This is a genomic window from Oleiphilus sp. HI0125 (assembly GCF_001635355.1).
Window position 1 is genome coordinate 1 of record NZ_LWGF01000757.1, and the last position, 52,504, is coordinate 52,504.

Below are 52,504 nucleotides of genomic sequence, written 5' to 3' on the forward strand. Positions count from 1 at the left end.
CTATGCCTTTGGCATCCAATCCGCATTGTGCGAGTAAGTCTTCCGGCTTACCATGATCTACAAACTCGTCAGGCAAGCCCAAGTGTAATGTTTGGGTGTTGATTCCGTTTCTCGATAGAAACTCTGAGACGCCAGCGCCGGCACCACCTGCGATCACATTTTCTTCCAACGTCACAAGTAATTCATGATCCTTGCATAGGGATAAAATCATATCTTCATCTAATGGTTTCACAAAACGCATATCGATGACGCTGGCATTCAGCTTATCGCCTACTTCTCTAGCTCGTTCAAGCAAGGCGCCAAAAGATAAAATAGCGACTCGATGGCCAGTCTTAACTTGGCGAGCTTTACCAATTTCGAGTGATTCCAGCGCTTTAATTATTTCGATGCCCGGCCCTGTGCCGCGTGGGTAGCGAATCGCTGCCGGGCCTTCAAATTCGAGTCCGGTTTGTAGCATGAGTCGACACTCTTGCTCATTTGATGGCGCCATAATGAGCATGTTTGGTATACAGCGCATGAAAGACAGATCAAACGCGCCTGCATGAGTTGCGCCATCAGCACCAACTAATCCTGCACGATCAACTGCAAAGGTAACGTCTAGGTTCTGTACAGCAACATCATGGACAAGTTGGTCATAAGCACGTTGTAAGAATGTAGAGTAAATCGCAACAACGGGCTTCAGCCCTTCACATGCCATGCCAGCAGCTAGTGTAACCGCATGCTGTTCAGCAATAGCGACATCGTAATAGCGTTCGGGAAATTGTTCGGCAAAAGATACAAGGTCTGATCCCTCTTTCATTGCTGGTGTGATCCCAATGATGCGTTGATCAGCTTTTGCTGCATCACAAATCCATTGACCAAAGATATTTGAGTAGCTAGGCTTTTTCTTGGCAGTTGCGATGTTTTGGTTGGCTTGCTTGGCTTCGATTTTGTTGATTGCATGGTAGCCAATAGGATCGGATTCGGCAGGAGCGAATCCACGACCTTTTTTCGTGACAACATGCAGGAACTGAGGGCCGCTCATGTGGTTCATGTTATCAAGTGTTTGAATTAGTAGTGGCAGGTCATGGCCATCAATTGGGCCAATATAGTTGAAGCCTAGTTCTTCAAACAAGGTGCTTGGGGCCATTAGACCTTTGACATGCTCCTCGGTTTTACGAGCAAATTCACGAAGGCTCGGTGTGCCGCTCAATACACGCTTACTACCGTCACGTACTTGATTGTATGCCTTGCTTGAAAGGATTTGTGCTAAGTGATTTTTTAAGCCGCCAACATTGTTGGAGATCGACATGTCATTGTCGTTAAGAATGACGAGCAGGTTAGGATAAATGTCGCCTGCGTGGGCAAGTGCTTCAAACGCCATGCCAGCGGTTAATGCGCCGTCTCCGATGACTGCAATTGCTCTACGATTCTTACCTTTGTGTTTTGCTGCTAAAGCCATGCCAAGTGCGGCACTGATGGAAGTGCTCGAGTGGCCAACTCCAAATGTGTCGTACTCACTTTCCGATCGCGTTGGAAAAGCAGCTGGACCATCCTGCTGACGAATGCGAGGCATAGCGTCTCGGCGGCCTGTCAGAATTTTGTGAGGATAAGCTTGGTGACCCACGTCCCATACTATGCGATCTTCCGGCGTGTTGAACACATAGTGCAAGGCAGCTGTCAGTTCAACGACTCCTAATCCTGCCCCAAAATGCCCGCCTGATTGTCCTACGCTATAAAGTAAGAAGTGCCGCAATTCGTAGCATAACTTTTCCATCTGCTCTGCAGATAGCAGTCGCAACTGGTGCGGAGATTCGATCTTATCGAGCAAGGGTGTAGACGGTCGCTCTGTTGGGATGTCGTTAAAAGTATGAAGATCGTACATCTGGTTCGCTGTTATGGTTTCGCTTGGGGGTCGAGTATATCAGAAAGTCTATTTTTCAAGGCTTTTTCTTCTTCGCTTAATGAATGCGTCTAATGACGTAATCTGCAATTTCTCTCAGTTCGTCAATATCACGGTCGTTTAAGCGATTGAGGCTAGATAGGCAATCTTTGTGCAGACCTTCTAGCTTCTCTCTAGCGCCTTCAAGACCTAGCAGGGAAACGTAAGTAGGTTTGTTTAGTGCCTCGTCTGCACCAGACGTTTTACCAATTGTTTCGGTATTGCCCGTCACATCCAAGATGTCATCTTGAACTTGAAATGCCAGTCCTAGCGCTCGAGAGAAATCTGCCAAGGCGGCCAATTCTTTTTCAGATGCCTCAGCACACAGTGCGCCCAGTTCCACTGCAGCGCTAATCAGCTTGCCAGTTTTGTGATGATGCATGACTTCAAGCTGTTTTAATGACAGTGCTTTGCCTACCGAGTCTAGGTCAATTGCTTGACCAAGTACCATTCCTTCAGCCCCGCTTGCTTTTGCGAGTGTTTGAATCAGCTTAAGTTTTGTTGCGTTATCTTGAGGGCTGGCGTTTGATGAAACTAATTCAAACGCCAGCGCCTGGAGAGCATCGCCGGCAAGAATGGCTGTAGCCTCGTTAAATGCGATATGGCAAGTCGGCTGTCCCCTACGTAATGCATCATCGTCCATGGCAGGTAGGTCGTCGTGAATTAATGAGTACGCATGGATCAATTCAATCGCACATGCGGCATGCAATGCACTTTCTTCAGAGCAATTGAGGGCCTTTGCAGTAGTGATCGTCAGTAGTGGGCGAACGCGCTTACCGCCTAGTACAACGCTATAATGCATGGCTTTATGCAATTCAGTGTCTTTGCCACTTAGGTCTTCAATGAATTGCGAGAGCGCACGGTCAATCAGATCACGATAGTGACTAAAAAAGATAGGCTGTTCCATAGAGAAGCTTATTAGGCAGAGTCGCCGTCATGATCAGAGGTAAATGGTTTAGTGCTTAATTCGCCATTATCGTCAAGTAGCTCATGTACTCGTTGTTCTGCTTTTCGCAAAGTTTGTTGGCAGTTTCGCGTTAATTTAACGCCTTCTTCAAACGCTTCTAACGATTGCTCGAGAGATAGTTCGCCCTTCTCCATTTTATCGACAATAGCTTCTAGCTGTGCAAGAGATTGTTCGAAATCATTGAGTGCGTTGTCCTCGTTTATCGACATGCTGGCGTATATCTCCGTCCGATCCAAGTTTGTGGAAAATCACATATTCCAACGTGAAAAAAAAGTTTAGTGACTACACTTTTTAAGTGCTCAAATTCATAAACAACAAGTATGCAAGCTGGCGTGTATTCACAACTTTAAAGCTGGGTTTAAGTATAACGATTCATTGTTCCTCGTTGAACCTAATTTCGCCCTGCAATAACTGAAATATCAACCATATATGAGAGAAGAGGGTTCCTCATTTGGATCTCGCAACCCTAATAGGATTAATCGGAGGATTCGCCATTATTGCTTTTGCAATGGTGTTGGGTGGCTCTGTAGGGATGTTTTTCGATATTCCTTCTGTACTAATTGTGTTAGTTGGCTCACTACTCGTGTGCTTAATGAAATTTTCTCTTGCACAATTTTTAGGTGCAGTGAAAACCGTGGCAAAGGCCTTTATGTTTAAGCTTGATTCACCGGAAGAGTTAATCGGTGTGATCAAAGAGTTGGCTGAAGAAGCCCGTAAAGGTGGTTTGCTCGCTTTGGAAGGCAAAGAGATGGGCAACAACTTCTTGAAAAGAGGGGTTGGCTTATTGATAGACGGGCATGATGCAGATGTTGTGCGTTCGTTATTGAGTAAAGATAAAGCGCAGACCTTAGAGCGCCACAAAACCGGCGCCCGAGTTTGGGAAGCTTTAGGAGATGTAGCGCCGGCGATGGGCATGATCGGTACTTTAATAGGTCTTGTCGCAATGCTATCGAACATGGATGACCCTAAATCTATCGGTCCAGCAATGGCTGTTGCCTTGTTAACCACACTTTACGGCGCAATGCTTGCTAACATGGTAGCCATACCTTTCGCTGACAAGCTAAAACTTAGGATGACAGAAGAGAATCTTATCAAGAGCATGTCAATTGATGCGGTGATGGCGATTCAGGCTGGCCAAAATCCTCGAGTAATAGAAATGATGTTGCGTAATTACCTTCCCGAAGGTGCGCGTGAAACTGAAGCAGAAACAGGTTAACGCGCTACATGTCTGATCAAGAACATGAGTGCGAAGAATGCACACCGGGGCTTCCTGCTTGGATGGGAACCTTTGCAGACTTAATGTCTCTGCTCATGTGTTTCTTTGTATTGCTTCTATCGTTTGCTGAAATGGATGTGTTGAAGTTTAAGCGTCTTGCTGGCTCCATGCGTGAAGCATTTGGTGTTCAGAAACAAGTCGAAGTGAATCAAGTCCCTACTGGCACCAGTGTGGTAGCACTAGAGTTCGCGCCGGGAAAACCAGAGCCAACGCCCATTCGGACAGTCATGCAACAAACGACTAATCCCAACGAGCAAAGTTTAGAGTTGATGTGCGATCAATCAACACCGCGTGAGGCTGCACATGAATGTATCGATGCATTGGGTGAAAATGATAGGGAAATGCTAGAGCTGCAACAATTGTTGGTTTCTACTGTCACTAAGGCTGCTGAGGAAGCAGAAGATCAGGCTCTCGAAATTGCGTCTTTTCTAGAGAAAGAAATTTCAGAAGAATTAATCGAATTAGAAACTCAAGGGCGCAAAATTATTATACGAGTTGAAGAGAAAGGGTCGTTTTCTTCAGGTTCAGCGCATCTGGAAGATGATTTTTTACCTATTTTGGATAAGCTCGTTGACGTACTAGGCTCTGTTCAGGGTAGAATTTCAATAGAAGGGCACACGGATGATGTGCCGATAAAAACAAAAGAATTTCCATCAAACTGGGATTTGTCAGCAAAACGCGCTTTAGTGGTTGCCCACGGACTCATGGAATCGGGTGATTTAGACCCAAGACGTGTTTCGGTCTCGGGCTTTGCAGATAGCCGTCCTTTAGTCGCAAACGACTCTACTGAACATCGAGCTAAAAATCGACGCGCAGAGATCGTGCTTGAAGAGAAAAGCGCAGACTCAATGCGCAAAGATATTCAAGCCAGTGAACAAGCGGTTGATGCTGCGAATACTAGTTTGCTGCGAGACATGTTAGATTTGTCGCCGGAGGAAATTTTCTAGCTTAAGTTGCGGAGTAGCTATGTCTCAAAAAACATCAGAGCGTCGTCGATATTTTCGGGTTGATGACCATATCGGTTTACGCTTGATGCTTGTCACCGACACTGACGTTGAGCATTTAGACTCAGGGTCGGTTCAGACGCCCGAACAAAGGCTGATCAAGGTCAATAGTGCCATTAACCGTCATCTTGCTAGACTTAAGCGCAAAGATGAATCGCTCGCTACTTTGCTTGGCTTGTTAAATCATAAGATAGATTTGATTGCGGCCGACGTTGATACAGGCAAACCTAAGGTTGATGATAAGCATGCACACACTTATATGATGTGTGAGGCGAATGTCAGTGCTTGTGGTTTGGCATTTCCATATCATACTGATTTCAGCAAAGCGCAAATGTTGAGTTTGCATATCAAACTCTTTCCTTCTGAAGAAGTTGTAGAAGCCTTGGCGATGGTGGTTGGTTGTGAACGTCGCGATGCGTTTTCCGCGGAATTGTCGGACTATGAAAAGCAGCAACTCAAGGATCGACCATATTGGGTGCGTGTAAATTTTGAAGAGATTTCGGAGGTTGAGCAAGAGCTGCTTGCGCAACATGTAATTCAAAAGCAGGCCAGCAAGTTGTCGACCCGTGTGAAGTTAAAAGAAGAATAGTTTGTTAAATTGTGGCTTTGAGTTAGCCAAATTAAAGGCTTATCATCCTTGCTTTTGCAATACTGAGAGAATTCCCTTCATGGTCCTGTTTTGGCCTATTCAACAACAGCTTGATTGCATTAGTTCAAGCGGACGTATCCTCGGAAAAATCGGATTCGACATTCAAAAAGATGATTATATTTTTGTACCAGAGGATGTGTCACTTTCCTTAACTGGCGAAGAGCAAGCTAAGATCGATGAACGTTTAGCGGGTCTTAGATCAGGTTTATACCTCATTCCCATGCAAGATGACGATTAACTTGGTTTCTCATAATCGCTTTTAGTTTGAATTCTCCTATGTCACTAGATTTGTTGTGCCGTTATCACAACGATGCGGTCTATGCTTGCTCTCTCCCATCCTTTGATCAATCGATACCAACATTCGACATTGGTTCGCAACATTTCATATGCTTTATTGGTGGCGATTTTCGTCCAATTTCGGATGGAAAATTGGCGCGTTTAGCGTCAGATCTCTTAGCGCAAGGTGCATGTTATTTTGTGTGTTGGGGGAGTGATAGTGAACGCTTCCATGATTTGATCGAAGATATGCTACTTGGCGATGTTGCAAGATCGGCCGAAGAGGCCATTGTTATGAACTCTTGGCATGTATATTCTGATTTAAGTGAGGCCTTGTTGTTCTTTTTATGCCATGCAAGTCCATCTTCAAGTTATACGGAGCAGTCGATTTCCCGCGTAGCGATTACACTCGCTCAAGAAGATAATTCTAAAATCATACAGGCTTTTCTCTCTCAGCCAGAACTATATGTGGATTGATTCGTGGTCGTTAACTTATGCTCTGCTGCACTCGCCACTAAAAAACTGATGTGGTTCAGGAGGCATACTTGGGTCCATGGTTGAATGCGCAAGTAAATTTAAGTTGGAAAGTCGATTGAATTTCATCGTGTCTTTATTAACGACCAACACAGTGAGACCGTCTATAAGTTGGTAATGCTCAAACTGCTCGCTTTCATAGATACGTTGGTTTGTATAAATTTTAAAGGCGTCATCACTTCCATCTACTTTACAGATTAGGGCGCTTTGTTCTTCTGCAGAAGAATGGTTTATCCATAGAACGGAAGAAATAAAGAGAAAGCCTAGTAAGTATTTTTGCTTGAGTTCGATGAGCATATGCATAGTGATCTCTCTTGGTCTAATCCGGGTTCGTGTTCTTTACTACGCCTTAAAGATTTATTTCCACTTCGGTATAGGGCAAGTCTTGGCTGTTCTCTGAGTTGAAAGTCGTGTCATAACTGCGTTCGATTAACGAAATCTTGTTTTGATGAATGCGCACAAGTGAGCTTGTGCGCGTGCCATACTCTTTACTCCGAATGAAAATACTCGAAAGCAATTTCTCACTTTGAACCCCCACTCCAGTATTAGGAAGTTCATTTTCAGGCGCTGGAGTTTGATCCTGCATTAACGCAAATAAGGCATTTTTTTGATCTGTGTTTGGCTCTGGTGAATCGTCGATGCACTTTTTAAATTCGCCTTTGGCTTTGATTACTTTTGGCCAAGGTGTGTCGAGTAGGTGATTACTCAGACCATAGATACCAGCATCAAGTATGCGAAAGTTTTGCGTGTCTCGATTACTCGTATATACAAGTTCAGTACCATCGAAGATCAGGGCATTGAATCCGGTGTAATCTTCAGAGCTTTGTGCAAGGTGCGTAGCGTATTCTTGAGCGCTGACTTCGCTTAACAAAAACTCGTTTGGGATTAAGCCCCTTGATTTTTCGCCGCTCGAACTCGGAACTTCTCGAAAGTTAGTAACCGTGCATAATCGTTGATTTGCTGTGATACCCAGCCAAGTTCCTCCTGCGAGTTTATCTTTGCCAGCGCAAATGTCGTTATCCCATTTAAATGCTTGGTCTGTCGGTCGCTGATAAAACTCATCACGATTACCGAGCAATATGAGTGGCGTTTCACTCTTTGGTTGCCATTTAAAAATAATCAAACACATTACGTATCACTTGCCTGAATCTTGTTATGATATGGTGCTTACTTACCCACGTTTCGTCTATTTAAACAGATATGGTTATCCTAACGTATTTACTCGCTGGCGCCTTGGCTGGATTTATAGCCGGATTATTCGGTGTGGGTGGCGGTATTATAATGGTACCCGTATTTGTGTTTTGTTTTGAAGCGCAAGGGTTTGATGCTTCCGTATTAACGCATATGGCGATCGCTTCCTCACTAGCGTGTATTGTTTTTACCTCTATCAGTTCAACGCGTAAACATCATTTACTTGGCGGTGTTGATTGGCATGTATTGTCGAAAGTCGCCCCGAGTATCGTTTTGGGTGCCATTTTAGGCGTACTGTTAGCACTGCAAATCAATGGCCAAGATCTTCGTATTTTACTCGGTATATTTGTCATGCTAGTCGCGGTTCGAATGCTTCGCAGGCAGCAGCCCGAGAATGCTTCAGATGGGGTGTCGACGCGAACAATGTTTCCGATAGGCTTAAGTATCGGTGGTATTTCAGCTTTGTTCGGTATTGGCGGCGGTACTTTAAGTGTTCCGTATTTTCATCGTTTAGGTTTGCCAATGAAGAGGGTGGTCGGCACGGCTGCTGCTTGTGGATTGCCAATTGCTCTCACGGGGGCTATCGCTAACATCACGTTTACTCTAGACTCCACGCTCACACCAAAATATAGCTGGGGATATATTTATCTTCCTGCTGTAGTGATGACCTCTTTAGTCTCAGTGGCGTTTGCGAGAAAAGGGGCGCAATTCGCTCAGATAATGAATGCAGAACGATTAAAACAATTATTTTCTATTTGCCTTTTTGCGATTGGCATTAAGTTTGTCTTTTTTTAAGTGAGGAGTAGTCGGTGGCTATAGCCTATCCACAAATTGATCCTGTTGCGGTCAGCCTTGGACCTTTAGAAGTGCATTGGTATGGCTTGATGTACTTGTTTGGCTTTTTGGCGGCTTACTTGTTAGGTAAAAAACGCGCGCAAAGAGCTGATGCTCCGCTTCAACCGCAAGATGTTGGGGATATGATTTACTATGCTGCGCTAGGTGTTATTGTTGGTGGTCGCCTAGGGTATGTGTTCTTTTATAATTTTCCGAAATTTCTCGATGACCCAATTTGGTTGTTTAGAGTTTGGGAAGGTGGAATGTCTTTCCACGGGGGATTGATAGGGGTTATCACAGCTCTATATTTATTCTCGCGAAAAGTCGGTTGCAAGCCATGGCAGCTAGTAGATTTTGTCGCGCCATTAGTTCCCATTGGCTTAGGCTTAGGGCGTATTGGTAATTTTATTGGTGCCGAGCTATACGGCCGTGCGTCGGACGTTTCATGGGCGATGGTGTTTCCTACTGATCCAACCCAATTGGCACGTCATCCTTCGCAGCTGTACCAGAGTTTCCTTGAAGGCTTAGTTCTGTTTTTAATTCTTTGGTGGTATTCATCGAAGCCGCGACCAATGTATGCGGTTTCGGGCATGTTCTTAGTTTTCTATGGGTTATTTAGATTTATTATTGAGTTTGTGCGCGAACCAGACGCGCATATTGGTTTTATTGCCTGGGGTTGGCTCACAATGGGTCAGCTATTGTCGCTACCAATGATTGCATTGGGGATTGGCATGGTTGTTTACGCAAACAAGCGTGGTATGGCGAAGGAGGCATAGAGGGTTAGTTATGCAAGCATATTTAGATTTAATGCAAGATGTTGTTGATAACGGTGTTGATCGCGGAGATAGAACGGGTGTTGGAACTCGCTCCGTGTTTGGTCGCCAAATGCGATTCGACTTGAGTGAAGGCTTTCCGTTGGTCACGACAAAAAAAGTGCACCTCAAGAGTATTATTTATGAGTTATTGTGGTTTCTGAAAGGAAGTACGGATAACAATTGGCTGAAAGAACGTGGTGTTTCGATTTGGGATGAATGGGCAACGCAAGACGGTGATCTCGGTCCTATTTATGGCAAGCAATGGCGAAGTTGGGCTGGTCAAAGCGGTGAAGTTGTTGATCAGGTTGCAGAGCTTATTCAACAAATCAAAACTAAGCCTAACTCGCGACGTTTGATTATCTCTGCCTGGAACCCAACTGAGTTACCGGACGAGACTATTAGTCCGCAGGAAAACGTAGAGCAGGGTCGTATGGCGTTGGCGCCTTGTCATTGTTTATTCCAGTTTTATGTTCAAAACGGGAAGTTGTCTTGTCAGTTGTACCAACGCAGTGCTGACCTATTTTTGGGTGTGCCATTTAACATTGCCAGCTACGCGATATTGACTCACATGATTGCGCAGCAATGTGACTTGGAGGTTGGTGACTTTGTTCATACATTTGGCGACTGCCATTTGTATAGTAATCATTTGACGGACGAGATTGTGTTCGAACAACTCAAGCGCGAGCCTCGCGCCCTGCCAACATTGAAGATTAAGCGAAAGCCCGCTTCGATATTTGACTACGAGTATGAGGACTTCGAAATCGAAGGTTACGATCCTCATGGTTTGATTCGCGCACCGATCGCAATTTGATCTAGGCGGAAGATAGAGTAATGACTATGAAAAAATCGCTGATTGTTGCGTTGTCTCAGAATCATGTGATCGGTAGAAATAATAAGCTGCCTTGGTATTTGCCGAATGATCTAAAGTACTTCAAAGAAGTGACGATGGGTAAGCCTATCGTCATGGGACGCAAGACTTTCGAGTCTATTGGAAAGCCGCTTCCCGGAAGAGTCAACATCGTGGTGACACGCAATACAGATTGGTCTGCTGAGGGTGTGAAGGTCGTGCATTCCTTAGAGGAAGCCTTTCAATTGGCTGAATCGATTGCAGAGATTGATGGTCAGAATGAGCTTATGATTATTGGCGGTGACCAAATTTATAAAGCGTCTTTAGATTTGGTTGATAGGATGTATTTGACTGAAGTACATCGGCATGTGGAAGGGGATGCCTATTTTCCTGAATTTGATCGCTCACAATGGTCGGAGTTAGGTCGGGAAGATTATAAAGCAGAAGAGCCTAATCCTTATGACTACAGTTTTGTTGTGTATGATCGTAAGCCAGCTTAAGCCTTAATATTTGCTTCAATAAAAAGCCCGAGCATCTCTCAGATACTCGGGCTTTTTGCTCTTTGTTATGCTGTTAGTCGAGCATATCTAAGTTACGTACACCGCCTTTGTCCGCACTAGTGGCTAGTAAAGCATATGCTTTAAGTGCTGGTGTCACTTTACGTGGACGATCTTCTAATGGCTTCCACGCATCTTTTCCTTTTGCGTCCATTGCATCGCGGCGAGCTTGTAACTCAGCATCGCTAAGTTTCACGTTGATGCTACGTTCAGGAATGTTGATTTCAATGATGTCGCCCTCTTTAATCAGGCCTATAGCACCACCTGCTGCAGCTTCTGGTGAGCAGTGACCGATAGATAGGCCAGAGGTGCCGCCTGAGAATCGACCGTCGGTTAATAGCGCACATGCTTTACCAAGGCCTTTCGATTTAAGGTAACTTGTTGGGTAAAGCATTTCTTGCATCCCTGGGCCGCCTTTCGGACCTTCGTAGCGAATAACGACAACGTCGCCTTCACTTACTTCATCGTTCAAAATACCTTTTACTGCTGAGTCTTGGCTTTCGAAGATCTTTGCTTTACCCGTGAATACGTGGATTGACTCATCAACGCCTGCCGTCTTCACAACACACCCATCAAGAGCGATATTGCCATAAAGAATAGCGAGGCCGCCCTCTAGCGAGAACGCGTTTTCGATAGAACGAATACAACCATCTTTACGGTCACCATCTAGGCTTGGCCATCTTGTCGCTTGGCTAAACGCGGTCTGTGTTGGAATGCCCGCTGGACCTGCTTTAAAGAACTCTGCCAATTCAGGTGAGTTGTTTTGCATGATGTCCCACTCGGCTAGCGCTTCTTTCATTGTTGCTGAGTGAACGGTTGGCGTATCTGTATGCAGAATGCCAGCACGATCGAGTTCGCCCAAGATAGCCATGATGCCGCCTGCGCGGTGAACATCTTCAATATGATACTTTGGAGAGTTTGGTGCGACTTTACATAGCTGAGGAATCTTGCGACTTAGTTCGTCGATGTTCTTCATTGAGAAATCCAACTCTGCTTCTTGTGCCGCAGCGAGGAGGTGAAGAATAGTGTTTGTTGATCCGCCCATGGCAACATCAAGTGCTACAGCGTTTTCAAACGCTTTAGTGTTGGCAATTGATCGAGGCAAGACAGATTCGTCGTCTTGTTCGTAGTAACGGCGCGTAATATCAACGATCAAATCTGCTGCTTTTAAGAACAATTTCTCACGGTCGGCATGCGTCGCGAGTGTCGTGCCGTTACCAGGAAGCGAAAGACCAATCGCTTCAGTTAAACAGTTCATTGAATTTGCGGTAAACATTCCAGAGCATGAACCACATGTTGGGCATGCGCTGCGCTCATATTCGGCAACTGTTTCATCATCGGCTGTATCATCCGCTGCGATAACCATCGCGTCGACAAGATCGAGTTTATGTTCACTCAATTTTGTCTTACCCGCTTCCATTGGGCCACCTGAAACAAATACAACAGGAATGTTTAAGCGCAAGGCTGCCATGAGCATTCCGGGTGTGATTTTGTCGCAGTTTGAAATACACACTAATGCGTCTGCGCAGTGCGCGTTTGCCATGTATTCGACAGAGTCGGCGATTATCTCACGTGAGGGTAAGCTGTAAAGCATGCCATCATGCCCCATAGCAATACCATCATCGACCGCGATGGTATTGAATTCTTTTGCAACGCCACCCGCTTTTTCAATTTGGCGTGCGACGAGTTGCCCCATGTCTTTCAAATGAACATGTCCTGGGACAAATTGTGTAAATGAGTTTGCTATCGCGATAATTGGCTTTTCAAAGTCTTCTGTTGTCATACCAGTTGCGCGCCATAAAGCACGTGCACCTGCCATGTTACGACCATGAGTTGAAGTCTTGGAACGATAAGTTGGCATGTTTAATTTCTCGTCTTTAAGTAATGTATCTACACAAAAAAATTTCGAGCAAGCTTACCAGAAAACCTGCAGTGTCCACAGTAGATAGACACTTAGAAAGGCATAAAAGTGACTAAGATCTTATTCGCTTGCAGATCTGTGCGGAGATCACCTATTCTGCTCAGAAATATTCGATGAATTTAGGAGTAAAAAGTGAAGGTTGTTGTGTTTCCGCTAGAAGCAATGCTTTGTCCGAGAGGACGTGTGTCAGTGCGCGTGTTTGAAGCCCAATACCTTGATGCCATAAAAGATTGTATGAAAAACGATTTGCCTCTGGTTTCAGTGGCAATTAATCCTCAAGCAAAAGGAGGAGTCGATCTACCATTTTATCGTCAAGGCTGTTTGGCGAAAGTTGTTGATTTTGACTTGGATGATGATGGTGTTTTAGCGGTTGTTTTAGAAGGTGTGGAAAGTGTTTTGTTCACGCAAACTTATCGCACTGATAAGAAACTCTGGTATGCCGATTGTGAGCCTGTATCTGCATCGACCCATAGCGATGAGCGTTCTCAGCATTTGCCTCAAAACTATGATGACCTGATCGAGATTTTAAAGGCTTTGGTCAAACATCCGAGTATTGAAGAGCTAAATTTAACGATCGATTATGAAGATGCAGAGCAGGTAAGTTTACGATTGATTGAATTGTTGCCATTGCCTCTAGAAGAGAAACAACGTCTTTATGAGCAGCCTGAATTAGTGAGTCGCCTAGAATCTATCTCTCAAACTGTATTAGAGATGATTTAACGCGGAGAATAAAAAACGAGTGCGTTACTCATCGACAGAACGACGTAGGTGACAGGAATAATGAGCAACGTTACGTAATACTGCTTGTTGATTTTCGGGTCGAGGTGTTTGTCTTCACGTGGCAGTACCAAGTGACTTAAGCATAAGATGATGCCAGCTAGCAGCAACCCTGCGATCACGTCACTCGCCCAGTGAACTCCAAGAATGATGCGTGAACAGGCAATGAGACTGATGATGATTAGTCCGCAGACCTTCCATACGTTAGATTTCTGACTAGGTATTGCCGTTAATACTAAGCATCCGATGAAGACAGCTGCTCCACTGGTATGCCCACTCGGAAATGCACCACTTGAAAGTGCACCGAGCAAATGGTCTGGGCGGATTGTGTTAAATAAGTATTTAAACCCATGGGTGAATCCGGCGACAGTGATACCCGTCAGAGCGAAGTAGATAGCATGCTTGTATTGTTTATGGGTCGCGAGAGATGCAACGCATATCAGGAATAACAAGATAAGCAGAGCTTGATCGCCGAGCAGCGTGATGAAAACAAAGAAGCTGTAAAACAAGGTATCCCTGACAGTTAATGCCTTGGCGAGAACCCATACATCAAAGCCATCTAGCATGCCGCTAATGTTTAAGTAAGCAATGCTTGAAAATGCTATGGCACTTAAAGTGAATATTGAGCCAAAGTATACGAACGGTTTTGCTCGCTGTTTGCTCAGTGATAACCATAATAGGCTGATCGCAATTATTAGGCATAAAACAAGCACAAGGGCATAGGTAATATCACGATTTTGAGTAGCGAGTTGCGTTATTTCTGCTCCCAAATAACCGGGTAATATATAGGCTGGAGCCCATGCGATAGCTGAAAGCAGATTGATAAGAATAAATTTGGTGGGTGACATTTGGAGTACACCCGCAGTGAGTGGGAGTACTGGACGCAGAGGTCCGACAAACCGACCAATGACTACGCTGTAGGTGCCATATTTCTCAAAAAATCTTTCACCCTCTTGTAAGGCGTTTGGATACTTTGAAAAAGGCCATGTGAGGGGTAATCGGTCGTGGAAGGCACGGCCAATATAAAAGCTAATAACGTCACCAAGCACAGCGCCGATAAATGCGGCAGCTAATACCTCTATGAGCGGGATGCCTGCGAGTCCTGCAACGGCAGCAGCTGAAAATAGCAATGCAACGCCTGGGACAACAATGCCTGCGATGGCAAATGATTCGACAAACGCGATGATTGCAATTGCAGGTAATATTAAGCTCGCGTTTGCGGTGAGCCAGTGACTTAACTCTATTAAACTTGGCATCTTAGGTGGTTAGTCGTTCAATATAACGCGATTATTACCTTTGCTGTGTGCTTCAGCCAGCGCTGCATGCGCGCCTTGAAGCAACTCTTGAGCGCTTTTTGAGTTTTTAACAGGTGTGAATGTATTGGCGCCGATGCTGACTGTAATGCTGTCCACTTCGGGCCACGTGCTTTCTTCAAGCGTTCTTCTGATTCGTTCTGCAATGACAAGTACGCCCTCTTCTGGTGTGCAGGGTAGTAGCAAGTAAAAACGCTGCTGGGCATCGAAGTATTGGCTGTCTCCTGCTCGAATCATTCCATTCAGCGTTTCAGATAATTGTTTCAATAAATCTTGCTGAATGCCAATACCATGCATTTCTTCTATTTGTTCAAAGTAATCGACTTCAAGAGACAATATGGAAACAGGGCGCTCTGTTTCTTTAGATCGTGAGACTTCTTTATTCAGTGTGTCTTCTAAGTGTCTGATGTTGTAAGCACTAGTCACCGGCTCATGAATGGCTAACTCAACGAGAGTACGACTGCGACTCTGGTGCAGCATTGCAAATGTTCCTGCAAATGCAATCATCAGTACATAGCTCGTGGCGAACAAAGAAACAGTGAGTAGATCTGCATGGTGGAATAACACTGCAGTGAAGCATAATCCTGCAACGATACTAAGGATTTTGGCTTGTTTCAGTGGTAAGGCGATGTAGGCAAACAAGCCCAGAGGGATGAGCCAGTACATCAATTGTTGTGCATGCGTTTGCGCGTCCCAGAGAAGGACCAGAAAAACAAAACATAGTGCTGCAAGATTGGCGCGCTGAAGATTGCTAAGTTGATAGGTAAAGCGTGCGTAGGTCGCTAAGCCAAAAAATGTCAGACTCAGTAAACTTGCGGTGTAGACTAAAGGGTACATGCCGTATCGAAAGTTTTGCACGCCGAGCACGACCATAATGATTCCTGCAAGTAGATAGAGGCTGCCTATCACTTGGCCTTGCAGTTGTACTTCAGTTCTCATTGTTTTGCTCGCTATTGTTTAGATCTTTGTCGCTAAAAAGATAAGACTGATCACCACCGCGCTGAAGAGCTTTATCTTGTGCAATGTGTGCGTGCTGAACCATCGAGTGGCAATCGTCACCGACATTGAGATGGCTCACACCCATGCTGCTTGTCATATTTACTTTGTTTAATTGGATTTGTTGTTTGATTTTCAAGCGCAGAGAATCTGCGATCTTGATGGCTGGCTTTGAGCTAGTGTGCGGTAAAACAATCAAGAAACTGTGTTGTTCCAGACGATAGTAACTGTCAAAAATACGCAGGTTGTTATGCAGCAATTTTCCTATTTCTACTTGCACAAAATCATGTTCTTTGTCGTTGAGCTTTTCGGTAGCTGTGGGGTCGAGTTTTAGTGATACAACAATAAGGTCGCTTCCTTCACGCTCACTTCGTTGAATCTCTTTTTGCAGATCTTCATTGAGGTGTTGGAGAGATGCTGCATGGCTTAAATTGTCGGTTCTTCGTAAGGGTAAAAGTTGGCGACGACGCAGTTCACGTAGATAAACCAGTGCACACGATGCACCTAAAAACAGAATGAAATTTGGTACGGCTTGCAAGGATACAAATGGTGAATCGTGCCATGCGATCAAGCCTATGGATAACAAACTTGTGACCGCTAAGATCGGTAAGGCAATTTTAAACTCAAAGAAAAACATAAGCATGAGAGGCAGGGAATAGACCCATATACCGCTTTGGTCAGGAGCGACCCAAAGAATAGCGAGTGTTAAGACGGCGATAATAATCGAGAGACGACGAGGCGTGCCTGATTCAAAGCTTTCTTCTGTCGGAGAAGTTGTGCCAAATTGATTAAGCTTTTGTGTGAATCTAGGGGAGAGCACTTTTCCTAATCGAGACAAAAATAATAGCGCAGTAAATGAGCCTAAAAATATGGCAAGCGAGAATTGCTTATCTAGTACCGCGATAACAGTGCTCAGGCCGCTTAATACAGTTGCTACAGCGTATGCTGGAGAATGTGTGAGAATGGAGTTGTCAGGTTGTTGCATTGTCTACTTTTGAATTCGCTGTGCGAGCTTATGATTATTACTTAATCATAAACCTTAAATAGGCTGTTTGCATGGTAACTTGCGGACTATTAAGAAAAATCCTTGGGCGCTTTGCCTTGTAGGTAAAATGCAAATGCAATGATTTCTGCGATCAATCTGTACAACACATCCGGAATTTCTTCTCCCAACTCAAGTTGTGCCAACATTCTTACTAGTTCGGCATTCTCGTACAAAGGAATGCCATGTGCATTTGCGATATCAACGATTTCTTGCGCGATGTCTCCGGTGCCGCTTGCTACAACTTTAGGGGCGCTCTCTTGGTCATAATGCAGTGCGACTGCTTCAGGTAGTTTGCTCATGCTCGAGTATCCACAAAGCCTTGCTTTACTTCGGTGTGTGTGTCGCTTGGAGGCGCCCCTAGATAATAACTTGCGCTATCAATATTTAGATCAGCCTTTTTTAGTTGCGCTTTAAAAAGGTTTTCTTCGGACTTGATCAGTTGCAAAGATTTTTGATTCTTTGCCCAAAACTCTGTTTTTACATGAGGTGGGTTTAGGGTTGCTCGAACGTGAAGTGGGCCTATGCCTTCCAGATTGAATTGCAGTTTTATGATCCACGCTTTCTCTTTGTTTTTATGCGGATGTTGGTGCTGCTCTTGTTTTTGTTCGTGCTGCTCGATACGCAATTGAAGCGTTTCGATGTTGCTTTGGTGCGTGTAAGGCAGCTCTATGTTCCATGCTTGAATAAAGCCGGGTTCGTTAGATGTTTGGGCTTGGTAGAGACTGTTTACTTGATTGAACTGGATCCGATTAATCATACCCGCAAGGAGTCTCAATAGTTGTCCTGTGGAGAGCTCTTGGTCGGCTAATATCGCTTGTGCTTTCAATGTTGAATTATCCAGTTTCGGAAAATCAAAAGCTTTGGTAAATAGTTGATTCTCAGATAGTCCATACAAACGAGGCTCAGATGATAGGTTCTCAGTTTGTGATGTGCTTGGCTTAGGTGTGTTTGAGGATTGGCTAATACCGAACGCTAGGCTTTGAAGGGATGCTTTGATATCTGATTGAGTTTTGCTGATATTGGGCAGTAAGTTAAGGGTGTTTTGAATTTGTTGAGTAAATAGCTCGTTTTGTTTACTTAAGAGTTTGAATGCTGGTGAATGTTGATGGTTTGCGAGGTTCAAAATAATTGAAGGTGCTTTTTTATCGATGGATTCTAAGTTTGTAAGTACTAACTTTATATTATTTTTGTTTGCATTGAGGGTGTTTGCTGTATTGCTAGATAGTAAGTCAAATAGTTGTTTCGTTTGATTGAAAAGTGAGTTGGATAGCTGGTCGAAGTCTGTGATTTTTTGTGCTGTTGCGCTCATGCTTGTATGAGATTTAAGCTGTGTTGGTAGTTGCTGAATAAATTCTGAAACACGCGTTTGAAGTGGTTCCGGCGGCGTGAGCATTGGACCATTTAGGTTAATAATGTTGATGGCTCGCTGAGATGCTCGTTGCCATAGATCTTGTTCTGACTTGCTACGCCCTTCGAGTAGTGTAAGTGTTTTCCATATACCTTGGATATCAAGAGTTTTGACTTGATCGGGTGTGTTCTGACTGGCTACTGACTGCTTGCTATCTCGATTTAGGAGCTTTGCTTCAAGCTCTATTCCGCTAAGTTTTAGCCATGACTTGATGGTCTCAATTGGCGTGAATGAGACTTGCTCAGTGCTGGTTGATGCGATCGTTACTGATTTTGCAGTGAGATCGGCGGACTTAGGTAATTGCTCTTTGAGTGTGTTTAGAATCAAAGACGATGCTTGTTGAGCTCCTTCTAATCTATCTGACATTGCCGGTGAAATTTGTGTTTGTTGAAGGATTTTAAAACCGCTATTAAGACTGACTTGCTGTGGAAGTAAGCGAGCTAAGGAAGATCTTAACTGAGAGAGTTGTGCCTCAGGGGATGAATTTTTCGTCTGTAACGGCAGGGTAGCTATCTGCTCTGCGGGTAGGTTTTTGATGACCGGAGTGCCCGCCTCCGTTAGTGTGAGATTTAGTACCATGCCTGTCTTAAGCGCTAACTTTGAACTTGCGAGAATAAATTGATTTTTAATCTGTATTAGCCAAGTTGAAAGCTCTTTTTCTGAAATGGGTTGAGCCGGACTGGTTATGAGATGCGGTACTCTTAGTTCACTTGCTTGTGTTGGAAGAGGTGTCGGACGATTGCCTTTGCTGCCGATCGTGATTGCTTGATCAGTGCTTAGTATTTCACCCTTAACTTTTCCTATTATTTGGATGAGGGCTGTCTGGTTTTTTTTTACATCAACGCTCTGAATTTCAACAATATTGTCTCTAATCACAGGGAGGGACTGAAGAGGTGTGTCTCCCGTTATTTGAATGATCTGCGATGTAGAAGAAATAGGCGCTCGCTGTTCGGTTGAAGCTGCCTTATTTTGTTCAGGGCTTGAGCCGAAAGGTATCTCCAATTTTGTGCCTCATTTCAGGGTGTGTGCGCTAAGGTACCACTAAATACATAAGTTTGTGTGAATGCGCTCGCAATAGCTTGTGCTGACGCTTATCTAAGCAGTTAATATCGATATAATAGCTGAGTTAGAAAATAAGACGAAAGGAACCTTCGTGTCGCGAGTTAGAAACTTAAGTGAAGTATTGCAGTACATTTGTGTCGTGGCCTTCGTGTTTGTTTTGTCCGCATGTTCTGAGGGGATCGATGAGATTCTTGATACTGACATCCTTCCTGAGGAAGAGCTTCCTGATCCTCCCGTAACGCCGACTCCACCTGCACAGCCCGATGCTGAACTCGAAGAAATTAAAAATTTGTTTGTGGGTGCATATGGTTGTCAGGATAACACCGCGCTTTCTCTCGTGAATTATGATAGTGACGCGTCTCTTTCCTCATCTTCTTGCGACGGAAATGTGGTTGTTGAAGGTACTAACCCAAGCCAACTTTATGCAATGAGTCAGGGGGTGCATGCTTACCTTGACTTGGTTGCCGATCCTTTAAAACAAAATGAAGCGGTGGTGTTTGCCAATGCTGGTGCAGTGCTTTATATCGATTTAGACGCTAATTCTGCTGAGCGACTGACAAGTTTTTCAGGAACGGTATGCCGTGTGATCCCTAGTATCCGTTATGAGGCAGAGGTCGATTCGGTTACTGGTGATGAAACATGGAATGAGCTGCATGATTCTTTTGTTTACGTTGAGGTCGTTGATTCAGCTGATAGCGCTAGGGCATGTCAAAATAACCAAGATTTTCGTCGTTATTTTAAGGTAGCGCTTAATTATGATGTGAACGCGATCGATGAAGAGACATGTATTGGTGAACTTGACGGTAAGAGTTCCGCAGCTAACTGTAAAACACGCCTATTACCTAATGTTAGCCAAGCAAGAGCCTTGAGTTACCCGATTCGTGCATACGTAGATGATGCGACTAATCCAGGTAGTAAAGTGCAAGTATATGGATATATCGGTGCTGGCTTGGGGAGCGGGGCTCGTGAGCTGGTATTGTGGAATAGCGCTGGAGACCAAGTTTGGACGGCTCCACAAGATCGAAATCTAGAGAGTTTTTCCAATGTTCTGGGAGTGGAAGGCGCTTATAGTCAGTTGTTTGCTGTCGAAGAGTTGGAGGATAACTTTTATGTGGCGCAACTTGGCCGTGATATTTTTGTATTTGAGGGTTCAGAGTTATTTGAGCTAAGTGATTCCAACGATGTATTTAAAGATCGGTCATATCAATTGGAAGAAGACTCGGGAAATGTCACTAAGATGCAAATCGCTTTCGATAATGATGATTTCCTTGTATTTGATCAGGGTAAGTTCTTCTACAGTGACTATAAAGCTAGTTACAGTGCGCCAGTTTTATCTAAGAACTACAGTTATGACTTTTTATTAGCGCGATCGCTGAGAAACATTGAAGATCCTTACATGTTCTCACAGTTTGATTTGAATGACTGTAGTTACAATGCTGACCCAGTAGCTTGTGCCGATGCTAATGACGTTGGAGGCTTCGCATGGCAAGTAACGAATGACTGTACACTTGCTTTGAACTGCTCTTTTCCAAATGATCTCAATGATTATTGTGTGACAGACGCAGAGCGCACGCCAACAACACCCCAATCTGAGTTGTGCACGCCCAGTAACTATGAAGACTTAAATGAGCTTGATGAAGTCGCGAATGATCTTAGTTTTGCTGCATTTTTGCCCTACTACAAAGACTATATGCGCAGCTTCGAATTTAAGATGTACGACGATTCTTTGTTGTTAAATTTACGTCTGACAGAGCGTGATGCTCTAGTGGTGTATTACTACAAACAGCCTCTTACCGCACCGGCCACTGTGCGAGAGCGTCTATTGTTAGGTCGTCGATTGGTGCAATCTATTTCTCGGCCAGTGGTTCAAGATTCCGGGATATATTTTTCAACGAACGTCCAAGGCGCAACTGTTTCTAATGTCTGCTACAAGGGTCTCATGGAAGTGATGTGTAACGTTCAGGAGCCGTTAGAGGGAGCGGCTGATGAGTGTACTCGCTTTGATCTAGATGCCGGCACATGTCGAGAGGGACGTTTCTTGTTTGAGAGTCGTGCTCTATTTTGTTCCGATACAGAAATCCTGTCTGGCGACTGCAAAGACTCCAATCAAATTAATCAAACGACTTTACAAATTGAGTCCGCTTCTCAAGATGCAAAATGGGTTCCGAGCTTGAGCATTGATGCAACAAATGGCGTCCAATCAACGATGCATGTGTTAATTAGTGATGATCAGCCACGTTCAACCGCTCGTCCTAATGATAGTTACTCAAAAGACGAAGGCATCTTAGGTAACCCTCAGCTTTACTCAGTAGCTTCGCAACGAACCTTATCAAGCGCTCAAGGACAGTTGTTGTCTTCAGTTGAATCTGTTGCTGCTAGACTTGTGTTACGTGAAAACGAAGGTGCTTATGCTGTTAATGCAGAGGAGTTTGTTAGCTCAACTCGACAGCGCCAGCAAGATGAGATTTATGTTAATCAAGCTAATGACCAAAACCAGAAGGTCATTGGTCGTACCATTGCGCACTGAAATTTAAATTTGATGTTCTAAAATTCGATAGCCCGTTTGCTATCAGTAGCAAGATGTAAATGACAGCGTGAAATATGGGCGATAGCTAAGGCTTTGGAGACTAACAGCGCGCTAGTACTAAAATCTGGATAAACGGCTGCCAAGACCGCTCTGTGAGAACCGCTACAAATTGACTAATATTGGGCACAAGCTTAGTGAAACACTTATTAGTTGGGGAGTTTAAGAAGCGTATAGCGGCTTCAGCGAGCGCCCATCACGCATCCGAACCCTGCCATCAAATTACGCACACTCACTAATAATTATGCGCATTGATTATTTATGTTAATTCGTTTTTGCGGACGTTTTGCGCAACATGTTAATGAGTCTAAGGGTTTGTAAATCCTCGGGTATCAGGTCTACTAGTTGCTCGGCATACGTCAGGGCTTTTTGGGTTTGGCCGAGCTCTAACAGTAAAGGCAGCACCGCATAGGTCATTCGAGGATTCTTCGGTGCGAGCTTGTGTGCAGTCTCATAGTTTTTCAAGGCTTCCTCTGCTTGTCCTTGATCTTGAAGTAAGGCACCGAATGTAAAAAAGTAATGAGGGTTATTCGGCGACAACTCCGTTGCCTTTTGCAGGTGCGCTAAAGCCAACTTTTTGTTGCGTTGACGAATACGAGTCAGGCCTAACGCGAAATAAACCTCAGCTGAGTCTGGATTAATGGTCAATGCTTGGTTTAGAACATTTATACTCTGCGCAGTATTGTTTAATGATTCCGTTAACCTCGCTAAAGCAAGGTAGGCGGGTATATATATTGGTTCAATATTTATCGCGGCATTATAATGTTTGGCGGCATTTTCAAAATTGTTGAGATCGCGCTCTAAGTTACCGAGATTAGTGTGCGCAAAACCTCTATCCGCTTGGTAATTTTGCATACTGCGATACTCTTCTAATCCGTTTTTGATTAACTTTTTCGCTTGTACGGGGATCGATGACATTTGACTGGCGGCGGCAAGTGCGCGAGATCCTCGGGCACGAATGTTTGATTGAGCATCGTTAATAAGTGGTTTGAGTAATTGCCATTTTTCGGCATTGGAGTAGGGCGCCGCTGCGTCGATCGCCGCAAGTCTGAATTGTGGTTCTGACCTTTTCACGGCTATTTCGATTGCTTGCATCGAATCAGGATGCGGATAGTTAGCTAAACGACTAAGCGCTGACGCGCGTATGATGGTCGCTTGAGTATCATCTGTAAAAACAGTTAACAGCTTTTGACGTCCGCTCGGTATTATATTATCTGCCTCGTTGAAAGCGTAAGCGAAATGCTTAGCATAGGAATCGTCAATTTTTGGGTACCATGTCTCGATCGTCGTGCTTGCCCAATTTGCATCTTGATTGGTATGGCAGTTATTGCATGCGTTTGGTGCTCCGGTATCGCGTGTTAGATGTGGGCGTGGGATCGAAAATTGATGATCTCGCCGCGAATCAACGCCCATGTAAACAGTCGCTGGCATGTGACAGCTAACACATTCTGCCGCGTCTGTGCCTACTTTATGCATATGGTGTGTTGGTTTGTCATAGGTTTTTGAATCATGGCATTGTGTGCAGACTTGGTTTCCTGTCACGTGGAGTTGCCCGCCGTGCGGGTCATGGCAATTTGTGCAAGTTACACCCGCGTCGTACATTTTGCTCTGAACAAAAGAACCCCAAACAAAATTCTCGTCTGATACCTGCCCATCCACATGGTAGAACTCCGGTGTCAGTAAAACCGTCTCAAGCGCGCGATTGAGAAAATCAGGCTCCGCTCGGTCACTAATCGCATTACGTCGCGCGTGACAGCCGGCGCAGACTATGACTTGGTCTGATGAACGACGTTTTGAAATTGGGTTTAACTTACCTTGACTGTCGGTTTTATACAGCGGCGTTTCTACACCAATGTATGGGCTATCAGTTAAAACGGGATAATTAACTGGATCTCTGCTGTGCTTGTTCAAATTACCATGGCAAGAGGAACAAGAGACATTGATACTCGAAAACTCTGACGAGTAGGTTCGGGTATTCAAATCAAAATTTTTTCTGAAGTCGCTTGAGTGGCAATCCGCACACATTTGGTTCCAGTTTTGACCCATTTGAGACCAATGGAAGCTATCATGCGGTTCTTGATCCGGATGTACAACATACCATCGTTGCCCCCCCATACTCCTGGGCCGGCTGTCCCACGCGAAAGGAAAAAATTGCAGCTTTCCTTTGCCCGCATCGAACATGTACTGTTGTAAAGGATCGAACCCAAATGTGTAGAGGACTTGATACCTTTTCATAACCCCAGATAGGTTTGGCATCTCGATATAATATTTTTCCGCTTCGAGGGTAAACTTTACCACTTTACCTTCGTATGAAAGCCGTGCATCGGCAAAGTTACCAAGAATATTTTTCGAATTGGCTTCACCCATCGCTTTGGCGTGATGCGATGAGCGCCAAGCATTAACCTCTTTCTTATGGCATGCAACGCAGGTTTGACTCTCCGAGATGGGTAGCGTTGGGTCTTTCGCAAACGCTGAGGTGCTCATCAAGCACAAAAATAGCCCAATGAAGACGGCTCCACTCCAGTGATGCGTCGTTCGATTTGGATACAATTTCATTATCTATGCATAGATTATTTGGTTTTGGACTCTCTATTAACAGTCTAACTTGGGTGTAGAGGCGAATAAACGGGTTTCTGTACTTGTTATTTGTTTGTTGAAAAGGTTTCACGAAAGTAACAATTAAAATGTCGCTAACCCCACATTTACATCTTAATACGAAGTATTCTTACTTTAGTGGGGATAAATCTATACCCATTTAGTTTTTTCGCCTAGACTCTTTTGCGGAGACTCGCAATCTATAAGTCAAAAGAATAAACATAATAGAGTTACAGCGCAGATTTCATTAGTTCAAATTAAGCAAGAAGAAAGTAAAGATAAAAGGTATTGAACTCATCATTTCAGGAGGCAATTATGACGTTCAAAAATCTCGGTTTTCTTTTTTTATCAGGCATTATATTTTCTCAGTTAACGGCATGCCAAGATACTGCAAATAGTGAACAAGCTTCGGCTGCAGAGTCTGTCGAATCTGAGAGCGTAGAAAAGAGCATGCAGTCTAGTGCCGGAGACGAAGCTGCAGTTAAGACAAGTGCAGCGGTACCTCTTCAGCAAAGTGAAGATTCAACGCCGGTTCAACAGGCAGAAACATCATCGGGTAAGCCCAATATTCTCGTGATTTGGGGCGACGATATTGGATGGTCAAATGTAAGCGCATATAACCATTCGGTTATGGGCTATGGAACGCCAAATATTGACCGAATTGCGAATGAGGGGGTGATGTTCAGCGATCACTATGCCCAGCCTTCCTGTACAGCAGGGCGTGCGGCATTCATAACTGGGCAGTATCCGATTCGATCTGGAATGACGACGGTCGGCCAACCAGGTGACGCGCTTGGTTTACAAAAAGAGTCACCGTCTCTTGCTGAAGTGTTAAAAGAAGAAGGATATCGCACCGGACATTTTGGCAAAAATCACCTTGGTGATAGAAACGAACACCTGCCAACTATGCACGGGTTCGAAGAATTCTACGGAAACCTCTACCATCTCAATACCCAAGAAGAGGCTGAACAGAGAGATTATCAAAATTTTGGTAAAGCCTTTGCGGGTAGCCTGGAAGAGTACGAGAAAAAGTTTGGGACGCGCGGAGTGGTGCATGCGCTTGCGACCGACACCTATGATGCAACGGAAGACCCTCGCTTCGGTGTGGTTGGAAAACAGACTATCGAAGATACCGGACCATTGACTCGTGAGCGAATGAAAAACTTTGATGCAGGTGAAGTGATTCCGCGCACGTTTGAATTTATAAAAAATGCGAAGGAAGCGGAGGAGCCATTTTTCGTTTGGATGAATACCAGCCGAATGCATCTATACACGCGTATCGATACTGAATGGTTGAATAAAGTTGAGAAGTATACTTCGGAAGCCGATTACCACGGCGCTGGAATGATGCAGCATGACCATGATATTGGTCTTGTGCTCGATTGGCTGGACGAGCAAGGTCTCGCAGAGAATACCATCGTTGTTTACTCTACAGACAATGGCCCTGAGCATAGCTCATGGCCTCATGGCGCCACCACACCCTTTAGAGGTGAAAAGATGACGACATACGAGGGTGGCGTGCGTGTGCCAACAATGGTTCGCTGGCCGAATAAAATCAAAGCCGGTACCAAGCTAAATGGTATTCAAGCGCATCAAGATTTATTTACCACTCTAGCTGCGGCCGGGGGTGTGCCTGACGTCAAAGAGAAAATGATCGAGCAGAAAAAACAGTATATTGATGGTGTGAACAACCTTGATTACTGGATGGGGCTATCCGATCATTCTGAACGAAATCACTTGTTCCATTATTACGAAAGTAAACTAACTGCAGTGAGAATGGGACCGTGGAAATTTCATTTCTCAACGAAAGAGGATTACTACTCTAACGTGATTCCGCGAACCGTGCCGTTGGTATTTAATGTTCGTATGGATCCTTATGAGTCTTATGATAATTCGGATTCTTATGGGCACTTGCTGCAGAAAGTATCTTGGCTGATTCAACCGATGGGTCAATTAATGGCGGAGCATCTGCAAACGCTCGCCGAGTACCCACCTGTGCAGGGCGGTAAAACGTTTGATATGTCGAATGTGGTGGCAGAGTTTATAGATAAAGCGCAGCAATAAAGTTCGCATGAACCGAAAAGCGCCGATTGTTTTGAAACAATCGGCGCTTTTTTTGGTTATCAAAACAGCGATATATTAGGGCTAAAGTGGATAAGTCGGACTTTTTATGACTGCGTAGAAGGAAATAAATTTACACCCAGACGATTTTATCTTTTCGCTTGGTCCAGTCCTCGTAGCTTGCTTTAAATGTGTCCTCTACGACATGGCGTTTTATTTTTAACGTGGGGGTAAAGTAGCCAGAGTCTTCAGCCCATGGCTCGCGAAATACAACAAAGTGTGAGAGCTTGGTATAGGCTTCCAACTTTGCATTCGTTGTGTCTAAGGTTTTCTGTAAACTTGCGGTTATTTCCTCATTGCTCATCTCTGCCGTATTCTCTGATAAACAGACTATGGCATAAGGATGAACCATGTTAAGGCGAGTAAGCACTACTCGTTCTATTAGAATGTTGGCTTAAAACTTACTGACCAATTAGCATACATACGGTTTAACTTTCCTCTCGCCGTTTCAAAAGCGTCTTTGAGTCTACAATTAATAGTAGATGTCCCTCATCATTTAAAAAGATACAGTCCACATTTTATCGCTAGTCTAGACTGTTAGACAGTTTAGAGAAAAAGGACCTCAGTTATGTATTGGTATCTTAAAGTTCTCGGCAATTACACAAACTTTGAAGGCAGAGCGCGACGTAAGGAATATTGGTTCTTTGTATTAATTAATATGATCTTTACGGCGGTTTGTTCTTTGCTTGATCAATCGATTGGAACTTTTAACTACGAAACAAATACTGGCACGATCAGTTCGATCTATGGCTTGTTAGTCTTAATTCCAAGTGTGGCTGTTGCTGTGAGGCGTTTACACGATACCAATCGAAGAGGCTGGTGGCTTTTACTGATCTTCGTTCCGATCGCAGGATGGATTATTCTTTTCGTGTTTTTGGTTTTGAAAGGAGAAGAGGAGATGAATCGTTTCGGATTATCTCCTCTAAATAGCGCTACTGATTAGTCGCCATTGGGACGATACTGCGAGGTTGAGAGACTCTCGCTGTCCCTGGGAATGCTCCCCAGCTTACTAGTGCTAATTTCTTACCTTGCTCAATCGGCAGCGACTCATGCGAGAAAACGTGATTAGAAGGGAAAATAACAAGGTCGCCGCGTTTTGGCTGATATGTGTAGTTCAAACCCTTGAAGTATAAGCCCCCACCAACATAATCATCGTTAAGATAGATCAGCATACTGAAGTCCCGATCAATAAACCTATAGAATTGTTTCGCCTGTTGGCAGAATTGGTCAGAGTCTGCGTGTATTCCGTATTTTCCGCCAGGACCGTAACGAAGCAATTGCGCTTCCTCAAACCATTGCGCATTAAGGCCGCCTGATATTTCCACAAGGTACTCGCTGCAGGCACGCTTAAACCAATCATTGGCAAGCGCGCGCTTTTTGCCTAAGTCGACATTTTGAGTGACACGACTCTCGTGACGTTTGTAGACACGTTTGTTAGAGGTTGATTTGGCTGTGTCTACAACAGTGAGCCATTCTCTTTTTTGTTTCTCAGCAAATCGAATGAAACTATTGCACTCAGATGCGCTCAAAAAGTTATGGACTACTTTAATACTTTTTGGTGTTTGTTTTTCTTCAATTGAACTACCACAGCATTCACCAAATGCTTTTTGCGAACGGCAGTAGCAAGGCTTGGTGGTGTCGAAGTGGAATGTCGGCACATAATGTTTTTGTTGCATGATAAACCCCTAGTCAAAACTACAGCGAAATTCGCTTTTTCTTATGGATATTGCTTATCTAACTCAGGAGTGCATTTTATTGACTAAGAAAAGTTTAAAAACCTGTTGTGGATGGAATGTATGTTCCACTCAGGGAACAGTTTGCAAGGGATTTTTGCTTTGTTCCATAAATGGGTTTAATTGTTGCTATTTTGCGCATAGAGTACGCATTTGGGTGTCGGAATGGATTGCACCAAAATTGAGATTTTTAGAGGCAAGAGAATAATATGTCTGGATCTAAGAACATAAAAGAAGCTGAAGTTATTAAGGCAGGTTGCGGTATTCGTTATGACCCTGAGCAATTAGGGACCGATACCGAATTCGATTTTAGTGCTGCACGAGATCTGCTAAAACCTGAAGAATTGAATGACGGAAAAACGGCTAGCGAGTCTAACAAGAAAAACGTAAGAGAGAGCCCCAATAGCAAATGCTAAGACTAGAAAAATGAACAACTATTCATAACTCTATGTGAGCGTACTTCAGTCTTTGCTCTAGACTTAGAAGATAGTAGTTTTCGACGATTAGGAGTAGCTGTGGCTGATGTTAATCAGTTGGTAGAGCGGGCGAAAGCAAATGAATTAATCGCCCAGAATTTGTTTGAGATTGAAGTAGAAATCATGAATATCGCAAGATGTACTGATTTCTTTGATCAGTTGCTATTGATGGTGCATGAAAAGTTCGCAGTAGAGCATGTTTGGGTGACGATTGTTGATGTTCCTGCAAATGAGCATTTCATCCATGCCCTGGAGGACTTAGAAAGCCAAGATCATCAAGAGCACTATCAAAAAGTGACGATGCTTGATTTCTTGCAAGCAACCACGAGTACAAAACAGCCGATTTTGAAAAACCAGCAACTCCAAAAGTGGCGAGGTTTAATCCCCAAAGCTTTGCGCGATCAGATTGCTTCACTTGCAATGTTGCCGATTGTCGTAGAGAAAAAAGTAGTCGGTGCATTGATGTTAGGCTCTCCAAATGAAGCTCGTTACTCCCCTGATAAAGACCATTTTTTCTTAAGACAGCTTGCCGTAAAGGTGTCGCTTTCACTTATTGGTGTATGGGCGCGCGAGCGAGTTGGATTTTTAGCGACAAGAGACCCCTTGACGCATTTGCGTAATCGCAGAGAAATGGAGGAGGCGTTAAGCCAAGAGCTAAGTCGTCATCAGCGACAAGGTGCTGACTTAGCTTTGATGTTCATAGATTGTGATGACTTTAAGCAGGTTAATGATGTTTATGGTCACGAGGTAGGAGACCTTTATTTAAAGCACGTTGCCAATTTGTTGTTGGAAACCACGAGAAAGAGTGACTTGGTGTTTCGATTTGCAGGTGATGAATTTGTGATAATTCTACCTTATCAAGCCCAAGAAGGAGCTGATATTATTGCTTCGAGAATTCGGGAGCAGGTGATCGAGACGCCAATGCCTTATGAGAATGGCAGCATTCAAGCTAAGCTGAGTTATGGCGTTGTTTCAACAGAAATCTTGGCTAAGTATGATGGTCGTTCATTGCTTAAGGCGGCAGATGAAGAGCTATATAAAATGAAGGCTTTAAAGCCTAAGTCTCGTTGATTATCTGTTCAAATTCCTGAATTCTTGAGGACTTACTTTTGTCCATGTCTTAAAACTTCTATAGAAACTCCTTTCGTCTTTGTACCCTAAATTGTAGGCGATATCGATCACTGATAGATCGGTATCAAGCAAGAAGTGTGTCGCTCTTTCTTCTCGGGCTTTTCTTAAAATCTCTCTGTAACTTGTACCTTCAGCATCAAGTTGGCGCTGTAAATGTCGCGTTGATGTATTGAACTCTTGGCATATTAGCTCTTTGCTCGCGATTCCTAACTGTAGGTGCGCTTTAACGGAGCGAAGTATTTGGTCTTTTAAGGTTTCTCCATCAAATTTAAGTTGCGATAAGCTCGTTCGTACTTTTCCTTCTAAGCTGCTTTTAGGGGAGTGCTGTGTTGATACGAGTGGGATTCTCAGCAGTTCATTTGATAGTTCGATTCGATTACTTGTTTGATCAAAAAATACCGGTGCAGAAAATACCTGTTCATAGGTTTGTTGTATGGAATGCGCAGGTTTAGGTCTTGTCAGATATACACCACTTGCCGAAGCTTTGCTGTTTGTTAGCCATCGTGCAAAAAGTGTCCAACTTGCAAGTACGTTGTCGATCATGTGCGGCACAATTAACGAGGTTGTGTAATTGCAGTGCCACACTAACGCGAGATGACTTTCTGTTCGTTGTATCTCTGTCGTCCCCATATCTCCGACAAGTCTCTCAAATAAAGGGATTCGAGAGATGGCTTGTCCTAGAGTTTCACTTTGCTCAATCAGTGCGCCAAGCAAATTATACGAATGGCTTTGTACATACAGTGCGCTGCTTAAGCCCATAATCGGGTCGTTAGAGAGATGCAGAAGGCTAGTTAAAAACTGTTGGAACTGCTGTCCAGATATTCTTCCTTCTTCAGATTGTTCGACGTTGTTCGTGAGCTTTAGATCAGCCAAAAGATCGACGGTATCAATGCGTTTGGCATCTGCGTAGCGAAGGTACTGCTTAAGTGCCGCAATAGATGCAAACCCTAAGTGTTTCATAATAAAAATAGATTGTCCGAAAATGTCAGTGATATTCTACGTTAAGTTTTTATGATGCATCCATAGTAATTCATTGTTTGGAACAAATCGGTAGGTGAAAAAATGCGACGTTGGAATGGTTGGGGTGATGAAGCAAACAAAATGGATTTACCAGAATCTGGGGATGCATTTTTGCTAGAGCATGTTGGTCAAGCTACCCCTCTTGCTGATGCAAGTCTCGATTCAGTATTGGCACAAGTGCCGTCATCTCGATTGCCTGACCATCGATTGATTAATACAGATCCGGATGTTCGTGTGCGTCACGCTCGTGGTCAAAGTCTTCCTGATTGGTTGGCGATGCGCAGTGGTCAGTTTGAATTCTTCCCGGATGGTGTGGCTTTCCCTGAGACAAAAGATGAGATAGCAGAACTTCTTAGTTTTGCCTACGACAACGATATTGTTGTGATTCCTTATGGAGGCGGCACAAGTGTTGCAGGCCATATCAACCCTTTCCAAAGCGATAAGCCGATCTTAACCTTAGCGCTAACGCGAATGAATCGCCTAACCGATATCGATGATTCAAGTTTGATCGCGACATTTGGAGCAGGAACGCCGGGGCCTCTAGTTGAATCGCAGCTTCGTGCAAAGGGTTACACTCTGGGGCATTACCCACAGAGCTTTGAACTATCAACAGTTGGCGGTTGGGTGGCGAGTCGCTCTAGTGGACAACAATCATTGCGCTACGGGCGTATTGAACAAATGTTTGCAGGTGGTTCGATTGAAACACCGAGAGGACGTCTAGAGATTCCAACAATTCCTGCATCATCAGCAGGGCCAGATGTAAGAGAAATGATCCTTGGTTCGGAAGGTCGTATGGGTGTTATTAGTGACGTGAAAGTGCGTGTCACTCCATCGCCAATTCAAGAAGACTTCTATGTTATCTTCTTCCCAACTTGGAATCAGGCTAAAGCCGCGGCACGTCATCTAGTGCAAGCGAAAATTCAACTCTCTATGCTTCGCCTTAGCAATGCGATCGAAACCAAAACGCAGCTCGCATTGGCAGGGCATCCTGGTCAAATTGCCTTGCTTGAGAAGTTCTTGTCTTGGCGAGGTGCCGGTGAGGGCAAGTGCATGATGACATTAGGTGTAACAGGTATGCCTGATCAATGTCGTTCTGCGCACAGACTAATGAAGCGTTTAACTCGTCCATTAGGCGGCGTTTACACCGGCTCATATCTAGGTAAGAAATGGGCTGCGAAACGTTTCACCATGCCGTATCTGCGAGAAGCGTTATGGGAAAAAGGATATGTGGTCGATACGCTTGAAACGTCTACAGACTGGAGCAATGTCGATAACTTACTTGATAAGATCGAAGCGAATTTACGGAAATCTCTGCAAGACAAAGGTGAGAAAGTGCATGTGTTCACGCACTTGTCACACTTTTATTCTCAAGGTTCCAGTATCTACACGACTTATGTATTCCGTGCAGCAGATACTTACGAAGAAACTCTTGCTCGCTGGAAAACTCTGAAAACAAGCACTTCTGAACTTATTGTGAACAATGGCGGAACGATCAGTCATCAACATGGAGTTGGCAAGGATCATGCCCCCTATTTGCCAACGGAGAAGGGTGAGTTAGCCATGGGTATGATTCAATCTCTTTGTGATCATATGGATGAGAAAGGGCTATTAAATCCAGGAACGCTGCTGCAAGAAAAGGCAGAGTAAGACCATGGCGCTGTCATATTGGTCTCCTGGTTGGAGAGATCAAACCCTACAATCTCTCTCAAACGGACAGTCATTTGACTTGATCGTTGTTGGAGGTGGTATTACTGGAGCGGGTATTTATCGAGAGGCGACGGCGAAAGGGTTAAAGGTTTTACTCGTTGAGCAAAAAGATTTTGCTTGGGGAACATCGTCTCGTTCTTCGAAGATGGTTCATGGAGGCTTGCGCTATCTCGGTAAAGGGCAATTCGGATTAGCCAAAGACTCTGTGACTGAGAGACAGAAACTCATGGAGCAGCTTAAGGGGCTTGTTGATCCACTTCCTTTTCTGATGGGGCATTATAAAGGTGGTTTTCCCGGGCCTTGGATTTTCGATAAATTGTTGGCGATCTATGACTTGTTTGCAGGAAAGCGATATCGACAGTTTGTGAAGTCTCAGGTAAATGATTTTTATGCGCCGGGCATGAAACAGAGAGAGCTGCTAGGCGCGACTCGTTTCATGGATGCCGTAACTGACGATGCTCGCTTAGTAATGCGTGTCTTGGCTGATGGGAATGAGCAGGGCGGTATTGCTCTTAATTACCTCAAAGCAACGGGTGTTATGCGCTCAGGTTCAGAAGTTGAGCGTAATACAAAAGTGATTGGCCTGTATTTAAAAGACGAACTCAGCGGCAAAGAACTTCAAGTTCAAGCTAATGCTGTGGTTAACGCCAGCGGTGCCTGGACGGATGAACTTCGTCAAATGCTTGGTAATAAGAAAAGTATTCGACCTTTGAGAGGAAGTCACCTAGTTATTCCATTCTGGCGTCTACCGGTCGCCTTTTCCGTTAGTTTTTTCCATCCGAAAGACAAGCGGCCAGTATTTGTTTTTCCTTGGGAAGGTCAAGTCGTGATCGGTACAACAGACCTTGATCATCATAATACGATGTCTAGCGAGGCATCGATTACTGAAGATGAAGTCTCTTATCTTTTGGATGCCGCGAATTCACAGTTTGATCATGCAGCGCTGAAGCGTGAGGACATTATCTCTTCTTGGTCCGGTGTGCGGCCAGTTGTTGTTGATGAATACAGTGCTGAGGATGATGTTGCTACGAACAAACCATCAGACGAGAAACGTGAGCATATGGTTTGGGATGACGCAGGGTGTATCAGTATCGCCGGCGGCAAACTCACGACATTTCGCTTGTTAGCGCTCGAAGTATTGCGTGCAGCTCAACCGTATTTACAAAACAAACTTTCCCTGTCGGATTTAGATGCGCTTTCAGACTTTCGTGAGTCCGATGAATCCGTGTTGATTGGCGACCATAAGCTATCGAAGCAACGCCGTCAGAGGCTCGTTGGTCGTTACGGTCATATTGCTAATCAACTTGTGGAGCAAGCGGATACTGATGATTTAACGCTGTTAGGCAACACTGAAGTTTGCCTCCAAGAATTATTATGGGCGTGTGAGAACGAAGCCGTTGAGCATTTAGATGATCTTCTTTTGAGACGTGTACGGATAGGCATGTTGTATCCGGAAGGCGCGATTCATTTGATTCACCCATGGACAGATTTATTGCGCGAGCGTTTGCAGTGGTCGGTTCAAAAATGGGATGAAGAATGGCATAGATATAAAAATATCGTTGCGGATCACTACAGCCTTCCGAAACAAAAGGAGTGCGTGTGAGCGATACAATACTTGCCATAGATAACGGAACGCAGTCTGTTCGTGCATTGCTTTTTGATCGAAACGGAGAACTGTTGGCAAAGGCGAAAGTTGAAATTGAACCTTATTTTTCGGTGCACCCAGGTTGGGCCGAGCAAGAGCCTGAAATCTATTGGCAGGCTTTGGTTGATGCTTGTTCTGCGCTATGGGGTGAAATGGCAAATTTAGGTCTTAATAAGGCTGATATTGCTGGAGTGTCGGTCACGACACAGCGCGGCACCATGGTGAATCTTGATAAAGGTGGTAAGCCATTACGACCTGCTATTACTTGGCTGGATCAGCGTAATTCAAAAGCCCTCGGGCATTTGCCAAAGCTGCATGAGCTAGCATTTAAAATGGCTGGCGCTAAAGATCTTGTTGAGCGCTATCAAGCACGTGCACAGTATCTTTGGATAGCATCCAACCAACCAGACATTTGGGAAAAAACGGATAAATATCTCAATCTATCTGGCTTTCTAAACTATCGCTTGTGCGGTGACTTTGTCGATTCTCTTGCCTCGCAAGTCGCATATTTGCCTTTCGATTATAAAGGCTTGAAGTGGTCCGCAGAGAGTGATTGGCGTTATCGTTTGCTTCCTGGATTTAAACAAGAGTTATTCCCTAAGCTGTATCGCCCAGCTACGGTGATGGGGCAAGTTACCGTCGATGCTCAAAATATGACGGGTATCCCTGCTGGAGTGCCACTGATTGCTTCCGCATCAGATAAAGCATGCGAGATTCTTGGTTCAGGTGGTCAGTCAGATGATGTGGCATGCATGAGTTATGGCACAACGGCCACAATCAATACAACAAGTAAAAAGTACATAGAACCTATTCGATTCATGCCTGCATATCCATCGGCAATCCCAGATCATTATTGCTCTGAAATTATGATTTTTCGCGGATTTTGGATGGTTAGTTGGTTTAAAAATGAATTTGGACTTCGTGAGCAAGCAATGGCCGAGGCGCAGAATGTTAGCCCAGAGAGTTTGTTCGATGAGCTAGTGAACGCTGTGCCGCCCGGGTCAATGGGATTGATGCTGCAACCCTATTGGACGCCGGGTGTGCGAGATCCGGGGCCTGAGGCTAAGGGGGGCATTATTGGGTTTGGTGATGTGCATACGAGAGCACATGTTTATCGCGCTATTCTGGAAGGCTTGGCTTATGGTCTTCGTGAGGGGATGGAGCGTTTAGAAAAACGCAATAAGCAAAAAATTAAACTCCTAAGAGTCAGTGGTGGTGGTTCGCAAAGTGATGCAGCTCTGCAATTAACGGCTGATATTTTTGGCTTGCCCGTAGAAAGGCCACATACCTATGAAACTTCTGGTTTAGGTGCGGCGATGGATGTTGCTGTTGCGCTGGGATGGTATAGCGATTGTCATACAGCTATTGCTGGTATGACGCGAGTTGGTAAGCGATTTGAGCCTACTCACGAAACGCATATTACCTATAACCGTTTATACAATGAGGTGTATTTGAATATGTATAAGCAGTTACGGCCCTTGTATCGTTCTATTCAAGATATTACCGGCTACCCTGAGAAATCTTAAGCAAATAAAACGCTTCAGTGCGCAAGCAAGGAGCGTTGTTAAATTCTTTTGCGAATTAAATATTCTCGTAAAAAGAGTGAAGCGTCTAAAGTAGACGCTTCACCAAATCGGGATACTTTATATAATCCACTCCTTAAGTCTAAAGCTTGGAATTAAAAGCGCTGTTTCTTAAATGTCACACTTTTGTTACAGCTTGTTTTCGGGTTGCACGATTAATAATCAAACTGGTTTTTTATTGAGCAAATGCCCGTTAGAGAGCATTAATAACGTAAGTGTTTTCTTCCTTACATTCAGAAATTTTCTGCGCATTAAACGCATTCATTTCACTTAATGTGGCTGTCGTTGAATCTTGATCAGCAAAACACACGGCGCAAGAAATTGAAATAGCGATAAATCCCGCCGACGTTTTAAAAGCCTGCTTATCTAGCCCCTGATAAAACCGTCTATAAGTTGAAAGGTTGCAATCATTAGGGTCACGAAAGTGCGCTAGAACGATAAACTCGTTCTCAGAATATCTGCATACTTCGTCCAAAGGGCGCACGAGGGTATTCACTCGTTTAGCAATCTGTTCGCTTAACTCTTGGCATACAGGCGCTTTATATTCACTGAGAATGCTGCCCCAATTTTTGATGGTGATCGACATATAGCTCACTGCACCACCCCGAGCTTGAGTATGTCTATATAAGCGATCTAATGTTTGCTCAGCGTATTGGCGGTTAGCGAGTCCAAGCAATGGGTCGATACTTGGTTTTTCCTGTAGAAGGACAATTTCAGCGCTTAATGATTTTTGGCGCTCTAATGCATTACTTAGCTGGCGGGCGATGCGTAATCCTGACCTGACGCGAGGAATAAGTTGATGATTTATTTCAGATTTGAAAATGAAGTCATCTAAACCTTTAGAAAGAGCTTGTTGCACGCTTTCTTCGTCATCTTTACCTGTCATCAACAAGCAATACGTGAAAGTAGAACGTGACAGATTGTCGGCTTTTATTTGCTCGCACAACGCTATGCCGTCGATGTCGGGCATTATCCAGTCTGAGATGACTAAGTTAGCTGGACGTTCGGCAATAAGGCTAAATGCATCATTTGCATGATGCGCTACTCGAATATCAGTGAAGCCATGTTCACTCAGTCGTTTCCTAACAATCGCTGCGCTAAATTTAGCGTCATCAACGATGATAATGGATGATTTAGTGGGCATTTTCCTTTCCCTTATATTTTATTATCTCTACATCAAGCGCTGTGTTGGGACGTTTCCCAATTAGTCGTTCTTGTGTAGACTTTGTCCGATCCTAGTTGATAGTCAGTTTATTTTAACGGAGAAATATATGCCATCTTTCGACGCTGTCTCAGAAGTAGATATGCATGAAGTCACGAATGCTGTAGATCAAGCAAAGCGTGAGCTAAGTAACCGTTGGGATTTTAAAAACGTCGACGTAGATATCGTGCTTGAAAATAGCAAACTAACGTTTTCTGCAGAGCAGGATTTTCAACTAGAGCAAGTTGTTGAAGTTGCGAAGATGGCTTTAGCTAAGCGTAAAGTTGATTCCCGTGCAATGGTAGAAGCGGGAGATAGCAAGGCCGGTAAGCTAGTAAAGAAAACCTTTGATTTAAAGCAGGGTATTGATTCGCTGACGGCGAAGAAAATGATGAAGCTCGTGAAAGAGTCAAAAATCAAAGTGCAGGCTGCAATTCAAGGCGAAAAAGTACGCGTTACAGGTAAAAAACGCGATGATCTTCAGCAGGTAATGGCACTATGGAAAGAGTCAGACATTGAGGTGCCTTTGCAGTACAACAATTTTCGCGACTAGCCCTTTACCTTACTTCAAGCCGTAACTGATAAGAATAAATATATGCACAATCAGCAAGCTGACTGGCGTGGATCGCTAAGATCTTTTGCGCATCCTCGCGTGGTCTCGATGCTTTTCTTTGGTTTTTCTGCGGGCATTCCTTTACTCCTTATTTTTTCTTCTTTGTCTTTGTGGCTCAGAGAGGCAGGTGTTGAACGATCTGCTGTGACTTACTTTAGTTGGGCGGCTCTTGCATATTCATTTAAATTTTTATGGGCACCCTTGGTTGATCAGTTGCCTTTGCCTTTTCTCACCAAAAAATTGGGACGTAGAAGGGCTTGGTTATTACTTTCTCAGTGCTCAATTGTTCTATCGATTGTCCTCATCGCGTTGATCGATCCCTCTAAGGAAAATGCGCTAACCATCATGGCGCTCGCAGTAGTTTTGCTTGGTTTCTCGTCGGCAACCCAAGATATAGCCATTGATGCATATCGGATTGAGTCCGCATCGAGTGATCTTCAGGCATTAATGTCTTCAACCTATATTGCGGGTTATCGCATTGGTATGTTGAGTTCCGGTGCAGGCGCCTTATTCTTGGCCAGCGGTTTCGGCTCCTCTATGGAGTCATATAGCTATGAAGCATGGATGTTTACATACATCATTATGTCTTTAACGATGTTGGTTGGTTTGGTAACAACGCTGAGTGTTTCAGAGCCGGTTTCCGCAGAATTGAGAGCCAAACGAGACTATTCTTCAGTCCAATATCTTCGTTTTCTTGCGATGTTTTCTATGAGTATTTGCATCTTTGTTGGTGTGTATATTGTTGGAGCGGATCAAGTAGAGCAATTAAAACGTGACGTTGGTAGCTATGCTGGAAACGAGGCACTCGCAAATTTTTCGATTGAATGTCTGCGTCTGATATTTGCCGTATTGATTGTTTGTTTCTTTATTCGTTTAGTCTCGTTCACTTCAATGTATGAGCATCAATTAATCCAAGACTCTTATATTTCACCGGTTAAAGAGTTCTTTTCACGTTACGGCATCAGATTGGCTGTTCTTCTACTTGTTTTTGTGGGTTTCTATCGTGTTTCCGATATCGTTCTTGGCGTCATTTCGAATGTGTTTTTTCAAGATATGGGATTTAGTAAAACTGAGATCGCTTCGGTCGTAAAAACCTTTGGTTTGTTTATGACCATTCTGGGAGGCTTTCTTGGCGGCGTTTTGTCTGTGCGTTTTGGCGTGATCAAAATGCTGTATGCAGGTGCATTTCTAACCGTTGCGACGAATCTTTTGTTTATGTTGTTAGCGAAAACGGGCTATGACATTGAACTGCTTTATCTCGTTATTTCTGCAGATAATTTAACAGCAGGACTAGCAAGTGCTGCATTTATTGCCTTCTTATCCAGTCTAACAAATGTGTCGTTTACGGCAGTTCAATATGCGATTTTTAGTTCATTAATGACGCTGCTGCCAAAGGTTATTGGTGGCTATTCGGGGAGTATGGTTGATAACCTCGGCTATTCGAATTTCTTTCTTGTGGCAAGCATGATGGGTGTGCCTGTGCTTTATCTTATTTATCGTATTCAAAAGCACGACACATTTAAGAATTTGTAGTTGACTTAACGACGATTAAAGTAAGCGCTTGCAAACCTTTTGAGTATTTCATAGTGGCTGCTTGCGTCGTTCGAACTGGATTTTTCTCGTCGCTCATCTTCATGGCCTACGTTGTAGGTTGGATCGTTTGCGGCGGAGCCAGTTTTTTGTAATCTCGCCACATGGCAAAGTTGCTGAGTAAAGCTTAGATGTAGCATAAGCTCTCCTTAATTAAGTGCAGAAATTGACTTTCTTCTATAGGTTTACAGTAGTGGTAGCCTTGGACAAGGTCACAGTTCATATTTTGTAGAAGAACTGCCATTTGATGGTTCTCGACACCTTCCGCGACCACTTCAATGCCAAGCGCATGAACCATATCGATGATCCCTTTTACAAGCGTTCTGTCTTCAGGAGACTCGAGTATTTCATCGATGAAACTTTTATCGATTTTAAGAACTTCGATAGGGAGCTTTCTTAAGTAGCTTAACGACGAATATCCGGTGCCAAAGTCATCAATAGCAGTACGAATACCAAGTCTCTTTAATTCATTTAGAGTCGAAACTGCTAATTCAATGTCTTCCATGATGGCAGTCTCGGTGACTTCGAGTTCCAACATAGAAGGGATTGTTTGAATCTCTTTTAGTACCGAAGCAACATCCCTTTGAAGTAAACCTTTTTGGAAGTGTTTCGCTGAGATATTTAGCGCCAGAACAAAATCTGAATCTAGATGAGGCATCCATTCATTTAAGTACTCACAACAACGGCGTATTACCCATTGTGTAATTGGAATAATCTGGCCACTTTCTTCGGCAATCGGAATGAATTCCATCGGGCTTCTAAAGCTACCGTCGGTCATACGCCAGCGAATGAGCGCTTCTGCGCCTTTAATTGAACCTGACTCTAAACAGATTTTTGGTTGGAAAAACAGTTCGAACTGATCGTTCTCAAGTGCTTGATTGATTTCATTACGAATACGGAGACGGTGCTCGCATTGTGATGATACTGAAGCGTCATAGACCTGATAGATATTCGAGCCTTGTTTCTTGGCTTGTGTCATTGCCAAGTTAGCGTAAGTAATAAGTCGCTCAGAATCGTTACCATGCATATTGAGCGTTGCAATACCGATACTAACGCTCATGTAAATATCTTGCTTGCCGATGTGATATGGCTTTGAGAAACAACTCAAAATTCGTTCTGAATATGCTGTCGCTTCATCTAGGCTAGTTTGCTTGCCAAGAATGGCGACGAATTCATCTCCACCATGTCGAGTTAGGGTGGCACATTCAGGAAGTTTACTTTCCATTCGGCGCGCAACCTCGATCAAGAGAGAATCACCAACACTATGTCCTAAAGAGTCGTTGACGTCTTTAAATCCATCTAAGTCGATGAACATCACAACAACATCTTTGAATGTTTTTTGTGCTTCGTTGACGGATTTTTTAAGTCGTGATAAGAGTGAACGCCGGTTTGGCAGTCCGGTTAAAAAGTCGTGAAAAGTACGGTGTTTCGCTTCTTTCTCTTTCAACTTCAGTGCCGTGACATCTCTGAAGCTCCATACTTGCCCGACAATTTCATTGTCATGCCAGTGAGCCTTTGAATGTGCTTCTAACCAGCGACCATCGTATGTTTGAAGTTCATGTGTGAATGTTTTCTCCGGCGCTGCGAGAGATAACTTAAGAACGTCAGAGAAGTGGTGATTTCCTTTTACAATGCATTGGCAATGCTCAATAAAATCATGCACATGAGCGAGCCCCGCATTAAAGGTATTCATGCGAAACATCTTGTTGAAGTTCGGATTGCTGAGTCGGATCGAGCCCTGGTTATCGAGCATGACAAGCGCATCGTATGTCGAACTCAAGCTAGCCTGAAGAAGAGAGTAAGATTCTTGCAGAGCTGCCTTGGTTTTTTGTAGCTCGCGAACCTGATTATTTAGCTCTTCGTTACGCAATGCTAACTCAGCGTTTTGCTCTCGCACTGATGCTTCTAAAGCACGTTTATCTTCTTCTGACTGATCAAAGGCATCGCTGACAGCCTGAATCAAAGGCGTTAAACTTTCATCATTGGTGCTGTTATCAAGGTGTTGCTGCAACTGCTCTTTTAAAAGACTATTTTGGGCCATGGCCAAATCCAACTACTCGCGTTTTATTGTGAGCGTGCCGAGTATCTGCTGATGCAGAATACGGCTAAAACTCTCGCTCATTCTTTTTACTCGTCATATTTTTCACTCTAGCTGAGAAATATTAAGTCATTGTAAAGAAACGTATCTTGTGTCGAATGTCGCAGTAAGCGGCCGTTTAGCTCGGCCAAATGTTTTGCAGGAAGTGACTCTTACTTAATGTCTTCGGATGCCCCTCATTCATTAATGCTGCTTGCTGGCGCAGATAAGATGGAGAGTCTTTGGGAAAAGAGATATTGCCTTGGGCATTTAGCACTCTATGCCAAGGGATTTGAGAGTCTTTGGGGAGGTGTTTTAGTACTTGGCCAACAAGTCTTGCATTTTGAGGCAGGCCCGCGGCCGCAGCGATTTTACCGTAGCTGCTTAGTCGACCTTCTGGAATCGAGTTAACGGTTGTCAGAATTGCTTGAGGTTTCAGGCTTGAAAGATCCATGTTCTGGGGTTGTAAAGCTTCTGTTCGCCCCAATTTAACATAACTCGCAACGAAGAATTTTCTTAATCGAGGTATGCAATGCGTCTCGTATTTCTACTATTTATCATCATGCCCATTGTCGAAATGGTCTTATTGATTCAAGTCGGCTCCGTGATCGGAGCTTGGTATACAGTTGGACTTGTTTTATTAACCGCTGTTATCGGGGTGAATCTTCTAAAAAGGCAGGGGCTAAGTACCTTGCTTCGAGCACAGCAAAAAGCACAGCAAGGGGCGCTGCCTGTTTCAGAGATTGGTGAAGGGCTGTTGCTTGCGGTTGCTGGAGCACTATTGTTAACGCCAGGTTTTGTAACAGATGCAATTGGTTTTGCTCTGTTGACGCCTGGTCTTAGAAGCCAATTAGCCAAGCTTGTGGAGGCTAGGATGATCGTTTCTGGTACTCAGTTTTCTCATTCAACTTATTCTTCGCAATCTAGATCTGATCGCTTTGATGATGCAATTGACGCGGAATACGAGGAAGTTCATGAACGGCGCGATCAGTTAAAGTAAGTTTTTCAAAAAAAGTTCTTGAGAGGGCTTGAAAAGCTAGTGAGCGGCCCTATCTAAGCATCACACGTTTCTTACGTATCAGAATGACGTAAGACCAACATAAAAAATTATCTCGAAAGAGACTTATCAAATCGGATTGATAACCTGTTAGGAGAAGCATTGAGATGAACATCCGTCCATTACACGATCGCGTTGTTGTACGTCGTAAAGAAGAAGAAACTACTTCAGCTGGAGGTATTGTTCTTCCAGGTAGCGCTACCGAAAAACCTTCACAAGGTGAAGTAGTTGCAGTAGGTGCTGGTAAAACACTGGATAACGGTAGTGTGCAAGCGATGGCGGTGAAAGCTGGCGATACTGTGGTATTTGGTCAATACGCTGGAAATACCGTGAAAATTGACGGTGAAGAGCTTCTCATCATGGCTGAAAGCGAAATTTTCGGCATCATCGAAGCGTAATTCGGTTTCATTTTCCTACTGATTAGATACGAGTTAAACAGGACAAAAACATGACAGCAAAAGACGTAAAATTCGGTGATTCAGCTCGCCAAGGTATGTTGGCAGGCGTAAATATTCTTGCTGATGCAGTAAAAGTAACACTTGGACCAAAAGGTCGTAACGTTGTTCTAGATAAATCATTTGGTGCGCCAACTGTAACAAAGGACGGCGTGTCTGTTGCGAAAGAGATCGAGCTTAAAGACAAGTTCGAGAACATGGGTGCGCAAATGGTTAAAGAAGTTGCGTCTCAGGCGAACGACGTAGCGGGTGACGGTACTACGACTGCAACAGTACTTGCTCAAGCAATCGTAAACGAAGGTTTGAAAGCTGTTGCGGCTGGTATGAACCCAATGGATCTTAAGCGTGGTATCGACAAGGGCGTACAAGCAGCTGTTGAAGCTGTGAAAGGCATGGCGCAACCATGTGCTGACAATAAAGCGATTGCGCAAGTCGGTACGATTTCAGCAAACAGTGATTCTTCTGTTGGTGACATCATTGCACAAGCGATGGATAAGGTCGGTAAAGAAGGCGTTATCACTGTTGAAGAAGCGAGCGGTTTTGAAGATGAGTTAGACGTTGTTGAAGGTATGCAGTTCGATCGCGGTTATCTATCTCCATACTTCATTAACAACCAAGACAATATGAGTGCTGAGCTTGAAAGCCCATTCATTTTGTTGGTCGACAAGAAAATTTCTAACATTCGCGAGTTGTTGCCAGTTCTTGAAAACGTTGCAAAAGCGAGCAAGCCACTTCTTATCATTGCTGAAGATGTTGAAGGCGAAGCGTTAGCAACCTTGGTTGTCAATAATATGCGCGGCATCGTTAAAGTTGCGGCTGTTAAGGCTCCAGGTTTTGGTGATCGTCGTAAAGAAATGCTCCAAGATATCGCTATTTTGACTGGTGGTACGGTAATTTCTGAAGAAGTTGGTCTATCACTAGAAAATGCTACGCTTGATGATCTTGGTACCGCTAAGAGTGTTAACATCAGCAAAGAAAATACGACTGTGATCGATGGAGCCGGCCAAGCTGCTGAAATCCAAGGTCGTGTAGAGCAAATCCGCCGTCAAATCGAAGAGAGTTCATCCGACTACGATCGTGAGAAGCTTCAAGAGCGCGTTGCGAAGTTAGCTGGTGGCGTTGCTGTTATTAAGGTTGGCGCTGGCTCTGAAGTTGAAATGAAAGAGAAGAAAGCGCGTGTTGAAGATGCGCTTCACTCAACGCGTGCAGCAGTTGAGGAAGGTGTTGTTGCTGGTGGCGGTGTTGCGATGATTCGTGCGCTTCAAGCGATTGCAAACCTTGAAGGTGATAATGGCGATCAGAACGTAGGTATTGATTTGTTGCGTCGCGCTATGGAAGCGCCACTTCGTCAAATCGTTTCTAATGCTGGCGGTGAAGGTTCTGTTGTTTCAGATAAGATTCAACAGGGTGAAGGTAGCTTTGGTTACAACGCTGCGACTGGCGAGTACGGCGACATGTTGGAGATGGGTATTCTTGATCCAGCAAAAGTAACGCGTACAGCATTACAAGCGGCAGGTTCTGTTGCTGGCCTAATGATTACAACTGAATGCATGGTTACAGATGTTGTAGAAGAGGGTGGTGCTGCACCTGCGATGCCTGACATGGGTGGCATGGGCGGTATGGGCGGCATGATGTAAGCTCCCCCTTTAAGCTAAAAAAGCCTCAGCGAATGCTGGGGCTTTTTTGTATCTGGGTGCTTTGTTCATAAAAATGCAGGAACTAGCACCTAAAATGTTCGTATGGTTGTAGCTTTACTGGTGCAAATAGTCTGTAATGTTTCGCTGTGTGATTTTCTAGTATCGAAAGAATAAGTATTTGTGATTAAAAAAACCTTCTTAGTCTTGCTCCTGTTTGTTGTGGCGTTACCGTTCTTTTTGTTGAGCAGTTTGCCCGCGAGCGTGCTTTGGACGAAAGTGATTGAGCCTGCTGTTAAAACAAAATCGCTCGGCATCATGCCAAAATCATTTGCAGGCACTGCTTGGGATGGTGAGGCTTACGTTTCATTTAGGCATCTAGAAGGTGTTTTCTCTTGGAAACTTTCTGTTTTAGATGTGTTTGGGGGAAGTATTCCGTTGCAGGTCGATGTGCGTTCCACAGCAGGTGACGCCAGTGCAATATTAGATATTGGCTTGAGAGATCAGTCACTTTCTATCGAAACATTAAGGCTCGATACTGAGAAGCTTAATCCGTTTTTGCGTATCCATAGGGTGAAAGCGACGGGTGAAGTATATGTGAAAGATTTGTCCGTTAGATTAGAGAAGCGCAGAGTAGCGAGCATTGATGGTCGGTTTACTTGGGCTGGTGGCGAAGTGTCCTATCCTGCAGGTAGAGATATCCGAGATAGAGTGATGCCGGCTTTCGGTGGGCAAATTCAAACGCAAGAAAGTGGAGATATTGTCTTAGGTATTCGCGATCAGGAAGCGAGCTTCGATACGATGCGCGTTACATGGAGCGCGAACGGAGATGCCTTGTGGGAGGTGACTCGACGCGTTTTAGATGTCGCGCAAGAGCCATGGGCAGCAAATTCAACGGAACAAGATGTAGTGTTTAAAGTCAAAAAGCCTGTATCGCGACAATTAGGTAAGCAATAATGAAAACGAGGTCGCTCGATGGGGTAGTGAGGCGTGTGACACAGTTGAGTGTCGTGGCGTTAACCTTGTACCTAGCTTATTTAAGCTCTCAATTGATTTGGCATGTGTACGCGCCAGAACAAGCACCAATGCCTAAAAGTTTTGTTTCTTCTGCGCAATCAAATTTGGCAGATAGCAGGATTGCTCGTCGCGTTGATCGTTATCATTTGTTTGGTGAGGCAAATAAAGAAGCTGCTATCCAAGAACGGCCAAAAGATGTGCCTAAAACACGCTTGCGCTTGAAATTGAAGGGTGTGTTTTCTGGAAAAGATGCTGCGGATTCTGGCGCGATCATTGAAGAGTTGAGTAAGCCTTCAGAATATTATCGCTTAGGAGATAGCTTGCCGGGAGGGGTTCGTTTGGCGGAAGTCCATTCTGATCACGTCATTCTTGATCGAAATGGTACCTATGAAGCGCTTTATTTTGATGAAACAAGCTCGAGCTCGGGTATTGCTAAAGTCGCTCCTCGCCGAGAAAGAAGTGTCGAAGTAAATTCACCTGAAGATTTTATCAGCGAGGCAACCGCAAGGTTATCAGAGAATCCTGAGCGTGCTTTGGCTTCTGTTGGTTTAGGAATTGCAGATGGTGGTGGTTACGTATTCCAAGGGAATAACCCCATGTTGGCTGGAATGAATTTAAAGAAAGGGGATGTGATCCGTTCTGTTAATGGTCACAGTTTAGGAAATGTGCAAGAAGACAAGAATATAATGCGTCAATTGTATCAACAAGGCTCGTTAGAGGTTGAAGTTGTGCGAGATGGCGCGAGTTTTTTTGTAAATTATCCGCTAAGATAAATAGTTAATAACAAAGAATATATAAACGAGTTGCATCACGTGAATAACTTGAAAAGAATCAGTCTGCGAGCTTTGCTTTTGTCTTTTGCTTTGCTTGTCTCCTCATTTACGCATTCTCAAGAACAAACATGGAAGGTGAATCTAAAAGATGCCGATATCCGTGCTTTTGTTAGTCAAATTGCGGATATCACCGGTTATAGCTTTGTTATTGATCCTCGAGTAAAAGGTAAAGTAACTGTCGTCTCTAACGCAGAGATGAGTAAAGATGCTGTCTATGAGATGTTTCTATCCGTTTTGGGCGTTCATGGTTTCGCAGCGATACCCGGAACCGGTGTGATTAAGATTGTTCAGCAGAACAATGCAAAGCAAGAGGCGTCTAACGATGCTCTTTTCAAACGAACGCCTAACGAACAAATCGTAACGCGTGTTATTCAAGTGAACAATGCAAATGCTCTTGAGCTTGTTCCAATTCTTCGCCCGATGGTCGCAAAATATGGTCATTTAGCCGGCGTTGCTGCGGCGAATGCCCTTATTATTAGTGATCATGTCGCGAATATTAAGCGCATTAGTAAGATTATTGATGAGCTTGATAGCCCCTCTAAATACGAGCTTGAAGTTATTCAGCTTCAGGAGGCTTGGGTTGGCGATATGGTCAAGCTTCTTGAAGAGCTTGCGCCTAGTGAACTTGGCGCAGCGGCAAAAGGAAAGGGAGCGAACAAGTTTTCAGTGGTTGCGGATCAGCGCAGTAATCGTTTGATCCTTCGTGGTGATGAGCCTTTCCGTGAAAAAATGAGAGTGTTGATCATGAAGCTTGATCAACCGTCCTCAACAGGTGGTAAAACCAAGGTCGTGCGCTTAAAACATGCTGATGCGGAAGAGATCGCAGATCTTCTAAGCGGATTAATGGGTGATATTGTAAGTGAAGAGGCTGCAGACAAAGGCAATGCGGCGCCTAAAGCGGAAGCGAGCGTATATGCAGATGAGGGCCTGAATGCTTTGGTTATTCGAGCTGAACCTTCTCTTCTACAAGAGCTTGAAGGCGTAATTGACGAGCTTGATGTGCGCAGAGCACAAGTCTTAATCGAAGCCGCTATCGTAGAAATTCAAGATAATACTGATAACAAACTAGGTGTTCAGTGGGCGCTTTATGATCAAGGTGCTTCAGTGCCCGGTGTATTTACTAACTTCAATGAAATCGGTTTGAGTGCTGCAAACGTCATTGGTGCTTTGGTCGATCAAGACAATGACCCGAACGGTGATTTAGATCCCACATTATTAGGCTCGCCATCAACGGGTATTACGATTGGAATCGGAGAAGAAAGTCGTAATGGCGTGAGCTGGGGAGCCCTTGTGCAGGCATTAGAGGGTGATGCGGGGGCTAATGTATTGTCTACGCCGAAAGTTATTACAATGGATAATCAAGAATCTTCAATTATCGTTGGTGAGAACATCCCTATTATTACCGGGCAATCTAGTTCTGGCGGTGCAGGGACTTCTGATCCGTTTACAACGATCGAGCGTGAAGATGTGGGTGTGAAATTGATTGTTACTCCAAGTATCAGCGAAGGCGATTTGGTGCGTCTTGAAATTGAACAAGAAATCTCAGGTGTATCGCCATCGACTGCTGGTGCAGACATTATTACCACTAAGCGACAGATCAAAACGAATGTATTGGCCGATGATGGTGAGACAATCGTTCTTGGTGGTTTAATTCGAGATGATGTTCAGGTCAGTGAAAGTAAAGTTCCTTTATTGGGTGATATCCCATTGCTGGGTAATCTATTTAAAAGCACATCTAAGGTTGTGACAAAGCAAAATCTATTGGTGTTCTTAAGGCCAACCATTCTTCGTGACAAAGCTTCAACTCGTGCAGTGACGGAGCAGAAGTTTGATCAGCTTTGGCAGTTGAATTTGGAGACGAAAGTTGCGCAAGGCGAAGATGAAGAAGAGCTGCGCGCCAGAGAGAAGCCGACAGTTGAAAGTCTCTATGATGGAAATAGTATCCGATAAGGCTATTTCAGGCATAAAAAAACCGGAGTAATTAAACTCCGGTTTTTTTATGCCTTGATTTTAGTGCAATGTACTAAAAACAAGGAGGCAATATTAACCTAGGTTTTCAGCAACGAAACCCCAGTTTACAAGTGCCCAGAACGCATTCAAATAAGTAGGACGAACATTACGGTAATCGATGTAGTAAGCGTGCTCCCAAAGATCAACTGTTAGAAGTGCAGTTTGACCTTCTGTCATTGGAGTGCCTGCATTTGATGTGTTAACGATCTCCAAAGAACCATCCGCATTTTTAACCAACCAAGTCCAGCTTGAGCCAAAGTTGTTTACGGCTTTGTCGTTAAATGCTGCTTGGAATTCTTCGAAAGATCCAAATGCTTCGTTAATTGCATCAGCAACTTTACCAGTTGGTGCGCCACCGCCATTCGGGCTCAAGCAATTCCAGTAAAACGTGTGGTTCCAGATCTGGGCTGCGTTGTTGAATACAGGACCTGAAGAAGAAGTGATGATTTCTTCAAGTGTTTTTCCTTCGTATTCAGTTCCAGGGATCATGCCGTTTAACTTATCAACGTAAGTCTTGTGGTGTTTGCCGTGGTGGAATTCAAGAGTTTCTTGAGAAATGTGTGGTGCAAGAGCGTCAATTGCGTATGGTAGCGCAGGTAATTCGATTGCCATTAGGCTTCTCCCTAAAATTAAAACACCACCGAGGCGGTGACTTAGCATTGTTTTCAAAGCTGAAGATCATACCACCTCGGTTCAAATACATCTACGAGGTTGATGGCTGTTCAGATGAGCCTCAATTAGTAGTCATTTGTATAAGTTGGGGTGCCTTTTAGTTTTTCAACTGTAGGCATTGGGGGTAATCAGGGAGAAATTGAACGATATTCTCGACGCGCCATTTTAGCTCTTCATATGAGCTAGCAGTGACGTTGATATGCCCCAATTTTCTGCCTGCTCTCTCTTCTTTATCGTAGAGATGAACTTGAGCATAAGGAAGCTCAAGAATTTTTCGAATATCTCCTTTGTGGGAGATGAGGTTTATCATGCAGGTTGGTGACAAGGCTTCGGTACTTCCGAGTGGCAGGTCGCATATCGCTCTGATGTGATTCTCGAATTGGCTGCAGTGCGCGCCAAGCATACTCCAATGCCCTGAATTATGAACACGAGGTGCCATTTCGTTTGCAACTAGGCCGTTCGTAGTTTCGAATAGTTCAAGTGTTAATATTCCAACGTGCTCCAATTCTGCAATCAAGTCTTTGATATACAAGTCTGCTTGGCGTTGAATATCTTCATTTACGGAAGGCGCTGGAACGGTAGAGAATCGAAGAATTCCATCGTTGTGTTGGTTCTCTGCTAGTGGATAAATTGCTATCTCGCCCGATGCGCTGCGTGCCGCAATAATCGACAGTTCTCGAGAGAAATTTATAAATTCCTCAGCTATTAACGTGGTTGATCCGATAGCGCTCCAAGCTTTTGGGATATCTTCAGCAGAGCGAAGAATAAACTGCCCTTTTCCATCATAACCTTCTCGCGTCGTTTTGCAGACTAGTGGTAAGCCAAGCTCTTGAACTGCTTCGGAAAGGTCGCTTTCTTTATGAATAATTTTGTATCGAGTTGTTGGAATCGATAATTCATTAAATAAGGCTTTTTCTTTCTCTCTATCTTGGCAAATTTCGATAGATTTTGACGGCGGGTAGAGCGTATGTTCTTTTTCGATATGTTGAGTTAATTCGACCGGTAGGTGCTCGAACTCATAAGTGATGACGTCGCATGCATCTATGAACTCTTGAAGTTCTTGGCTTTTGATAGGCTTGTCTTTAACACTATACGTTGGTTCTAAGCCAACACTTGGGCTTCCACTTGTATCAAAGAAGCGAAATTTCGCCTCAAGAGGAAGACCTGCTAAGGCAAGCATTCTGCCGAGTTGACCAGCGCCAAGAACTCCAATAGATTTCATGATTACCCTCGCGGATCTGATTGAGCGAGTACACTTTCGGTTTGTTGCGTTCTAAATGCAACAAGCTTCTCTTTAACGGCTTGGTCGTTCAGAGCGATGATTTGCCCCGCTAGCAATCCTGCGTTCTTGGCGCCCGGTGTGCCGATGGCAAGTGTCCCGACGGCAATGCCGCCTGGCATTTGAGCGATTGATAGTAGTGAGTCAATGCCATTCAATGCCTTTGATTGAACTGGAACGCCTAAAACTGGGAGTTCAGTTTTTGATGCCACCATACCAGGTAGATGGGCTGCACCACCTGCGCCAGCAATAATGACTTGAATACCACGCTCGGCAGCAGAAGATGCGTAATCAAACAACAGGTCGGGTGTTCTGTGTGCAGACACAACCTGTGTTTCATAGCTCACGCCAAGAGTGTCGAGCATGTTCGCTGCATGCTCCATAGTGGGCCAATCTGATGTTGAGCCCATAATAATACCTACTTTCGCTTGCATGGTTTGACTCCTTAAAAACCGCTGCATTTCAGCTGATGGGGTGGGGTGCTCATCTTATTCATCGAATGAATACCATGCAAATGCTATTTAGAAATACCGATCATCACGATAGAATTTATCCCTAGGACAAGAGTGATAATAAAGAGGTTGTTTATGGATGGGTTAAGGCCTGAGCGCGATGAGTTAGATAGGTTTCAAGAGCGCTCTTCTGGCGTGACTGCTTCGAAAAAGTCAAAGCCAAAGAAAGCTGTCGAAAATGATAAGTCGCAAAAACAAGCTGGGAATTCAGGGCTTCCATTATTTATAGGGTGCTTTGCTCTAACTTTGGTGCTTTTTGCGTTTTTGGGTTGGGCATATTTAGAGCAGAAAAGAACGGTCGATGCGCTGAATAAAGATTTGTCGGAAGCGCTGGCATTCATTAACCAAAGTAAGCTTTCTATGGCGCGATTGGAAGGTGAGCTTAATGAAGCGGGAGCGGAAATTGAGCAAGCTGGTAGTAGTGCAACTAAACAACTTAAATTTTTAGATTCTGAAATGCGTAAGCTTTGGGGCGTTGCAGGAGATAAAAATCGCAAAGCAATTGCTGAAAATAAAGATAGAGTTGATAGCGTGAAGCTACAGCTCAATGCTTTGAAAAACAAAGATCTAAAACCTTTGGAGGCTTCTGTTGCGAAGCAAGAGCAAATGCTCAAGCAGCTAGAAGTTAGATTAGGGAATAATCAGGCGATGGCGGATCAGATTGGCCTGATTAAGAAGCAAAGCGCCAATGTTGCGAGTGAGCTATCGTTGACGCGTGAGTCGCTAGAGCAAAGTGTTGCGGAGTTGGCGCGCAATATAAATTCTCAGCCAAATAACAGTAAGGCCGTGGCTGAAAATACGGAATCTATTGCTTCTATCAACGCAAGTCGACGACAGATCAATGAGAGAATTGTTGGGCTTGAACGCCAATTAAATGAGTTGAAACTAGAAGTGTTGGCAAGCAAATCGCCTAGTACTTCGCAAAATTAATTAGGGCTCATTGGTATACTTCAGGAATGAATTACTTTTACTTGCTATTTCAACTTTGTTTGAGCGCGACGTTTGTGGTCGCGATGCTCGGCGTTTCTAATGTTGCGTTCTCTGATACAACCGCACCTTATTCAAAGCCTTTTCACAAACAGGGTCGTGGTTGGTATCCATCGATTTATTGGTCGACTGGGCGGAATTTCGGTTCGTATTACTTTCCGAATGAAACAGGTCGACCATTTCAAGAATTAAAATCTACCGAATGGGATAGTGAAGTTAACGCACTGATCTACTTTTACCGCCCAAGTAGCCAATGGGCAGATGAAGAGATGGAAGCGCCGAGTTATTACTTGAACGACGAGCTCGTATTTAATCTTCGCTCCGGCAGTTGGACTGTCGTAGAGCTTCCTGCTGGAAGTTACGACTTCGCAGTAAGAAAGAGCTTTTTACCGATGCTTGGCTTCGAGGCTTTCGATGATAAGTTGATGATCGCTTTCGATATGAATTTGCAAGCCGATGTCGGCCTAGAGCTCAATCCTGGTCAAATTTTTTACGTACGACATTCTGAAGTATCCCTACCTCGTGAGTTGCACCCCGATTTAGCGCCGGATGACGAGATGGCATCGGCAGACGTTCAAT

The 52,504-nt window shown here is 44.2% G+C and carries 50 protein-coding genes; 28 read left to right on the forward strand and 22 right to left on the reverse strand.

Annotated features, from left to right (window positions below; genetic code table 11):
- From dxs to A3762_RS11385, 3 genes are all read right to left on the reverse strand, one after another.
- On the reverse strand, positions 1–1,864 hold a 1,864-nt coding region (dxs, locus tag A3762_RS11375; protein ID WP_068755580.1), incomplete at its 3' end, for a 1-deoxy-D-xylulose-5-phosphate synthase.
- 76 nt (positions 1,865–1,940) lie between these two features.
- Positions 1,941–2,828, reverse strand: a complete 888-nt coding sequence (locus tag A3762_RS11380; RefSeq protein ID WP_068755582.1) for a polyprenyl synthetase family protein — start codon at positions 2,826–2,828, stop codon at positions 1,941–1,943.
- Positions 2,829–2,839: 11 nt separating this feature from the next.
- Complete coding sequence (locus tag A3762_RS11385; RefSeq protein ID WP_068477406.1) at positions 2,840–3,097, reverse strand: exodeoxyribonuclease VII small subunit; 258 nt, start codon at positions 3,095–3,097, stop codon at positions 2,840–2,842.
- Between the two features lie 242 nt (positions 3,098–3,339).
- On the opposite strand from A3762_RS11385, the gene pomA reads away from it, so the two are divergent.
- From pomA to A3762_RS11410, 5 genes are all read left to right on the forward strand, one after another.
- Positions 3,340–4,104, forward strand: coding sequence for a flagellar motor protein PomA (pomA, locus tag A3762_RS11390; protein ID WP_068755584.1), 765 nt, complete (start codon positions 3,340–3,342; stop codon positions 4,102–4,104).
- Positions 4,105–4,112: 8 nt separating this feature from the next.
- On the forward strand, positions 4,113–5,111 hold the full coding sequence (locus A3762_RS11395; protein WP_068755587.1) for a flagellar motor protein MotB: 999 nt from the start codon (positions 4,113–4,115) through the stop codon (positions 5,109–5,111).
- Positions 5,112–5,130: 19 nt separating this feature from the next.
- On the forward strand, positions 5,131–5,757 hold the full coding sequence (locus tag A3762_RS11400) for a hypothetical protein (RefSeq protein ID WP_068755589.1): 627 nt from the start codon (positions 5,131–5,133) through the stop codon (positions 5,755–5,757).
- Between the two features lie 79 nt (positions 5,758–5,836).
- Positions 5,837–6,055: a hypothetical protein gene (locus A3762_RS11405; protein ID WP_068477397.1), complete on the forward strand. Its 219-nt coding sequence runs from the start codon at positions 5,837–5,839 to the stop codon at positions 6,053–6,055.
- Between the two features lie 38 nt (positions 6,056–6,093).
- Positions 6,094–6,570 (forward strand): hypothetical protein, encoded by a 477-nt coding sequence (locus A3762_RS11410; RefSeq protein WP_068755594.1) that lies wholly within the window; start codon positions 6,094–6,096, stop codon positions 6,568–6,570.
- A gap of 15 nt (positions 6,571–6,585) precedes the next feature.
- Here A3762_RS11410 and A3762_RS11415 read toward each other — a convergent pair whose 3' ends face one another.
- Both A3762_RS11415 and A3762_RS11420 read right to left on the reverse strand, forming a co-directional pair.
- Positions 6,586–6,930, reverse strand: a complete 345-nt coding sequence (locus tag A3762_RS11415; protein WP_068755595.1) for a hypothetical protein — start codon at positions 6,928–6,930, stop codon at positions 6,586–6,588.
- Positions 6,931–6,976: 46 nt separating this feature from the next.
- Positions 6,977–7,756, reverse strand: coding sequence for an NRDE family protein (locus tag A3762_RS11420; RefSeq protein WP_068755596.1), 780 nt, complete (start codon positions 7,754–7,756; stop codon positions 6,977–6,979).
- A 71-nt stretch (positions 7,757–7,827) separates the two neighbouring features.
- Between A3762_RS11420 and A3762_RS11425 the strand changes: the two genes are divergently transcribed.
- Genes A3762_RS11425 through A3762_RS11440 form a run of 4 tightly spaced genes read left to right on the forward strand, consistent with a single transcriptional unit; the run spans position 7,828 to position 10,814 of the window.
- Positions 7,828–8,613, forward strand: coding sequence for a sulfite exporter TauE/SafE family protein (locus A3762_RS11425; protein ID WP_068755599.1), 786 nt, complete (start codon positions 7,828–7,830; stop codon positions 8,611–8,613).
- Between the two features lie 20 nt (positions 8,614–8,633).
- Positions 8,634–9,428 carry a prolipoprotein diacylglyceryl transferase gene (lgt, locus tag A3762_RS11430; protein ID WP_068755646.1) on the forward strand — a complete coding sequence of 265 codons (795 nt, stop codon included), beginning with the start codon at positions 8,634–8,636 and terminating at the stop codon, positions 9,426–9,428.
- Positions 9,429–9,438: 10 nt separating this feature from the next.
- Positions 9,439–10,278, forward strand: coding sequence for a thymidylate synthase (locus A3762_RS11435; protein ID WP_068755601.1), 840 nt, complete (start codon positions 9,439–9,441; stop codon positions 10,276–10,278).
- Between the two features lie 26 nt (positions 10,279–10,304).
- Positions 10,305–10,814, forward strand: coding sequence for a dihydrofolate reductase (locus A3762_RS11440; RefSeq protein WP_068755648.1), 510 nt, complete (start codon positions 10,305–10,307; stop codon positions 10,812–10,814).
- A 73-nt stretch (positions 10,815–10,887) separates the two neighbouring features.
- Here A3762_RS11440 and ilvD read toward each other — a convergent pair whose 3' ends face one another.
- The gene (ilvD, locus tag A3762_RS11445; protein ID WP_068755603.1) at positions 10,888–12,732 is read right to left on the reverse strand and encodes a dihydroxy-acid dehydratase; all 1,845 of its coding nucleotides are present in this window, start codon (positions 12,730–12,732) and stop codon (positions 10,888–10,890) included.
- Positions 12,733–12,924: 192 nt separating this feature from the next.
- Between ilvD and A3762_RS11450 the strand changes: the two genes are divergently transcribed.
- Positions 12,925–13,512, forward strand: coding sequence for an LON peptidase substrate-binding domain-containing protein (locus A3762_RS11450; RefSeq protein ID WP_068755605.1), 588 nt, complete (start codon positions 12,925–12,927; stop codon positions 13,510–13,512).
- On the opposite strand, the gene A3762_RS11455 is transcribed toward A3762_RS11450, so the two are convergent.
- The 5 genes from A3762_RS11455 to A3762_RS11475 form a co-directional block, all read right to left on the reverse strand.
- Positions 13,509–14,825, reverse strand: a complete 1,317-nt coding sequence (locus A3762_RS11455; protein WP_068755607.1) for a bifunctional DedA family/phosphatase PAP2 family protein — start codon at positions 14,823–14,825, stop codon at positions 13,509–13,511. The two genes, A3762_RS11450 and A3762_RS11455, sit on opposite strands and share 4 nt — an antisense overlap.
- 9 nt (positions 14,826–14,834) lie before the next feature.
- The gene (locus A3762_RS11460; protein WP_068755609.1) at positions 14,835–15,821 is read right to left on the reverse strand and encodes a GGDEF domain-containing protein; all 987 of its coding nucleotides are present in this window, start codon (positions 15,819–15,821) and stop codon (positions 14,835–14,837) included.
- Complete coding sequence (locus A3762_RS11465; RefSeq protein ID WP_068755611.1) at positions 15,811–16,863, reverse strand: diguanylate cyclase domain-containing protein; 1,053 nt, start codon at positions 16,861–16,863, stop codon at positions 15,811–15,813. The genes A3762_RS11460 and A3762_RS11465 overlap by 11 nt, the downstream gene beginning before the upstream one ends.
- Before the next feature lie 89 nt (positions 16,864–16,952).
- Complete coding sequence (locus A3762_RS11470) at positions 16,953–17,222, reverse strand: EscU/YscU/HrcU family type III secretion system export apparatus switch protein (protein ID WP_068755613.1); 270 nt, start codon at positions 17,220–17,222, stop codon at positions 16,953–16,955.
- On the reverse strand, positions 17,219–19,333 hold the full coding sequence (locus A3762_RS11475; RefSeq protein WP_068755617.1) for a flagellar hook-length control protein FliK: 2,115 nt from the start codon (positions 19,331–19,333) through the stop codon (positions 17,219–17,221). Before A3762_RS11475 ends, A3762_RS11470 begins: the two co-directional genes overlap by 4 nt.
- A gap of 151 nt (positions 19,334–19,484) precedes the next feature.
- On the opposite strand from A3762_RS11475, the gene A3762_RS11480 reads away from it, so the two are divergent.
- Positions 19,485–21,920: a hypothetical protein gene (locus A3762_RS11480; protein ID WP_068755619.1), complete on the forward strand. Its 2,436-nt coding sequence runs from the start codon at positions 19,485–19,487 to the stop codon at positions 21,918–21,920.
- A gap of 321 nt (positions 21,921–22,241) precedes the next feature.
- On the opposite strand, the gene A3762_RS11485 is transcribed toward A3762_RS11480, so the two are convergent.
- Positions 22,242–24,533, reverse strand: coding sequence for a tetratricopeptide repeat protein (locus A3762_RS11485; protein WP_082869093.1), 2,292 nt, complete (start codon positions 24,531–24,533; stop codon positions 22,242–22,244).
- Positions 24,534–24,887: 354 nt separating this feature from the next.
- On the opposite strand from A3762_RS11485, the gene A3762_RS11490 reads away from it, so the two are divergent.
- Complete coding sequence (locus tag A3762_RS11490; protein ID WP_082869094.1) at positions 24,888–26,636, forward strand: arylsulfatase; 1,749 nt, start codon at positions 24,888–24,890, stop codon at positions 26,634–26,636.
- A gap of 130 nt (positions 26,637–26,766) precedes the next feature.
- On the opposite strand, the gene A3762_RS11495 is transcribed toward A3762_RS11490, so the two are convergent.
- On the reverse strand, positions 26,767–27,063 hold the full coding sequence (locus A3762_RS11495) for a hypothetical protein (protein ID WP_156493410.1): 297 nt from the start codon (positions 27,061–27,063) through the stop codon (positions 26,767–26,769).
- A 198-nt stretch (positions 27,064–27,261) separates the two neighbouring features.
- Here A3762_RS11495 and A3762_RS11500 point away from each other — a divergent pair, with 198 nt between their 5' ends.
- On the forward strand, positions 27,262–27,636 hold the full coding sequence (locus A3762_RS11500; RefSeq protein ID WP_068499778.1) for a DUF805 domain-containing protein: 375 nt from the start codon (positions 27,262–27,264) through the stop codon (positions 27,634–27,636).
- Here A3762_RS11500 and A3762_RS11505 read toward each other — a convergent pair.
- Positions 27,626–28,369 carry a 2OG-Fe(II) oxygenase gene (locus A3762_RS11505; protein WP_068477367.1) on the reverse strand — a complete coding sequence of 248 codons (744 nt, stop codon included), beginning with the start codon at positions 28,367–28,369 and terminating at the stop codon, positions 27,626–27,628. The two genes, A3762_RS11500 and A3762_RS11505, sit on opposite strands and share 11 nt — an antisense overlap.
- Before the next feature lie 266 nt (positions 28,370–28,635).
- On the opposite strand from A3762_RS11505, the gene A3762_RS11510 reads away from it, so the two are divergent.
- Together A3762_RS11510 and A3762_RS11515 are read left to right on the forward strand one after the other, a co-directional pair.
- Positions 28,636–28,842 (forward strand): hypothetical protein, encoded by a 207-nt coding sequence (locus A3762_RS11510; RefSeq protein WP_068755623.1) that lies wholly within the window; start codon positions 28,636–28,638, stop codon positions 28,840–28,842.
- Between the two features lie 99 nt (positions 28,843–28,941).
- Complete coding sequence (locus A3762_RS11515; RefSeq protein WP_068755625.1) at positions 28,942–29,973, forward strand: DUF484 family protein; 1,032 nt, start codon at positions 28,942–28,944, stop codon at positions 29,971–29,973.
- On the opposite strand, the gene A3762_RS11520 is transcribed toward A3762_RS11515, so the two are convergent.
- The gene (locus tag A3762_RS11520) at positions 29,974–30,993 is read right to left on the reverse strand and encodes an AraC family transcriptional regulator (RefSeq protein ID WP_068755627.1); all 1,020 of its coding nucleotides are present in this window, start codon (positions 30,991–30,993) and stop codon (positions 29,974–29,976) included.
- Positions 30,994–31,095: 102 nt separating this feature from the next.
- Between A3762_RS11520 and A3762_RS11525 the strand changes: the two genes are divergently transcribed.
- From A3762_RS11525 to A3762_RS11535, 3 genes are read left to right on the forward strand one after another with little or no spacing between them, the layout of a single operon-like run.
- Positions 31,096–32,700: an FAD-binding oxidoreductase gene (locus tag A3762_RS11525; protein ID WP_068755629.1), complete on the forward strand. Its 1,605-nt coding sequence runs from the start codon at positions 31,096–31,098 to the stop codon at positions 32,698–32,700.
- A gap of 4 nt (positions 32,701–32,704) precedes the next feature.
- Entirely contained in the window at positions 32,705–34,363 is a 1,659-nt protein-coding gene (locus A3762_RS11530) for a glycerol-3-phosphate dehydrogenase/oxidase (protein WP_068755630.1), read from the forward strand.
- On the forward strand, positions 34,360–35,931 hold the full coding sequence (locus A3762_RS11535) for an FGGY-family carbohydrate kinase (protein WP_082869095.1): 1,572 nt from the start codon (positions 34,360–34,362) through the stop codon (positions 35,929–35,931). The genes A3762_RS11530 and A3762_RS11535 overlap by 4 nt, the downstream gene beginning before the upstream one ends.
- A 250-nt stretch (positions 35,932–36,181) precedes the next feature.
- Here the strand turns inward: A3762_RS11535 and A3762_RS11540 are convergent, their stop codons facing one another.
- Complete coding sequence (locus tag A3762_RS11540) at positions 36,182–37,132, reverse strand: response regulator (protein ID WP_068755632.1); 951 nt, start codon at positions 37,130–37,132, stop codon at positions 36,182–36,184.
- Between the two features lie 127 nt (positions 37,133–37,259).
- Here A3762_RS11540 and A3762_RS11545 point away from each other — a divergent pair, with 127 nt between their 5' ends.
- Positions 37,260–37,742: a YajQ family cyclic di-GMP-binding protein gene (locus A3762_RS11545; protein WP_068755633.1), complete on the forward strand. Its 483-nt coding sequence runs from the start codon at positions 37,260–37,262 to the stop codon at positions 37,740–37,742.
- 42 nt (positions 37,743–37,784) lie between these two features.
- Complete coding sequence (locus A3762_RS11550) at positions 37,785–39,335, forward strand: MFS transporter (protein WP_068755634.1); 1,551 nt, start codon at positions 37,785–37,787, stop codon at positions 39,333–39,335.
- Positions 39,336–39,340: 5 nt separating this feature from the next.
- On the opposite strand, the gene A3762_RS26480 is transcribed toward A3762_RS11550, so the two are convergent.
- From A3762_RS26480 to A3762_RS11560, 3 genes are all read right to left on the reverse strand, one after another.
- Entirely contained in the window at positions 39,341–39,532 is a 192-nt protein-coding gene (locus A3762_RS26480) for a hypothetical protein (protein ID WP_156493411.1), read from the reverse strand.
- A complete protein-coding gene (locus tag A3762_RS11555) occupies positions 39,520–41,433 on the reverse strand; it encodes a bifunctional diguanylate cyclase/phosphodiesterase (protein ID WP_068755635.1) in 1,914 nt (637 codons plus the stop codon). The genes A3762_RS26480 and A3762_RS11555 overlap by 13 nt, the downstream gene beginning before the upstream one ends.
- Before the next feature lie 175 nt (positions 41,434–41,608).
- Positions 41,609–41,923, reverse strand: a complete 315-nt coding sequence (locus A3762_RS11560) for an MGMT family protein (protein WP_068755637.1) — start codon at positions 41,921–41,923, stop codon at positions 41,609–41,611.
- A 78-nt stretch (positions 41,924–42,001) separates the two neighbouring features.
- Between A3762_RS11560 and A3762_RS11565 the strand changes: the two genes are divergently transcribed.
- The 6 genes from A3762_RS11565 to gspD all read left to right on the forward strand — a co-directional run bounded on the left by A3762_RS11565 (position 42,002) and on the right by gspD (position 48,415).
- Positions 42,002–42,469 (forward strand): FxsA family protein, encoded by a 468-nt coding sequence (locus A3762_RS11565; protein ID WP_068755641.1) that lies wholly within the window; start codon positions 42,002–42,004, stop codon positions 42,467–42,469.
- A 164-nt stretch (positions 42,470–42,633) separates the two neighbouring features.
- Positions 42,634–42,924 (forward strand): co-chaperone GroES, encoded by a 291-nt coding sequence (locus A3762_RS11570; protein WP_068755642.1) that lies wholly within the window; start codon positions 42,634–42,636, stop codon positions 42,922–42,924.
- Between the two features lie 50 nt (positions 42,925–42,974).
- Complete coding sequence (gene groL / locus A3762_RS11575; protein WP_068477334.1) at positions 42,975–44,618, forward strand: chaperonin GroEL; 1,644 nt, start codon at positions 42,975–42,977, stop codon at positions 44,616–44,618.
- Positions 44,619–44,798: 180 nt separating this feature from the next.
- Entirely contained in the window at positions 44,799–45,572 is a 774-nt protein-coding gene (gene gspN, locus A3762_RS11580) for a type II secretion system protein N (RefSeq protein WP_068755643.1), read from the forward strand.
- A complete protein-coding gene (locus A3762_RS11585; protein ID WP_068501720.1) occupies positions 45,572–46,405 on the forward strand; it encodes a type II secretion system protein N in 834 nt (277 codons plus the stop codon). The genes gspN and A3762_RS11585 overlap by 1 nt, the downstream gene beginning before the upstream one ends.
- 39 nt (positions 46,406–46,444) lie before the next feature.
- On the forward strand, positions 46,445–48,415 hold the full coding sequence (gene gspD, locus A3762_RS11590) for a type II secretion system secretin GspD (RefSeq protein ID WP_068477329.1): 1,971 nt from the start codon (positions 46,445–46,447) through the stop codon (positions 48,413–48,415).
- 93 nt (positions 48,416–48,508) lie between these two features.
- Here the strand turns inward: gspD and A3762_RS11595 are convergent, their stop codons facing one another.
- The 3 genes from A3762_RS11595 to purE all read right to left on the reverse strand — a co-directional run bounded on the left by A3762_RS11595 (position 48,509) and on the right by purE (position 50,860).
- Positions 48,509–49,087, reverse strand: coding sequence for a superoxide dismutase (locus A3762_RS11595; RefSeq protein ID WP_068477327.1), 579 nt, complete (start codon positions 49,085–49,087; stop codon positions 48,509–48,511).
- Between the two features lie 157 nt (positions 49,088–49,244).
- Entirely contained in the window at positions 49,245–50,369 is a 1,125-nt protein-coding gene (locus A3762_RS11600; protein WP_068477325.1) for a 5-(carboxyamino)imidazole ribonucleotide synthase, read from the reverse strand.
- Positions 50,370–50,371: 2 nt separating this feature from the next.
- Positions 50,372–50,860: a 5-(carboxyamino)imidazole ribonucleotide mutase gene (purE, locus tag A3762_RS11605; protein ID WP_068476054.1), complete on the reverse strand. Its 489-nt coding sequence runs from the start codon at positions 50,858–50,860 to the stop codon at positions 50,372–50,374.
- 153 nt (positions 50,861–51,013) lie between these two features.
- On the opposite strand from purE, the gene A3762_RS11610 reads away from it, so the two are divergent.
- Together A3762_RS11610 and A3762_RS11615 are read left to right on the forward strand one after the other, a co-directional pair.
- A complete protein-coding gene (locus A3762_RS11610) occupies positions 51,014–51,868 on the forward strand; it encodes a hypothetical protein (protein ID WP_068755644.1) in 855 nt (284 codons plus the stop codon).
- A gap of 59 nt (positions 51,869–51,927) precedes the next feature.
- On the forward strand, positions 51,928–52,504 hold a 577-nt coding region (locus A3762_RS11615), incomplete at its 3' end, for a DUF2846 domain-containing protein (protein WP_197469218.1).

Bases quoted from the DNA above. Each gene is read 5' to 3' on its own strand.
- A3762_RS11380 (WP_068755582.1), bottom strand. From the start codon at position 2,828: ATGGAACAGCCTATCTTTTTTAGTCACTATCGTGATCTGATTGACCGT.
- A3762_RS11385 (WP_068477406.1), bottom strand. From the start codon at position 3,097: ATGTCGATAAACGAGGACAACGCACTCAATGATTTCGAACAATCTCTT.
- A3762_RS11395 (WP_068755587.1), top strand. From the start codon at position 4,113: ATGTCTGATCAAGAACATGAGTGCGAAGAATGCACACCGGGGCTTCCT.
- A3762_RS11400 (WP_068755589.1), top strand. From the start codon at position 5,131: ATGTCTCAAAAAACATCAGAGCGTCGTCGATATTTTCGGGTTGATGAC.
- A3762_RS11405 (WP_068477397.1), top strand. From the start codon at position 5,837: ATGGTCCTGTTTTGGCCTATTCAACAACAGCTTGATTGCATTAGTTCA.
- A3762_RS11410 (WP_068755594.1), top strand. From the start codon at position 6,094: ATGTCACTAGATTTGTTGTGCCGTTATCACAACGATGCGGTCTATGCT.
- A3762_RS11415 (WP_068755595.1), bottom strand. From the start codon at position 6,930: ATGCATATGCTCATCGAACTCAAGCAAAAATACTTACTAGGCTTTCTC.
- A3762_RS11420 (WP_068755596.1), bottom strand. From the start codon at position 7,756: ATGTGTTTGATTATTTTTAAATGGCAACCAAAGAGTGAAACGCCACTC.
- A3762_RS11425 (WP_068755599.1), top strand. From the start codon at position 7,828: ATGGTTATCCTAACGTATTTACTCGCTGGCGCCTTGGCTGGATTTATA.
- A3762_RS11435 (WP_068755601.1), top strand. From the start codon at position 9,439: ATGCAAGCATATTTAGATTTAATGCAAGATGTTGTTGATAACGGTGTT.
- A3762_RS11440 (WP_068755648.1), top strand. From the start codon at position 10,305: ATGAAAAAATCGCTGATTGTTGCGTTGTCTCAGAATCATGTGATCGGT.
- ilvD (WP_068755603.1), bottom strand. From the start codon at position 12,732: ATGCCAACTTATCGTTCCAAGACTTCAACTCATGGTCGTAACATGGCA.
- A3762_RS11455 (WP_068755607.1), bottom strand. From the start codon at position 14,825: ATGCCAAGTTTAATAGAGTTAAGTCACTGGCTCACCGCAAACGCGAGC.
- A3762_RS11460 (WP_068755609.1), bottom strand. From the start codon at position 15,821: ATGAGAACTGAAGTACAACTGCAAGGCCAAGTGATAGGCAGCCTCTAT.
- A3762_RS11465 (WP_068755611.1), bottom strand. From the start codon at position 16,863: ATGCAACAACCTGACAACTCCATTCTCACACATTCTCCAGCATACGCT.
- A3762_RS11470 (WP_068755613.1), bottom strand. From the start codon at position 17,222: ATGAGCAAACTACCTGAAGCAGTCGCACTGCATTATGACCAAGAGAGC.
- A3762_RS11485 (WP_082869093.1), bottom strand. From the start codon at position 24,533: ATGAAATTGTATCCAAATCGAACGACGCATCACTGGAGTGGAGCCGTC.
- A3762_RS11490 (WP_082869094.1), top strand. From the start codon at position 24,888: ATGACGTTCAAAAATCTCGGTTTTCTTTTTTTATCAGGCATTATATTT.
- A3762_RS11500 (WP_068499778.1), top strand. From the start codon at position 27,262: ATGTATTGGTATCTTAAAGTTCTCGGCAATTACACAAACTTTGAAGGC.
- A3762_RS11505 (WP_068477367.1), bottom strand. From the start codon at position 28,369: ATGCAACAAAAACATTATGTGCCGACATTCCACTTCGACACCACCAAG.
- A3762_RS11510 (WP_068755623.1), top strand. From the start codon at position 28,636: ATGTCTGGATCTAAGAACATAAAAGAAGCTGAAGTTATTAAGGCAGGT.
- A3762_RS11520 (WP_068755627.1), bottom strand. From the start codon at position 30,993: ATGAAACACTTAGGGTTTGCATCTATTGCGGCACTTAAGCAGTACCTT.
- A3762_RS11525 (WP_068755629.1), top strand. From the start codon at position 31,096: ATGCGACGTTGGAATGGTTGGGGTGATGAAGCAAACAAAATGGATTTA.
- A3762_RS11530 (WP_068755630.1), top strand. From the start codon at position 32,705: ATGGCGCTGTCATATTGGTCTCCTGGTTGGAGAGATCAAACCCTACAA.
- A3762_RS11540 (WP_068755632.1), bottom strand. From the start codon at position 37,132: ATGCCCACTAAATCATCCATTATCATCGTTGATGACGCTAAATTTAGC.
- A3762_RS11545 (WP_068755633.1), top strand. From the start codon at position 37,260: ATGCCATCTTTCGACGCTGTCTCAGAAGTAGATATGCATGAAGTCACG.
- A3762_RS11550 (WP_068755634.1), top strand. From the start codon at position 37,785: ATGCACAATCAGCAAGCTGACTGGCGTGGATCGCTAAGATCTTTTGCG.
- A3762_RS26480 (WP_156493411.1), bottom strand. From the start codon at position 39,532: ATGCTACATCTAAGCTTTACTCAGCAACTTTGCCATGTGGCGAGATTA.
- A3762_RS11555 (WP_068755635.1), bottom strand. From the start codon at position 41,433: ATGGCCCAAAATAGTCTTTTAAAAGAGCAGTTGCAGCAACACCTTGAT.
- A3762_RS11560 (WP_068755637.1), bottom strand. From the start codon at position 41,923: ATGGATCTTTCAAGCCTGAAACCTCAAGCAATTCTGACAACCGTTAAC.
- A3762_RS11565 (WP_068755641.1), top strand. From the start codon at position 42,002: ATGCGTCTCGTATTTCTACTATTTATCATCATGCCCATTGTCGAAATG.
- A3762_RS11570 (WP_068755642.1), top strand. From the start codon at position 42,634: ATGAACATCCGTCCATTACACGATCGCGTTGTTGTACGTCGTAAAGAA.
- groL (WP_068477334.1), top strand. From the start codon at position 42,975: ATGACAGCAAAAGACGTAAAATTCGGTGATTCAGCTCGCCAAGGTATG.
- A3762_RS11585 (WP_068501720.1), top strand. From the start codon at position 45,572: ATGAAAACGAGGTCGCTCGATGGGGTAGTGAGGCGTGTGACACAGTTG.
- A3762_RS11595 (WP_068477327.1), bottom strand. From the start codon at position 49,087: ATGGCAATCGAATTACCTGCGCTACCATACGCAATTGACGCTCTTGCA.
- A3762_RS11600 (WP_068477325.1), bottom strand. From the start codon at position 50,369: ATGAAATCTATTGGAGTTCTTGGCGCTGGTCAACTCGGCAGAATGCTT.
- purE (WP_068476054.1), bottom strand. From the start codon at position 50,860: ATGCAAGCGAAAGTAGGTATTATTATGGGCTCAACATCAGATTGGCCC.
- A3762_RS11610 (WP_068755644.1), top strand. From the start codon at position 51,014: ATGGATGGGTTAAGGCCTGAGCGCGATGAGTTAGATAGGTTTCAAGAG.